Annotated in this window: 39 protein-coding genes; 26 read left to right on the forward strand and 13 right to left on the reverse strand. The window is 68.3% G+C overall.

Annotated elements, in window-relative coordinates:
* Positions 1–430: 430 nt before the first annotated feature.
* From QM568_RS11255 to truA, 3 genes are read left to right on the forward strand one after another with little or no spacing between them, the layout of a single operon-like run.
* On the forward strand, positions 431–1,969 hold the full coding sequence (locus QM568_RS11255) for an APC family permease (RefSeq protein WP_415138837.1): 1,539 nt from the start codon (positions 431–433) through the stop codon (positions 1,967–1,969).
* Entirely contained in the window at positions 1,969–2,442 is a 474-nt protein-coding gene (gene rraA, locus QM568_RS11260; protein WP_415138839.1) for a ribonuclease E activity regulator RraA, read from the forward strand. The genes QM568_RS11255 and rraA overlap by 1 nt, the downstream gene beginning before the upstream one ends.
* A 9-nt stretch (positions 2,443–2,451) precedes the next feature.
* Positions 2,452–3,294, forward strand: coding sequence for a tRNA pseudouridine(38-40) synthase TruA (gene truA / locus QM568_RS11265; protein ID WP_415138841.1), 843 nt, complete (start codon positions 2,452–2,454; stop codon positions 3,292–3,294).
* A 54-nt stretch (positions 3,295–3,348) separates the two neighbouring features.
* Here the strand turns inward: truA and QM568_RS11270 are convergent, their stop codons facing one another.
* Both QM568_RS11270 and QM568_RS11275 read right to left on the reverse strand, forming a co-directional pair.
* The gene (locus QM568_RS11270; RefSeq protein ID WP_415138843.1) at positions 3,349–4,017 is read right to left on the reverse strand and encodes an endonuclease/exonuclease/phosphatase family protein; all 669 of its coding nucleotides are present in this window, start codon (positions 4,015–4,017) and stop codon (positions 3,349–3,351) included.
* 93 nt (positions 4,018–4,110) lie between these two features.
* Positions 4,111–4,341, reverse strand: coding sequence for a hypothetical protein (locus QM568_RS11275; protein WP_415138845.1), 231 nt, complete (start codon positions 4,339–4,341; stop codon positions 4,111–4,113).
* A 296-nt stretch (positions 4,342–4,637) separates the two neighbouring features.
* Here QM568_RS11275 and rplM point away from each other — a divergent pair, with 296 nt between their 5' ends.
* The 3 genes from rplM to glmM are packed head-to-tail and all read left to right on the forward strand — an operon-like array spanning position 4,638 to position 6,973.
* Entirely contained in the window at positions 4,638–5,084 is a 447-nt protein-coding gene (gene rplM / locus QM568_RS11280) for a 50S ribosomal protein L13 (RefSeq protein ID WP_415138847.1), read from the forward strand.
* A 27-nt stretch (positions 5,085–5,111) separates the two neighbouring features.
* Entirely contained in the window at positions 5,112–5,600 is a 489-nt protein-coding gene (gene rpsI, locus QM568_RS11285) for a 30S ribosomal protein S9 (RefSeq protein WP_415138849.1), read from the forward strand.
* A 14-nt stretch (positions 5,601–5,614) separates the two neighbouring features.
* Positions 5,615–6,973, forward strand: a complete 1,359-nt coding sequence (gene glmM, locus QM568_RS11290) for a phosphoglucosamine mutase (protein WP_415138851.1) — start codon at positions 5,615–5,617, stop codon at positions 6,971–6,973.
* 80 nt (positions 6,974–7,053) lie between these two features.
* Here glmM and QM568_RS11295 read toward each other — a convergent pair whose 3' ends face one another.
* Together QM568_RS11295 and QM568_RS11300 are read right to left on the reverse strand one after the other, a co-directional pair.
* Positions 7,054–7,998, reverse strand: a complete 945-nt coding sequence (locus QM568_RS11295) for a Ppx/GppA phosphatase family protein (RefSeq protein WP_415138853.1) — start codon at positions 7,996–7,998, stop codon at positions 7,054–7,056.
* A 55-nt stretch (positions 7,999–8,053) separates the two neighbouring features.
* The gene (locus QM568_RS11300) at positions 8,054–9,040 is read right to left on the reverse strand and encodes an acetylxylan esterase (RefSeq protein WP_415138856.1); all 987 of its coding nucleotides are present in this window, start codon (positions 9,038–9,040) and stop codon (positions 8,054–8,056) included.
* A gap of 178 nt (positions 9,041–9,218) precedes the next feature.
* Between QM568_RS11300 and QM568_RS11305 the strand changes: the two genes are divergently transcribed.
* The 3 genes from QM568_RS11305 to QM568_RS11315 are packed head-to-tail and all read left to right on the forward strand — an operon-like array spanning position 9,219 to position 12,939.
* Complete coding sequence (locus tag QM568_RS11305; RefSeq protein ID WP_415138858.1) at positions 9,219–10,214, forward strand: ABC transporter permease; 996 nt, start codon at positions 9,219–9,221, stop codon at positions 10,212–10,214.
* Positions 10,215–10,224: 10 nt separating this feature from the next.
* On the forward strand, positions 10,225–11,154 hold the full coding sequence (locus QM568_RS11310; protein ID WP_415138860.1) for a carbohydrate ABC transporter permease: 930 nt from the start codon (positions 10,225–10,227) through the stop codon (positions 11,152–11,154).
* A 30-nt stretch (positions 11,155–11,184) separates the two neighbouring features.
* Complete coding sequence (locus tag QM568_RS11315; protein WP_415138862.1) at positions 11,185–12,939, forward strand: ABC transporter substrate-binding protein; 1,755 nt, start codon at positions 11,185–11,187, stop codon at positions 12,937–12,939.
* A gap of 81 nt (positions 12,940–13,020) precedes the next feature.
* Here the strand turns inward: QM568_RS11315 and QM568_RS11320 are convergent, their stop codons facing one another.
* Genes QM568_RS11320 through QM568_RS11330 form a run of 3 tightly spaced genes read right to left on the reverse strand, consistent with a single transcriptional unit; the run spans position 13,021 to position 17,032 of the window.
* Positions 13,021–13,623 carry a DUF624 domain-containing protein gene (locus tag QM568_RS11320; protein WP_415138864.1) on the reverse strand — a complete coding sequence of 201 codons (603 nt, stop codon included), beginning with the start codon at positions 13,621–13,623 and terminating at the stop codon, positions 13,021–13,023.
* The gene (locus QM568_RS11325; protein ID WP_415138866.1) at positions 13,620–14,636 is read right to left on the reverse strand and encodes a LacI family DNA-binding transcriptional regulator; all 1,017 of its coding nucleotides are present in this window, start codon (positions 14,634–14,636) and stop codon (positions 13,620–13,622) included. Before QM568_RS11325 ends, QM568_RS11320 begins: the two co-directional genes overlap by 4 nt.
* Complete coding sequence (locus QM568_RS11330) at positions 14,630–17,032, reverse strand: glycosyl hydrolase family 95 catalytic domain-containing protein (RefSeq protein ID WP_415138914.1); 2,403 nt, start codon at positions 17,030–17,032, stop codon at positions 14,630–14,632. The genes QM568_RS11325 and QM568_RS11330 overlap by 7 nt, the downstream gene beginning before the upstream one ends.
* 67 nt (positions 17,033–17,099) lie before the next feature.
* On the opposite strand from QM568_RS11330, the gene QM568_RS11335 reads away from it, so the two are divergent.
* From QM568_RS11335 to glmS, 5 genes are all read left to right on the forward strand, one after another.
* Positions 17,100–19,151 (forward strand): beta-galactosidase, encoded by a 2,052-nt coding sequence (locus QM568_RS11335; protein WP_415138868.1) that lies wholly within the window; start codon positions 17,100–17,102, stop codon positions 19,149–19,151.
* Positions 19,148–21,466: an alpha-xylosidase gene (gene yicI, locus QM568_RS11340; RefSeq protein ID WP_415138870.1), complete on the forward strand. Its 2,319-nt coding sequence runs from the start codon at positions 19,148–19,150 to the stop codon at positions 21,464–21,466. Before QM568_RS11335 ends, yicI begins: the two co-directional genes overlap by 4 nt.
* Positions 21,466–23,952: a glycoside hydrolase family 3 C-terminal domain-containing protein gene (locus QM568_RS11345; protein ID WP_415138872.1), complete on the forward strand. Its 2,487-nt coding sequence runs from the start codon at positions 21,466–21,468 to the stop codon at positions 23,950–23,952. Before yicI ends, QM568_RS11345 begins: the two co-directional genes overlap by 1 nt.
* 34 nt (positions 23,953–23,986) lie before the next feature.
* Complete coding sequence (gene coaA, locus QM568_RS11350) at positions 23,987–24,931, forward strand: type I pantothenate kinase (protein ID WP_415138874.1); 945 nt, start codon at positions 23,987–23,989, stop codon at positions 24,929–24,931.
* Between the two features lie 72 nt (positions 24,932–25,003).
* Positions 25,004–26,851, forward strand: coding sequence for a glutamine--fructose-6-phosphate transaminase (isomerizing) (gene glmS, locus QM568_RS11355; protein ID WP_415138876.1), 1,848 nt, complete (start codon positions 25,004–25,006; stop codon positions 26,849–26,851).
* A gap of 125 nt (positions 26,852–26,976) precedes the next feature.
* Here glmS and QM568_RS11360 read toward each other — a convergent pair whose 3' ends face one another.
* On the reverse strand, positions 26,977–27,813 hold the full coding sequence (locus QM568_RS11360) for a DUF559 domain-containing protein (RefSeq protein ID WP_415138878.1): 837 nt from the start codon (positions 27,811–27,813) through the stop codon (positions 26,977–26,979).
* 232 nt (positions 27,814–28,045) lie between these two features.
* Here QM568_RS11360 and QM568_RS11365 point away from each other — a divergent pair, with 232 nt between their 5' ends.
* The 8 genes from QM568_RS11365 to QM568_RS11400 are packed head-to-tail and all read left to right on the forward strand — an operon-like array spanning position 28,046 to position 33,805.
* Positions 28,046–28,402: a holo-ACP synthase gene (locus QM568_RS11365; RefSeq protein WP_415138880.1), complete on the forward strand. Its 357-nt coding sequence runs from the start codon at positions 28,046–28,048 to the stop codon at positions 28,400–28,402.
* Entirely contained in the window at positions 28,399–29,502 is a 1,104-nt protein-coding gene (gene alr, locus QM568_RS11370) for an alanine racemase (protein WP_415138882.1), read from the forward strand. Before QM568_RS11365 ends, alr begins: the two co-directional genes overlap by 4 nt.
* Positions 29,499–29,981, forward strand: coding sequence for a tRNA (adenosine(37)-N6)-threonylcarbamoyltransferase complex ATPase subunit type 1 TsaE (gene tsaE, locus QM568_RS11375; protein WP_415138884.1), 483 nt, complete (start codon positions 29,499–29,501; stop codon positions 29,979–29,981). Before alr ends, tsaE begins: the two co-directional genes overlap by 4 nt.
* A gap of 55 nt (positions 29,982–30,036) precedes the next feature.
* On the forward strand, positions 30,037–30,642 hold the full coding sequence (gene tsaB / locus QM568_RS11380) for a tRNA (adenosine(37)-N6)-threonylcarbamoyltransferase complex dimerization subunit type 1 TsaB (protein WP_415138886.1): 606 nt from the start codon (positions 30,037–30,039) through the stop codon (positions 30,640–30,642).
* Positions 30,639–31,106, forward strand: coding sequence for a ribosomal protein S18-alanine N-acetyltransferase (rimI, locus tag QM568_RS11385; protein WP_415138888.1), 468 nt, complete (start codon positions 30,639–30,641; stop codon positions 31,104–31,106). Before tsaB ends, rimI begins: the two co-directional genes overlap by 4 nt.
* The gene (gene tsaD, locus QM568_RS11390) at positions 31,103–32,164 is read left to right on the forward strand and encodes a tRNA (adenosine(37)-N6)-threonylcarbamoyltransferase complex transferase subunit TsaD (RefSeq protein WP_415138890.1); all 1,062 of its coding nucleotides are present in this window, start codon (positions 31,103–31,105) and stop codon (positions 32,162–32,164) included. Before rimI ends, tsaD begins: the two co-directional genes overlap by 4 nt.
* Positions 32,161–32,625: a hypothetical protein gene (locus QM568_RS11395; RefSeq protein ID WP_415138892.1), complete on the forward strand. Its 465-nt coding sequence runs from the start codon at positions 32,161–32,163 to the stop codon at positions 32,623–32,625. The genes tsaD and QM568_RS11395 overlap by 4 nt, the downstream gene beginning before the upstream one ends.
* Before the next feature lies 1 nt (position 32,626).
* Complete coding sequence (locus QM568_RS11400) at positions 32,627–33,805, forward strand: hypothetical protein (RefSeq protein ID WP_415138894.1); 1,179 nt, start codon at positions 32,627–32,629, stop codon at positions 33,803–33,805.
* A gap of 1 nt (position 33,806) precedes the next feature.
* Here the strand turns inward: QM568_RS11400 and QM568_RS11405 are convergent, their stop codons facing one another.
* Entirely contained in the window at positions 33,807–35,027 is a 1,221-nt protein-coding gene (locus QM568_RS11405) for a THUMP-like domain-containing protein (protein WP_415138896.1), read from the reverse strand.
* Positions 35,028–35,183: 156 nt separating this feature from the next.
* Between QM568_RS11405 and groES the strand changes: the two genes are divergently transcribed.
* The 3 genes from groES (at position 35,184) to QM568_RS11420 (ending at position 37,986) form a co-directional block, all read left to right on the forward strand.
* On the forward strand, positions 35,184–35,480 hold the full coding sequence (gene groES, locus QM568_RS11410) for a co-chaperone GroES (protein ID WP_017203655.1): 297 nt from the start codon (positions 35,184–35,186) through the stop codon (positions 35,478–35,480).
* A gap of 88 nt (positions 35,481–35,568) precedes the next feature.
* Positions 35,569–36,489, forward strand: coding sequence for an EamA family transporter RarD (gene rarD, locus QM568_RS11415; RefSeq protein WP_415138900.1), 921 nt, complete (start codon positions 35,569–35,571; stop codon positions 36,487–36,489).
* Positions 36,490–36,618: 129 nt separating this feature from the next.
* Positions 36,619–37,986, forward strand: a complete 1,368-nt coding sequence (locus tag QM568_RS11420) for an ABC transporter substrate-binding protein (RefSeq protein WP_415138902.1) — start codon at positions 36,619–36,621, stop codon at positions 37,984–37,986.
* A gap of 119 nt (positions 37,987–38,105) precedes the next feature.
* On the opposite strand, the gene QM568_RS11425 is transcribed toward QM568_RS11420, so the two are convergent.
* The 4 genes from QM568_RS11425 to QM568_RS11440 are packed head-to-tail and all read right to left on the reverse strand — an operon-like array spanning position 38,106 to position 42,138.
* Positions 38,106–38,879, reverse strand: coding sequence for an ABC transporter ATP-binding protein (locus tag QM568_RS11425; RefSeq protein WP_415138904.1), 774 nt, complete (start codon positions 38,877–38,879; stop codon positions 38,106–38,108).
* On the reverse strand, positions 38,876–39,856 hold the full coding sequence (locus QM568_RS11430) for an ABC transporter ATP-binding protein (protein ID WP_415138906.1): 981 nt from the start codon (positions 39,854–39,856) through the stop codon (positions 38,876–38,878). Before QM568_RS11430 ends, QM568_RS11425 begins: the two co-directional genes overlap by 4 nt.
* Entirely contained in the window at positions 39,846–40,826 is a 981-nt protein-coding gene (locus QM568_RS11435; RefSeq protein WP_415138908.1) for a branched-chain amino acid ABC transporter permease, read from the reverse strand. Before QM568_RS11435 ends, QM568_RS11430 begins: the two co-directional genes overlap by 11 nt.
* 1 nt (position 40,827) lies before the next feature.
* Positions 40,828–42,138 (reverse strand): ABC transporter permease subunit, encoded by a 1,311-nt coding sequence (locus tag QM568_RS11440; RefSeq protein ID WP_415138910.1) that lies wholly within the window; start codon positions 42,136–42,138, stop codon positions 40,828–40,830.
* A 249-nt stretch (positions 42,139–42,387) separates the two neighbouring features.
* On the opposite strand from QM568_RS11440, the gene guaB reads away from it, so the two are divergent.
* The gene (guaB, locus tag QM568_RS11445; RefSeq protein ID WP_415138912.1) at positions 42,388–43,890 is read left to right on the forward strand and encodes an IMP dehydrogenase; all 1,503 of its coding nucleotides are present in this window, start codon (positions 42,388–42,390) and stop codon (positions 43,888–43,890) included.
* The last annotated feature ends 74 nt before the right edge of the window (positions 43,891–43,964 follow it).

Consider the following 43,964-nt stretch of genomic DNA (forward strand, 5'->3'; position numbering starts at 1 on the left):
CGACACCAGGAACCCCGGACTGGAACCCCGCCACCGCGACGCATCGCGGTCGATGTCATACCCCGATGTCAAAATCGACCTCACGAGCCCGGCAACGACGCCGCGAGCGAGGACTCACCCTCCCAATGAAATATCGAGGCTCTGTTGTTCGGGGGTTACTGACGTGCCATCCGAATTCTTTGAATAGAGGCCGACAAGGTCCACAGATGAAACCCCCGGCATCGGGGGGGCCTATAGCACTGCTCCGGTCGCGATTTGTGCCGCTTCTGGAGCTCCGAGGATGCACAAATCGCGACCGGAACGAAGGCGGCGGATGCTGAGGCGGCCATGTAGCCACGGTTTCCGTGGTTTGCCCAGGGCTTGTGGTGCGTAATCCGTTGTTAACAGATGCCTCTTGACTCGATAACCGTGGCAAGAATACTGTTCTCGTATGTCTACGACGCCAATCCATCTGGAACGACCTGACGGCAAAGGGTTGGCGGCCGGGACGCTGGGGCTCTGGGGATCGACCGTCATCGGCCTGGCATCCACAGCACCGGTGTACTCTCTGGTCGCCTCTCTCGGTTGGGTGGTCATCGCGGTCGGTGCGCAGGCGCCCATCGCCTTCGTCATCGCCTTCGTCCCGATGCTGCTCATCGCCTTCGCGTACCGCGAGCTGAACAACGCCGTGCCCGATTGCGGCACCACGTTCACCTGGGCCACCAAGGCCTTCGGCCCGTGGGTCGGCTGGATGGGCGGCTGGGGAGTCGCCGTCGCGGGCATGGTCGTGCTCGCCAACCTCGCACAGATCGCCTCGGTGTACCTATGGTCGTTGATCGGCTTCGACTTCGAGAACAACGACTGGCGCATCATCGTCGTCGCTGTGCTCTTCATCGCATCGATGACCTGGGTCAGCTGGCGCGGCGTCGAGATCGGCGAGCGCATTCAGAACATCCTGCTCGGCGTCCAGTACCTCGCCCTCGTCGTGTTCATCGTGGCCGTCTTCTGGCAGATCCTCAGCGGCAACGCTCCCGACGCGATCGACTTCTCCTGGGAGTGGTTGAACCCGTTCGGCTTCACGGACTGGTCGGGATTCACCGAGGCGATCCTGCTCGCTCTGTTCATCTACTGGGGCTGGGACACCTGCCTCGCCCTCAACGAGGAGACCAAGGATCCCAAGCGCATTCCAGGGCGCGCCGCAGTTCTCACCTGCGTCATCCTGCTGTTCACTTACGTCTCGGTGACGATCGCGGCGATGATGTATGCAGGGCTCGGTGAGACCGGGACGGGACTGGGCAACGAGGAGCACGCCGACGACTTCTTCCTCGCCATCAAGGACGGACTCCTCGGCCCGTTCGGCTGGGTGCTCGTCGTCGCCGTCATCATCTCGGCGGTCTCGTCGACGCAGACCACGATCCTGCCCACAGCCCGCGGCACGCTCGCGATGGGCGTGTACCGGGCGCTGCCGGCGAAGTTCAAGGACGTGCACCCCGAGTACAAGACGCCCTCGTTCTCAACGATCATCATGGGCATCGTCGCGGTGGTCTATTACGTGACCATGACGCTGATCAGCGACAACATCCTGCAGGACTCGATCCTGTCGCTGGGTCTGGCCATCGCGTTCTACTACGCGATCACCGGCTTCGCCTGCGTCTGGTACTTCCGCAAGGATCTGGGGCGGTCGACTCGCGACCTGTTCTTCAAGGGCATCTTCCCGCTGCTGGGCGGACTGCTGCTGACCGCGGCGTTCGTGCAGTCCGCGATCGACATGTGGGATGTCGACTACGGCTACAGCGAGCTGTTGGGCATCGGCGGCACCTTCGTCGTCGGAATCGGCTCGCTCGCTATCGGACTGGTGCTGATGTTCCTGTGGTTCGTGTTCCCGCGCTCGAAGCGGTTCTTCCGCGGGGAGAGCCTCAACAGGGACACCGAGGTGATGGTGCCCGACGAACCGGGCGACTTCATCCGGTCGATCGACGGCGGCATCTGATGGCGGTTTCCACCGCCGATCTGTACGACGAGCTCGAAGAGAGCATCCAGTCGCTGCCACTGCAGTTGCGCTCCTTCGGGCGGCGACGCGCCTTCGACGGGAAGATCCGCACGGTGCGCTGCCACGAGGACAACGCCCTGCTGAAATCGGTGCTGTCGACACCGGGAGAGGGCGCCGTGCTGGTCGTCGACGGCGGAGGCTCGCTGAACCGCGCGCTGATGGGCGACGTGATCGCGGCTCTCGCCGTCGAGAACGGCTGGACCGGCGTGGTCATCAACGGGGCGATCCGCGACAGCGTCGCGATCGACGGGCTCGACCTGGGAGTGAAGGCGCTCGGCACCAACCCGCGAAAGAGCACCAAGCTCTCCACGGGAGAAGCCGATGTCACGCTGTCGTTCGGCGGTGTCGACTTCGCGGTGGGTGCGCACCTGTACAGCGATGAGGACGGCATCCTGGTCGAGCGGCTGTCCTAATCTGGATTCGTGCGCATCCGGCTCGACATCGCTTATGACGGCACCCATTTCCGCGGATGGGCAACGCAGCCGGGACTGCGCACCGTGCAGGGGACGCTCGAAGAGGCGCTGGGCCGCATCGTCGGTTCAGAGGTGCGCCTTGTCGTCGCGGGAAGGACGGATGCCGGAGTCCACGCCTCCGGCCAGGTCGCCCACGTCGACCTCAGCGACGAGCAGTGGGCGCGGGTCGAGGCGCGGCACGGGCGCGCCTCGCACGATCCGGCAGGGTCGCTGGCGGGACGCATGCGCGGGGCGCTCGGCGCCTACCCTGACGTGACGGTCACGCGGACGTCGATCGCGCCGGAGGGGTTTGACGCCCGGTTCTCCGCCGTGTGGCGGCGCTATCGTTATCGGCTGGCCGACGATGTCTCGGGGTACGACCCGCTGCGGCGTGCGAACACGACGGTGCATCGCGGCTCGCTCGACGTCGAGCGGATGGATGCCGCGGCGCAGACCCTCATCGGACTGCACGACTTCGCGGCGTACTGCAAGCCGCGCGAGGAGGCGACGACGATCCGCACGCTGCTGTCGTACCGATGGCGTCGTGACTCCGAGGGTGCGCTCGTCGCCGAGCTCAAGGCCGACGCGTTCTGCCACAGCATGGTGCGGGCGCTCGTCGGCGCGTGCGCCGCGGTGGGGGAGGGCCGCCTCGACGTCGACGACGTGGCGAGGCTGCGCGACGCCATCGTGCGCACGAGCGCGTTCAAGGTGCTCGCGGCGCGCGGGCTGACGCTCACCGAGGTCGGATATCCGGCCGACGACCTGCTGTCGGCGCGCGCAGAGCAGACGCGGGCCCGGCGGTCGATCGACTGAGGCGGTGGGCGGCCGCCCCGCCCGTCGCGGCGCCCGCGCGGAACCCTCCTCGGCTCAGTCGAACCGCGCGGTGACCAGAATCGGCCTGTGGTCGCTCATCCCCTGGGGCAGTGTCGTGACCTTCTCGATCTCGACTCCGGCCGAGGTGACGAAGTCGTAGTGCCCGCGAAAAACCCGGTATCGGGTGTAGGTGTGGTCGTCGCTCAGGGTCAGGGCGTACCCCTGCTCGCGGACGGCATCGCCGAGGTGCTCTTTGAAGACCGGGTAGTTGTAGTCACCCACCATGAGCTGCGGCAGTGCTGGTCCGAGCGCTGCCAGCTGGGTGAGCGCCGCGCGGATCTGGTGTCGGCGCAGCGAGTTCAAGGCGGTGAGGGGCGCAGCGTGGAACGAGGCGACGATGAGCTCGCGCCCCTCGTCGATGTCGTGCAGCCGCACGCCGAGGACGCGTTCGTGCGCCGGTTTGGCGATGCGGTCGTGCAGGGACTTCTTCAACTCGATCGTCTTGACGGCCACCACCCGGAACGTGCTGGCACGATAGAACATCGCCAGACCCAGGCGGTTCCCCTGCGTGGCGTCGGCGAGGACGAGGTCGCCGACGCGCTCGGGGAGATCCTGCACGTCGCATTCCTGCAGGCACAGGATGTCGGGATCGTGCACGCTCGCGAGATCCACGAGCTCACCCGCCGCGCGGTGCTTCTGCAGGTTGTAGGAGATGAGCTTCATGACCCTCTTACGCTACTCGCGGACGCTGTGCGCTGGTGATGAATACCCGTCGTGCCCGGCGGATGCCGAGCATCCCCTGTCCGACCCCGCCCGTCACCCGCCGCCTGCGGCTGCGTCGCCCCAACGACGTCCTCGCAACGTGGCCGCCACCATTCGGATGCCGGTGCGAGCCGCATCCAGAGGGGACGAGGTCAAGCGGATCACGCGCCATCCGGCATCCGCATACGCCTGGTCCCGTAAGTCCATGTCGAGCTCCGCCTCGGGCAGCCCGAAATCGGCGGCGTCGATCCGATACTCGGTCTCCAGTCGCGATGCGCTTCCCACCCGGATCAGCTCGACCGCCTCGCGCAGCTTCGTTCTGCCGGGGCCGAGGCCGGCGCTTCTGCCACCCGGGCCCTTCCCGGGCCGGATCTTCTGCCAGCCGGACCCCGCACGGCACCACGCCTTGCGATCCCGATTCGCGTCAACAGGCCCGCATGACGTAAGCTGTTTCTTTGGTGCTCGACTGCCGAGTGCCGCGAACGTGAGCCCTCCACTGGCGTGTTCCTCCCGATAGGGCGAGAACCACCCCGGAGTGGGATTCACGAACTTCTCCGTTCGAACAAGAAAGCAGCACTATCGTGACGCGCACTTTCACTCCCAAGGCTGGCGAAGTCCAGCGCGACTGGGTCGTCATCGACGCCACCGACGTCGTTCTCGGCCGTCTGGCCTCGCACGCCGCAGCGCTCCTGCGCGGCAAGCACAAGCCGACCTTCGCCAACCACATCGACTCGGGTGACTTCGTCATCATCGTGAACGCCGACAAGGTCGCCCTCACCGGTCAGAAGCTCCAGAAGAAGATCGCCTACCGCCACTCGGGCTACCCGGGCGGCCTCAAGGCGACCACCTACTCCGAGCTGCTCGAGAAGAACCCGGTCCGCGCGGTGGAGAAGGCCATCCGTGGCATGCTCCCCAAGAACAGCCTCGGCCGCCAGCAGCTGGCCAAGCTGAAGGTCTACACGGGTGCCGAGCACCCGCACGCCGCTCAGCAGCCCACGCCGTACACTCTCGACCAGGTCGCGCAGTAAGCGCCGTAAAGACTTAAGGACATACTCGTGGCTGACATCCAGGACACCACCGAAACCCCGCAGAACTACTCGACCTCGACCCCCGAGGCCGCCGAGACCGAGACGGCAGCTCCGCGCCCCGTGCTCAGCGTCCCCGGTGCCGCCGTGGGCCGTCGCAAGCAGGCCATCGCCCGCGTGCGTCTGATCCCCGGTTCGGGCACCATCACGGTCAACGGTCGTACTCTCGAGGACTACTTCCCGAACAAGCTGCACCAGCAGCTGATCAACGACCCGTTCACCACGCTGAACCTCGTCGGCGCCTATGACGTCATCGCCCGCATCTCGGGTGGCGGCGACTCCGGCCAGGCCGGCGCTCTGCGCCTCGGCATCGCCCGTGCGCTGAACGAGATCGATGCCGAGAACAACCGTCCGGCTCTGAAGAAGGCCGGCTTCCTCTCGCGCGACGCCCGCGTGAAGGAGCGCAAGAAGGCCGGCCTCAAGAAGGCCCGCAAGGCACCTCAGTACTCCAAGCGTTGAGTTCTGCCCGACCGATGCCGATCTTTGGCACGGACGGCGTGCGAGGGCTTGCCAACGGCGCCCTCACCGCTGATCTCGCACTCACCCTGGCCCAGGCGACTGCTGTCGTCCTGGGCCAGGGCCGTACTGCGGAGGCCCGCAAGGCCGAAGGCAAGCGCCTCACCGCAGTGGTCGCCCGCGACCCCCGCGTCTCGGGTCACTTCCTGACGGCCGCCGTCGCGGCCGGTCTCGCCTCCTCCGGCGTCGACGTGCTCGAAGCCGGAGTCATCCCGACGCCGGCGCTGGCCTTCCTCGTCGCTGACCGGGACGCCGACTTCGGCGTGATGATCTCGGCGTCGCACAACCCGGCGCCCGACAACGGCATCAAGATCTTCGCCCGCGGCGGCGTGAAGCTCCCCGACATCGTCGAGGAGCGCATCGAGGCCGCGATGAGCGGCGACATGCTGCGACCGACCGGCGCTGGCGTGGGGCGGATCATCCGCTTCTCCGACGCCGAGGACCGCTACGTCGTCCATCTGCTCGGCTCGCTGCCGAATCAGCTCGACGGCATCAAGGTCGTGCTCGACTGCGCGCACGGCGCCGCATCCGGTGTCTCCCCTGAGACGTTCCGCGACGCCGGCGCCGACGTGACCGTGATCGGCGCCGACCCCGACGGCCTCAACATCAACGACGGCGTCGGATCCACGCACCTCGACAACCTCGCCGAGGCCGTCGTGCGCCTCGGCGCCGACATCGGCATCGCCCATGACGGCGACGCGGACCGCTGCCTCGCCGTCGACGCCGAGGGCAGGGTCATCGACGGCGACCAGATCATGGCGATCCTCGCGGTGTCGATGAAGGAACGCGGCCACCTCAAGGACGACACGCTCGTCGCGACGGTGATGAGCAACCTCGGGCTGCACGTCGCGATGCGCGAGCACGGCATCACGGTGCGTCAGACCGCCGTCGGCGACCGGTACGTGCTCGAGGACATGAACGAGGGCGGCTACTCCCTGGGCGGCGAGCAGTCGGGTCACGTGATCATGAGCGAGTACGCGACGACCGGCGATGGGCTGCTGACCGGCCTGCATCTGGTGGCCGAGATGGCACGCCAGAAGAAGTCGCTCGCCGAGCTCGCGAGCGTCATGACCGTGTACCCGCAGGTCCTCATCAACGTGCGCGGCGTGGACAAGGACGCCGTGGATGCGGACGAGGGCGTGCAGGCCGCCGTGCGCGAGGTCGAGGCGGAGCTCGGCGACACCGGGCGTGTGCTGCTGCGCAAGTCCGGCACGGAGCCGCTGGTGCGCGTCATGGTCGAGGCGGCGGATGCCGAGTCGGTGCGCACGTACGCCGAGCGACTCGCCGACGTCGTGCGGGAGCGCCTCGCGCTCTGAGGGATCGTTGTCAGCGGGCGGATGCTGCGGGCAGCAGCATCCGTTCGCCTTCCTCGCGCCGTGGGTCGGGCGTCAGGCGTTCAGCGTTCTTCATCGCCCCAGCGGAGCTGCTCGATGTACCGCAGCAGCACGCCCTCGCGCAGCGCCCAAGGGGAGACCTCGAGCTCGTCGACATCCAGCGTCGTCATCGCCACGTGCAGGCACGTGGCCGCCGCGACGATCTGGAAGGTCCGGTCGGGGGTGATCCCCGGCAGCTCCTGACGAGCGGATGCCGGAATGCGCGCCAGCCGCGGGATCCACGAGCCGAGCGCATCGCGGGGCAGGAGCATCCGATCGATGCCGGACCAGCCAGGCACCGGATAGCCGACCAAGCGGGCCAGCGAACGGATCGCTTTGGAGGATCCGACGACGTGGTCGGGGCGCGGGAGCGCGTCGAAGGCCGGCGACACCTGCGCCAGCACAGACGAGGCGTGCGCCCGCAGGCGCTCCACGTCGACCTCTCCCGGCGGATCGTGCGGCAGGAACTCCACGGTCATGCGTCCGGCGCCGAGGGGGACGGATGCCGCAGCATCCGGGACCTCGTCGCCGCCCGCCGCGATCTCCAGGGACCCGCCGCCGATGTCCAGCAGCAGAAGCCGACCGGCCGACCAGCCGAACCATCGGCGCACGGCGAGGAAGGTCAGTTCGGCTTCGGTCTCGCCGTCGAGCACCTGGAGAGGCTGTCCGAGCAGGGCCTCTATGCGGTCGATGGCCTCAGGGCCGTTGGCCGCCTCGCGCACCGCGCTCGTCGCCGTGGCGAGGAGCGCATCGACGTTCTCCGACTCGGCGACGGCGCGTGCGCGCGCGACGGCATCCTCGAGCGTGCGCACGCCCTCTTCCGAGATGGCGCCCTCCGGCGTCAGGTAGCGCATGAGGCGCAGGACCGTGCGGTCGCTCGTCGTGGCCAGAGGCCTGCCGCCGGGGCGGACATCGGCGGCGAGCATATGGACCGTGTTCGAACCGATGTCGATGACTCCCAGGCGCACGGCAAGAGGATACCGGCCTCAGGTGCACGGGAGCAGAACGCCGGCTCCTGAGGTTTCAGCGCAGGGCGGAACCGCCCGGCAATCGCTCAGCGAGCCAGCGCGCCTGACGCACCCACTGGGCGATCTGCCCGCCTTCATGCCCGTTGAAGGCATATGCCTGCATCTCGGCATCCGTCGAGGCGAGATGGTTGTAAGCGGCGTAGACGCTGGAGGGGAGCACGATGGCGTCCATCAGCGCCGCCGAGAAGAGCGCGGGCTGGCGGATGCGGCGAGCGAAGTTGACCCCGTCGAAGTACGACAGCGTGGCGAACACCTGATCGACGCGATCGCGGTGCACCGCGAGGTAGCGTTCGATCTCGGCGTAGGGATGGTCGGGGGTGCGCTCGACCGACCGGCGGAAGAAGCACAGGAACGGCACATCAGGCATCACGGCGAACACGTCCTGGTGCAGCGCGGCCGCGGCGAGGGAGATGCCGCCGCCCTGGCTCGAGCCGGTCACCGAGACGCGATCCGCCAGCACCGAGGGCAGCTCCCGCACGGTATCGACCGCGCGAACGGCATCGGTGAACACCCGCCGGTAGTAGTAGGTGTCCGGATGCTCGATCCCGCGGGTCATGAATCCCGTCGACGCGGATGCCGAGCCGTGCGGATCGGGGGTGTGCCCGCCCGACCCCCAGTTCGCGCCCTGTCCTCGTGTGTCCATGAGCACGTGGACGTAGCCGGCGGACGCCCACTGCAGCCGCTCGCCAGGGATGCCGCGCCCCCCGCCGTACCCGATGTACTCGATGACCGCCGGTCGCGGGTCGTCGCCGCGCGGCCGCGTGACCCAGGCCCTGATCGGGTCGCCGGCGAATCCGCTGAAGGTCAGATCCTCGACGACGAACTCGGAGATCGGGGTGTCGGCGGGTGCGAGCTGCGGCGGTGTCGCCGCTGCGCGCGCTGCGGTCAGGGTGCGCTCCCAGAAATCGTCGAAGTCGGCGGGCTCGGCGACGGCGGGGCGGTACTGCTCGAGCTCGTCGAGCGAGAGATCGGTCAAGGCCACGGATACACCGTAGCCGCTGCAGCGGTCGATATCGAAACGCTTCTCTTCGCTCTTGCGCAGGAGAGCGATGAGCGCTTATCGTGTTGTCGAAGCGATTCGATTCCATCGTTCGACGGGGATCGATCTCGACGACACTCTGCGGGCGAAGGTGCCCCTGACACAAGGCAACGGCACGAAGATGACCACTCCCTTGACCGAAACCATGGTCGCCCAGCTCGACAAGGCTGGGAACCCGACGAAGCGGGGGCGCCGCCGCGGCGGCGACCAGCAGACCGGCGGGCGCAAGTCCTATGCGATGTTCCTGGTGGTCCTTCCGTTCATCGTCCTCGCGTTCCTGTTCTCCTATTTCCCGTTGTACGGCTGGGTCTATTCCCTCTACGACTACAAACCGGCGCTCGGCCTCTCCGGCAGCGAGTTCGTCGGACTGCAGTGGTTCCAGATGCTCGTGAGCTCGCCCACGCAGATCGCCCAGGTCGGCCAGGTGATGCTGAACACACTTGCCATCAGCTTCCTCGGGATCGCAACCAGCGTCCTGCCACTCGGATTCGCGATCTTCCTCAACGAGATCCGCCTCCCGTGGTTCCGCAACGCCGTTCAGACCCTCACGACGCTCCCCAACTTCATCTCCTGGGTGCTCGTGTACATGATCGCCTTCTCGCTCTTCTCGAGCTCCGGTCTCGTCAACAACGTGCTCGGCGACTGGGGCCTCATCACCGCGCCGATCAAGTTCCTCGACACCGACCAGAACATCTGGCTCACGATGACGCTGTGGAGCATCTGGAAAGGTCTCGGCTGGGGAGCGATCATCTATCTCGCGGCGATCGCCGGAATCGATCAGTCCCTGTACGAGTCGGCGGAGATCGACGGCGCCGGGCGCTTCCAGAAGATGTGGTACATCACACTTCCCCAGCTCATGCCGACGTACCTCGTGCTGCTGCTGCTGTCGATCGCCAATCTCCTCAACAACGGCATGGAGCAGTACTACGTGTTCCAGAACGCGTTCAACAAGGAGTGGATCCAGGTTCTGGACCTGTACGTCTACAACATCGGTATGACAGGGAACAGCCTGTCGATGGCGACCGCGATCGGGATGCTGAAGAGCATCGTCTCCGTCATCCTCCTGTTCGCTGTCAACGGCATCGCCAAGCGCGTCCGCGGCGAATCGATTGTTTGAGAGGCACGACATGACGACCCTGAGCGCACCCGCATCCGCGCCGAGCACCCGTCACGGGGGCGACATCATCTTCGCGATCGTGAACTACACGGTTTTCGCGCTGCTCGTCGTGCTCTGCGCGTACCCGTTCTACTTCCTCATCATCAACTCGATCAGCGCGAACGATGTCTCCGCCCTCGGCGACGTGCGCTGGTGGCCCGTCGACGTCCATTTCGACAACTACCGCCAGGTGTTCGAGCTGAACGGGCTGCCGATGGCGGCCGTGGTCAGCATCGCCCGCACCGCCATCGGCACGGCGGCGACGGTTCTCGCATCCGCCTTCCTCGGCTTCATGTTCACGCAGAAGCGCATGTGGGGTCGGCAGTTCTGGTACCGGTTCATCGTCATCACGATGTACTTCAGCGCCGGCCTCATCCCGGTGTTCATCGTCATGAAGACCCTGGGGCTCACGAACAACTTCTGGGTGTACGTGCTGCCCTTCATCGTGCAGCCGTTCTTCATCATCCTCGTGAAGACCTTCGTCGAGTCCATGCCGGAGTCGCTGCAGGAGGCGGCAGAGCTCGACGGCGCGAACATCGTTCAGGTCTTCTTCCGGGTGTATCTGCCCAACATGACGCCGATCCTTGCGACCGTGGCCATCTTCTCGGCGGTCGCGCAGTGGAACAGCTTCCAGGACACTCTGATCTACATCACCGATCAGAGCCTGTACACGCTGCAGTACCTGCTGTACATGTTCATCAACCAGGCGTCCAGTCTCGCGCAGGCCGCGCAGAACGCCGGTGGCGATCTCAGCGGCATCGTGGCGGCGGCGACCTCGCAGACGCCCACCTCCATTCGCATGACCGTGTCGGTGATCGTCATCCTGCCGATCATTTTCATCTACCCCCTGTTCCAGCGCTTCTTCGTGAAGGGCATCATGCTGGGCGCCGTCAAGGGCTGACAGCGCTTCGCGCACCGAGAAAGGAAAGCAATGAAGTTGAAGAAGATCATCGCAGCAGGAGCGATCACGCTCCTCGCGACCGGGACCCTCGCCGCGTGCACCGGCGAGCAGACCGAGGCCGAACAGGGCGAAATCGACGCCTTCCCCACCGAATGGAAGGACGAGATCACGATCGACGTGTTCGATGGTCTCGCCAACTACATGGGCATTCAGGAGGGCTGGTTCGGCGAGCTCGTCAAGAAGAAGTTCAACATGAAGCTGAACATCATCGCCCCGAACGTCGCCGGCGGCGGCGACACGCTGTACAACACGCGTGTCTCGGCGGGCGATCTCGGCGATCTCATCATCACAGACAAGGGGCAGAAGCTCGACGAGCTCGTCGAGGGCGGCCTCGTGGTCGACGCGTCGAGGTTCTACCCGGCGATGGAGAACGTGCAGCGATTCGACAAAGCCGTGGACAAGCTCAACGACGGCAAGGACGGCGTGTACGCGTTCCCCGGTCAGGTCTCCAGCATTCTGCCGACCGAGCCGAGCGAAGGTCTCGAACCGACCTTCGGCGCCTATCTGCGCTGGGACCTGTACGGGCAGCTGGGCTACCCGGAGATCAACACGCTGGAGGACCTGCTTCCGATCCTGAAAGACATGCAGGAGCTGCAGCCGACCGCCCCCAACGGCAAGCAGACGTACGCCCTGAGCCTTTTCAAGGACTGGGACGGCAACATGATGAACAACGTCAAGCAGCCGATCACCTACTACGGCTACGACGAGCTCGGCTTCGCTCTCGCCAAGGCGGACGGCTCGGACTATCAGGGCCTCCTCGACGACGACGGCGAGTATTACCGGGTGCTGAAGTTCTACAACGAGGCCTACCGGATGGGCCTGGTCGACCCGGAGTCGACGACGCAGAACTACGACACGCTGTGGTCCAAGTTCCAGAACGGTCAGGTGCTGTACTCGTGGTGGCCCTGGCTCGGTCAGGCCGCTTACAACACCGAGGACAACATGAACGCGGGCACGGGCTTCATGCTGGCCCCGATCAAGGACCAGACGATCTTCTCGTACGGCGCGGAAGCGTACGGCGGCAAGCAGGTCATCGCGATCGGTTCGAAGGCCGAGGACCCGGAGCGCATCGCCGCGTTCATCGACTGGCTCTACTCCGCTGAGGGCACCTACGCCAACAACAGCCAGACGCAGGGCGCCGCAGGGCCGGAAGGTCTCACCTGGGAGCTCGCCGCCGACGGGCAGCCGCAGCTGACCGAGTTCGGCCAGGAGGTGTTCCTGACCGGTGACGCCACTGTTCCGGATGAATGGGGCGGCGGCAGCTACGTCAAGGGAACGTCCACGCTCAACGTGAGCGCGGTGCTGCCGAACGACATCGACGAGCGGACCGGACTGCAGTACAACTACCAGTTCTGGCCCTCGTACCAGGCGCTGACGCAGAACGAGCTGAAGGCGGACTGGTCCGCGCACATGGGCGACGCCACCTCGACCATGGAGTACCTGAAGGCGAACGACCAGCTCCTGGTCGCCCCCGGTGCGAGCTACACCGTGCCGACCGACGACTCGCAGACCGAGGCGCTGCGCAATCAGGTCAAGGGCGTGATCGTGCAGTACTCGTGGCAGGCGACGTTCGCCGAGAGCGAGGCCGACTTCGAGAAGCTCTGGTCCGAGCTGCAGGAGACCGCGGAGGGGCTCGGCTACCAGGACGTCCTCGACGTGGACCTGGCGAGCGCAAAGGCGCAGAACGACGCTCGCGTCGCGATCGCGAAGGAGTTCGCCGAGTAGGCGGCATCCGCACAGGGGGTCGGGCGTATGCCCGGCCCCCTTCTTCCGTGCCAGGGCGGGATGCCGGGGCGGGAAGCCCCCTCAGCTCCGGCGCGCGAAGACGCTGCGGAACAGGAATGCCGTCGCGTAGGCGGCGATCGAGAATCCGATCGTCGCCAGGATGACGCCGAACATCGGGAGCACGATCGTGATGCACACGAGCGCGACCGGGATGAGCAGGATGCCGAAGGTGCGTACCGGCTCGGCGGCGGGCAGCAGCAGGGCGTTCTTCAGCGCCTGGCGGAATGCGGTCGTGTACGCGGCGGTCAGTGCCATCGCGAACAGGAACGCGGCGAAGAGGTAGACGGCCGCTATCGTCGCGATGACGGCCGCGGCTGCGGCCAGGACGCTGGGGTGCGCAGCCCAGAAGACCGCGCTCGCGCCGAGCAGCAGCATCGGCACGGCCAGGCAGAGCCCGAGGAGTGTCGCGCGCCCGGCGTTGCGACCGAACGCCGGGAAGAAGTCCTTCACTGGATGCCCGCTCTCATCGTCCGAGTAGCGCATCGTCACCTCGTACAACGCGCTCGTGGCCGCGGGAATCGTCACCACAGGCAGGCACGCCGCGAGGTAGATGACGTTGAGCGCGACGAAGGCCAGGAATGACGACATGCCCTGCAGCGCCCGGCTCTCCGGATCGATCTTCACGGCTGCCTTCTCGTCACGCCGCGGCTGATGTCGTCCAGGGCCTGCGCAGACTCCAGATGGGGCGCGAGCAGTTGCACAGGCGGTTGCTCCTCGCCGTCCACGAATCTGAGGATCGCGCGTGCGGCCGCAGCCCCGAGCTCCTCGGCGGGCAGATCGATGCTGTCCGTCAGGGGCGACACGGTGTGCGCCATTCCCGCAGGGCGCAGGGCGATGACATCGAGCACGCGCCCGCTCTCCTCGGTGCTGAGCCGTCCGGCCACGTGTGGCAGCGCACCCTCATTGTGGAACAGGATGCCGGTGATCTCGGGATTCTCGGAGAGGAGGCGGTCGACGACCTCGACAGCGTCCTCAGTGCTCGGGCAGGCGTGCACGCTCGCCGCGACGCCGGCTTCCTGTGCCTCGGTCAGGAAACCGCGCCCCAGCCGATCGGAGTACGACGTTTGCCGGGTCATGACCTCGGCGGGGGCGCCGAGCAGCGCGATCCGGCGATGCCCGAGCTCGACGAGCCGTGACGCGGCGAGCCGTCCGGCCGTCTCGAAGTCGAAATCCACGCAGGGGACCCCGTCCGCGCCGGCGGGGAGTCCGATGAGGAGCGCGGGGGTTGCGAGGTCCTTCAACAGGGCGATGCGAGGGTCATCGGATTCGACGTCCATGACGAGGAGGGCGTCGACCATGGAGGCGCGCGAGACTCGGCTGAGCTCGGATGCATCGTCGCTGGTGAGCAGCAGGATGTCGTAGTGATGGGCTCTGGCTTCGCGCACCATGCCGGCGACGATCTCCATGATGATGTGCACGTCGACCCCTGAGCGCAGCGGCGCGTGCAGGCCGATCACGTTCGTTGACCGGGATGCGAGTGAGCGGGCGCTGGCGTGCGGGCTGTACTTGAGCTCCGATATGGCCTGCTCGACCCTTTCCTTCGTCTGCTGGGAGATGGTCCGCTTTCCGCTGAGCACATAGGAGACCGTGGATGTGGAGACGCCCGCGGCGCGTGCGACGTCGGTGATCGTCACCATGGTTGCTCCTTCGGCTCGATGATCTGCTCCGCGCCGGCGGCGAGACCCACACGGGTTTCCGCGAGCCCCGGCCCTGACAACATTACGGCCACCGCGCGCTCGGCGCGGAGGCGCACGCTCGAGATCCGGCTGGCGGCCCACACGAGGTCCACGTGCAGCCCACCGCGGGCGCGGAGCCCCCGCACAGCGCCCTCTGGCCACTGCGCAGGCAGAGCGGGCAGCGCGCGGATCCGGATCGCGTCGCCGTCGCGCTCGTGGGACTGCACCAGCGCTTCGGCGATACCGGCGGTCAGGCCGAGGTTGCCGTCGATCTGGAACGGTGGATGAGCACTGAACAGGTTGCCGTACAGCCCCCCGCGTTGCCGGGCCCCGGACTGCGCCGGTCGCAGTGACATGCGTACCTGATCGTGCACCCCGGAGCCGTCGCCGAGTCGGGCCCACAGCGCGAGCCTCCACGCCAGCGCCCAACCGGTGGACTCAGCACCGCGGGAGCGGATGGTCGTCGCCGCGGCTGCGGCGAGCTCCGGTGTGGCCAGCGGGGTGATCGTCGCGAGGGGGTACAGCCCCACCAGGTGGGACAGATGGCGGTGCTCCGGTTCAGCGTCGACGAGGTCACGGTCCCATTCGGCCACCCGCCCGTCGGCCAGCACGCGAGGCGCTGGCAGCAGCGCCGTGAGGCGCTCGAGCTCGGCCAGCCACTCCGGATCGATACCGAGGACCTCGGCGGCTCGCGTGCACGCTCCGGACAGCTCGCGCAGCAGGGTGACGTCCATGGTCGTGGATTCGCCGAGCGCACGGGGTTCGCCGCCGGCATCCAGATAGCGGTTCTCAGGCGAGGTGGACGGGGATGTCCACGCGCGTTCGCCGTCGGTGCGGATCCAGCTCAGGGCGAAGCGTGCCGAGCCCTCCAAAGCCGGCCAGGTCTCGGCGATCAGACGCTCGAGGTCGGCGTCGAAGTCGAAAGCATCCCACAGCTGCAGGCTGAGCCAGACCCCGCCGAGCGGCCAGAAGGCCCATGCCGGGTCGCCGCCACCGCCGCCCACAGGGGCGGCATGTCCCCAGGCGTCCGAATTGTGATGCATGACCCAGCCGTCGGCGCCGTGCAGCGCCCGCGCCACGGTGCGACCCGTGGTCATGGCGACGCGCGCGACGAATCGGCGCAGCGGATCCAGGCATTCCGGCAGCCCGGTCACCTCGGCCGGCCAGTACGCCATCTCGAGGTTGATGTTCGTCGTGTACGCGCTCGACCACGGCCCTGGCAGCTCGGCGTTCCAGATGCCCTGGAGCGTGAGCGGGAGACCCGCGCGCCGCGACGAGGAGATCAGCAGATATCGGCCATAGTGAAACACGAGAGCCGCGAGGCCCGGATCCGAACGCGCCTGCGCGTTCTCGACGCGCCGTGCGGATGCGAGCTCGCCGACGTCGTCGGGCCAGGGGAGCTCCAGCGCGCAGCGCTCGTACAACGCGCGGTGCGATGCGATGTGTGCGGTGCGCAGACGGTCCACGTCCGCGGTCGATGCCGTAGCAGCGCGGGAGATCGCATCGCGCCCGTCGTCCTCGAAGCCCGGCAGCGATGGCGCTGTGGCGGTGCCGATGAGCAGCACGTGCTCGCAGGATGCAGCGGTGATCAGCACGCCGGCTTCCACCGACGATGGCGCACTCGACCGCACGGACACAGCCCCGAACCGCCCCCGTTCGGCGTCGTAGCGGATCGGCTCCGGCGGAGATTCGTGCCCGGGGGCGACGTCGACGGGCAGGAGCCACTCCTGTTCGAGGGTGTCGGGTGCTGGCCCGGTGCGGTGCGCGCGCAGCGCGCTGTCCACGCGGACGCTCAGGCGCACAGGGCGCTCGGCGAGCACACGGTGCACGATGGCGCCGGCCTCAGCATCCGCCCAGGTCTCGTGCCGCACCCTGCCCGCATTCGAATCGTAGGAGTGCGCGGCGATCGCGGTGCGCAGATCGAGTTCGCGGTGCAGCGTGGCGGCGTCGGCGGACACGGCGTCGGCTGATGTGTCGTGCACCTCGATGTCCACGCGCCCGAGCGGGAGGTAGGCCTGCACCCACGGCGTCTGCTGGGGCCGCACGAGGCGCTCCGCCTCGGCGGCATCTCCGCGGGCGAGTGCCGCTCTGGCGGCGTCGAGCGCAGCGGGGCCGCGCTCGACGATCCCCTCGAGCGGATCACGGTCGGCCGAGCCCGACCACGCTGTGATGTCGTTCAGATGCAGGCGCTCGCCACCCGCTCGCCCCTCGCACATCGCCCCCCGCACGCCGTCGCCGACGGGGAAGGCGTCCGTCCAGTGCTGTGCAGGCCGATGGTCGCGCAGCACGTGGAGCGCGTCCGGGAACGGGCGGCCGCCGTGGCGGGAGCGGAGGTTGTCATCGACCTCGATGGACATCGGCACGTGGTTAGTATATGTTCTCGTTGTTGAAACGCTTCGACAACTCAACTCCGACCGGAAGAACATGTCAACGACGACCTCCGCACGACGCGCCTTCGACGCGTTCATCGCCCGGCGAGGCCTGGGCTTCGGTGGCGACTACAACCCGGAGCAGTGGCCGGCCGACGTCTGGCGCGAGGACGTCGCGCTCATGCGCGAGGCCGGCGTGAACCTCGTCACGGTGGGGGTCTTCAGTTGGGCGCGGATCGAGCCCGCTCCTGGTGTGCGCGACTGGGACTGGCTGGATGAGGTGCTGGATCTGCTGCACGGCGCCGGCATCTCGGTGGACCTCGCCGCGCCGGTCGCGTCGCCGCCGCCGTGGCTGGGCCTGCGTTATCCGGAGACCCTGCCTGTCGATCGCGACGGCGTGCGCCTGATCGCGGGATCGCGCAACCAGTTCTCGCCGGCGTCGCGCGTCTACCGCGAGTATGCGGCGGCGATCACGCGCGACCTGGCCGAGCGCTATGCCGGTCACCCAGCCGTGGTGATGTGGCACGTGGGCAACGAGTACGGGCAGATCGACCACGGTGACGAGGCGGCCCGCGAGTTCCGCCGCTGGCTCATCGAGCGCTACGGCACGATCGCCGAGCTCAACGCGGCCTGGGGCACCGCCTTCTGGTCGCAGCACTACGAGGACTTCGACGAGATCCTGCCGCCGCGACGCATGCCGTATCTCGTCAACCCCACGCAGGCGCTCGACTTCCGCCGCTACAGCTCCGACCAGCTCCTGGCCTGCTACCGCGAGCTGCGCGACATCATCCGCGCGACGGGTGCCGCACAGCCGATCACGACGAACTTCATGGGCTTCCATGCGCTGACCGACTACTGGGCATGGGCCGGCGACGTCGATGTCGTCTCGGACGATCAGTACCCTGACCCGGCCTCGGTCGACGCTCCTGCACAGACTGCCTTCGTGCAGGATCTCATGCGATCGCTCGGCGGCGGGCGCTCGTGGGTGCTGATGGAGCAGGCCGTCAGCGCGACGTCCTGGCGCACCCACAACCTCCCCAAGTCGCCGTTGCACGCCCGCCGTGATTCGCTGCAGGCCATCGCCCGCGGCGCGGATGCGGTCTGCTATTTCCAGTGGCGCCAGGCACGTGCCGGGGCCGAGCGCTTCCACTCCGCGATGCTGCCGCACGCCGGTGCGGACTCCGATGTCTTCCGGGGCGTCGTGCGCCAAGGACGGGATCTGCGTCGGCTCACACCGGCGTCGGGCGCTCGCGTCGACGCCGACGTGGCGATCCTGTTCGACTGGGCGTCGTGGTGGGCCGGCGAGGAGCCGGCCAGGCCGACCGAGCGGCTGAGCACGATGACAGAGGCGAATCGCTGGTATCGCGAGCTCTGGCGCCGCGGCGTCGCGGCTGACCTGGTGTCCTCGTCGTCCGACCTGTCGGGCTACCGTGTCGTCCTGGTGCCGCACTCCTACATCATCGAGTCGGCCACCGCCGACGCGCTGGCGGGGGTCGTCGAGGCGGGAGCCCACGTCGTGATCGGCCCGTTCAGCGGCGTCGCCGACCGCAATGCGCAGATCCTCACAGGGCGCTCGCCCGTGCTGCTGCGCGAGGTGCTCGGCGTCAGCGGCGAGGAATGGGTGGGTGTCCCCGATAGTGGCATCGCGCTGGCCTTCGACGGCGGCTGGGGGTCCGACGTGCGGCGACCGCGGGCGGGGATCCTCGCCGAGAGACTCCGCAGCGAGGGCGCCGAGGTCCTCGCCTGGTACCGCGGCGGCGAGCTGGACGGCATCCCCGCACTCACACGCCACCGCACCGCCTGGTACCTGGGTGCGATCGTCGACGACGACACGCTGTCGTCGCTGTTCGGCGACGTGCTCGGTGAGGCCGGCGTCACCGACGCGCTCGGCCGACCCGCAGCCCTTCTGCCGGACGGGATTGAGGCGGTCCGGCGCGGCGACGTGCTGTTCCTGCTGAACCATGCCGATCGACACATCGAGCTCGATCTAGGAGAGGGCGGGGTGCGCGTCGACCTGCTCACAGAGGAGAGCATCCACCGCACCGTCGGCATCGCGCCGGGCGAGGTCCGTGCGGTGATGGAGCGAATGCAAAGGAGCACCTTGTGAAGTTCACCGACGGCTTCTGGCTGACCCGATCGGGTCTGACGCCCTTGTACGCGTCGCACGTGGACGACATGCGTGTCGATGCGTCTGCGGGAACCCTGACCGTCTTCGCGCCGACCGGCGCGATCCGGCATCGCGGCGACACGCTGAACCGGCCGATGCTGACGGTGACGCTCTCCTCCCCGGCATCCGGGGTTGTGCGCGTGCGCGTCCAGCGGCATGCCGGACGCGTGCACCGTGGACCGGACTTCGAGACGTTCCCCGAGGAAGGTTTCGTGCCGTCCGTGTCGGCCGATGAGACCGAGGGCGTCCTCGTCAGCGGCGACCTCCGCGTGGTCGTGTCGCGCACCGGGACGTGGGACATGCGCTTCGAGCAGGGCGGGCGCATCCTCACCCGAGCGCTGCCGCGCTCGATCGGCCACTTCACGGCCGACAGCACCTTCCGTGCCGATGGCGGGCAGCAGGCGCACGCCGGCGACACGTGGGTCCATCAGCAGCTCTCGATCGAGCCGGGCGAGCGGGTGTACGGCTTCGGCGAGCGGTTCGGCGCCTTCGTGAAGAACGGGCAGGTCGTCGACTCGTGGAACGCCGACGGCGGCACCTCGAGCGAGCAGTCCTACAAGTCGGTTCCGTTCTACCTGACGAGCCGTGGCTACGGCGTGCTCGTCGACAGCCCCGATCGGGTGTCGTTCGAAGTGGGCAGCGAAGTCAATTCCCGCGTGCAGTTCTCGGTGCCGGGCGAGACCCTGGACTACTACGTGTTCGCGGGCCCGACGCCCAAGGACGTGCTGCGGCGGTACACGGCCTTCACCGGTCGGCCCGCCAGGGTGCCTGCCTGGTCGTTCGGCCTGTGGCTGACCACGTCGTTCACACCCGAGTACGACGAGGCCACCGTGAACGGCTTCATCGACGGGTTCGCCGAGCGCGATCTGCCCTTGAGCGTGTTCCACTTCGACTGCTTCTGGATGCGTGAGTTCCAGTGGACCGACTTCGAGTGGGATCCGCGCACCTTCCCCGACCCGGAGGGACAGCTCGCCCGCCTGCACGAGCGCGGTCTCAAAGTGTCCGCCTGGATCAACCCGTACATCGCGCAGCGCTCCGCGCTGTTCGCCGAGGCGGCGGAGAAGGGCTACCTGCTCAAGCGCACGGACGGCGGCGTCTGGCAGTGGGACTTGTGGCAGGCCGGGATGGGCATCGTCGATTTCACCAATCCGGATGCCGCGGACTGGTATGCCGGACACCTCGAACGGCTCATGGACCAGGGCGTCGACACGTTCAAGACCGACTTCGGGGAGCGGATCCCCGTTGAGGGCGTCGAGTGGTTCGACGGGTCGGACCCTGCCCGCATGCACAACCACTATCCGCGTCTGTACAACGAGGTCGTCTTCCGTGCGCTCGAGCGTCGCCGCGGCAAGGGACAGGCGGTGGTGTTCGCGCGCTCGGCGACCGCTGGCACCCAGCAGTTCCCTGTGCACTGGGGCGGCGACAGTGACTCGTCATTCGCGTCGATGGCCGAATCGCTGCGGGGTGGGCTCTCGCTCGCGCTGAGCGGATTCGGATACTGGAGCCACGACATCGGCGGCTTCGAGGGCGACCCGGATCCGGCGGTGTTCAAGCGCTGGCTCGCGTTCGGACTGCTCTGCTCGCACTCGCGCCTGCACGGGTCGACGAGCTTCCGCGTGCCCTGGATCTTCGATGACGAATCCGTCGATGTGACGCGACGCTTCACGAAGCTGAAGATGAGACTCATGCCGTACCTGGCCGGCGCCGCTGAGCAGGCCGCCGCCAATGGCATCCCGATGATGCGTCCGATGGTGCTCGAGTTCCCCGAGGACCGCAGCGGTTTCGACGCCGATACGCAGTACATGCTCGGCGACGCCCTGCTGGTCGCCCCGGTGTTCGAGGCCGCTGGCGAGGTCGAGTACTACCTGCCCGACGGTGTATGGACGTCGGTGCTGAACGGCTCGCGCGCCAGCGGCCGGCGCTGGGTGCGCGAGACACACGACTTCTTGTCGGTGCCGCTGCTGGCGCGACCAGGCACGGTGCTGCCGTGGGGGGCGGTCGATGACCGGCCGGACTACGCCTGGGCAGACGGGGTCACGCTGCGCTGCTTCGAGCTCCCGGACGGATACGACGCTGTGACCACGGTTCCCGGTCTCGACGGCGCACCGTCGACGAGCTTCCGGGTCCGCCGGGAAGGCGCGCGGATCGTGGCAGTGACGACGGATGCAACAGCATGCTGGTCGCTGGCTGCGGGCGGGAGAGTCCTCGACGCGGCCGGTGCGGGCGAGCTCGAGATCGTCCTGACGGGGGACTGATGCGGTACCGGGACATCGATGCGACGGTTGCGGATCGTGCGGCGGACCTGCTCGCGCGTCTCACGCCCGACGAGCGCCTGGCGATGCTGCATCAGGCGGCGCCCGCGATCGAGCGTCTCGGCGTCGCCGAGTACCGCACGGGATGCGAGGTGCTGCACGGTGTCGCCTGGCTCGGTGTCGCGACCGTGTTCCCGCAGCCGATCGGGCTCGCGGCGACGTGGGACACGGAGCTCATCGAGCGCGTCGGCGAGGTCGTATCGACCGAAGTGCGCGCCAAACGATCCGAGAATCCGCTGATCAGCCTGAACGTGTGGGCGCCCGTCGTGAACACGCTGCGGCACCCGGGGTGGGGGCGTAACGAAGAGGGCTTCTCGGAGGACCCGCACCTGACGGCGCACTTCGGCACCGCGTACGCACGCGGTCTTCGCGGTCGGCACGAGCGCGTGTGGAAGACGGTTCCGGCCCTCAAGCACTTCCTGGCGTACAGCAACGAGACCGATCGCTCGGCGACGTCTTCGAACATGTCGTTGCGCACGCTGCACGAAGAGGAGCTGCCGGCCTTCCGCGCACCCATCGAGTCCGAGGCCGCGGGGAGCATGATGCTCGCATACAACCAGGTCAACGGCGCGCCAGCGCATACGCAGCCCGAGCTGGTCGCTGAGGCGCGCAGCTGGACGGATGGCTCGCTTGCGATCGTGTCGGATGCCGGGGCGCCGACGTTCGTGGTGTCCGTGCAGGGCGCCCAGCCCGACATGACCCACGCCGCCGCCGCCCTGGTGCGCAGCGGCATGGACTCCTTCACCGACAACGATGCCGATGCGCAGCCCACGCTGACGAATCTGCGAGCGGCGCTGGAGGCGGGGCTGCTGACGAGCGAAGACATCGATCGGGCAGTGTTGCGCCTGCTGGAGATGCGCGTGCGCAGCGGCGAGTTCGACGCGGACGCCGATCCGTATGCAGGCATCGGCATGCGCGATCTGGACACCCCTGCCGCTCGCGAACTGGCGCGCGAGGCGGCAGCGGCCGGCGTGGTCGTGCTGCGCGATGATGCCGGGATGCTGCCGCTGACGACCCCGCGGTCGATCGCGGTCGTCGGCCCGCTCGCCGACCGCGTGCTCACGGACTGGTACTCGGGCACGCCCCCGTACGCCGTGGGCGTCGCCCAGGGGCTGGCGGATCGCTACCCGGATGCCGACGTGCGGGTCGAGACCGGAGCCGATACCGTGGCGCTGCGTGCCACGAGCAACGGCGCGTACCTCCGGTCGGATCCGACCGGGGCGGTGGTCGCGGCGACCGCCGACAGCGCGTCGGAGGACGCCCTGTGGGATGTGACCGACTGGGGCGACGGCGTCCTGACGCTGCGGGCGCACGCCTCCGGACGGCTGCTGACGGGCGGGGCCTGGCCGATGCGGGCCGATGCCGAGAGAGTCGGCGGCTGGGTGGTGCAGGAGAGCTTCCGCCGGCACGTGCATCCCGACGGGACATGGTCGCTGCTGCACCTCGGATCCGGTCGCTGGGTGCGCGTGTCGCGCGAGGTGGGGATCGTCCTCGCCGAGGGCGTCACCCTGGATCGTGCAGAGCGGTTCGCGGTGCGGACGGTGCGATCGGGCATGCAGGCGGTGGCGGATGCTGCGCGCTCGGCCGATCTCGCCGTGGTCGTGGTCGGCAACGACCCGCACCTGGCCGGTCGGGAGACCGAGGACCGTCCGCACCTGTTCCTTCCGGAGGCATCGACCGGGATCTGGCGAGCCGTCGAGGAGACCGGAACGCCGACCGTGCTGACGATCGTCTCCAGCTACCCGTACGTGCTCGGTGACGCTGCCGCCGCATCGACCGTCGTCTGGTCGAGCCACGCGGGGCAGGAGCTGGGGCACGGCATCGCCGATGTGCTCAGCGGCGACGTGGAGCCGCGGGGGCGGCTGGCGCAGTCGTGGCCGGCGGACCCGGCGCAGGCGGGTGACCTGTTCGACTACGACACGCAGCGTCAGCAGGCGACATACCGGCACCAGCCGGAGCCGTATGCGTTCGCGTTCGGACACGGCCTGACCTACTCGTCCGTCGCGTACGAGGAGGTGACGCTGGATGCCGAAGCGGTGGATGCCCCGGCGCCGACGCACCGGCATCCGGCGTTCGGAACTGCGGGATCCGTCGTGGTGCGCGTGCGCGTCGCCAACCGGGGGAGCCGGGCCGCCGAGGAGCTCGTGCAGGTGTACGGGCTCGCTCCGGAGGGGCTGCCGATCCCGCCGGCGCGGCGTCTGCTGCTCGGCTACCGCAGAGCCCGGCTCGAGGCCGGCGAGACGCGCGAGATCGAGGTGCCGTTCCAGACGGAGCGGTTCGCGGTGTGGGACGAGGCGGTGCGACTGGAGGGCGCTGTGGAGGATTGGGTGCACGCCGGCGCCCTGCGCGTGCAGCCGGGGATCTATCGGATCGCCGCCGGCCCCTCGGCGGACGTCCTGCCGGTGCATGCGTCTCTGTCGGTGCGCTGATCCCGCCGGAGCGCGCCCCGATACGATGTAACCCGTGACCGCCGCCGACCCTACGCTGCCCCTGTCTCCGTACCGGAAGATCGATCGCTCGGACTGGGCGCGGCTCGCGGCGGGGCTGGATCAGCCGCTCAGCGAGACCGAGGTCGTCGAGCTGCGCGGCATCGGTGATCGCCTCGATCTCGACGAGGTCCGCGAGGTGTACCTGCCGCTGAGCCGTCTGCTGTCGCTGTACGCGAGCTCGACGAAGCAGCTGGGCGCGGCGACGTCGTCGTTCCTGCAGGAGGACGACACCACGACACCGTTCGTCGTCGGGGTGGCCGGATCCGTCGCGGTCGGCAAGTCGACCATCGCGCGCCTGCTGCGCGAGCTGATGAGCCGCTGGCCGGGCACTCCGCGTGTCGAGCTCGTCACGACCGACGGCTTCCTCTATCCGAACGCCGAGCTCGAGCGCCGCGGGCTCATGGATCGCAAAGGCTTTCCCGAGTCCTACGACCGCCGGTCGCTGATCCAGTTCCTCACCGAAGTGAAGAGCGGCGCCGCCGAGGTGAGGGCGCCGTTCTACTCGCACATGCGCTACGACATCGTGCCGGATGCGCACGTCGTCGTGCGGCGTCCGGACGTCGTCATCGTCGAGGGGCTGAACGTGCTGCAGCCGCCGGCCGCGCCGAACGACGTCGCGGTGAGCGACCTGTTCGACTTCTCGATCTTCGTCGACGCCGACAGCGCCCACATCGAGAAGTGGTACATCGACCGGTTCCTGGCGCTCAGGCAGGGCGCGTTCTCGAACCCGAACTCCTACTTCAACGTGTTCGCGCATCTCACCGACGCCGAGGCGATCACCACGGCGCTCGGATACTGGAACGAGATCAACATGCCGAATCTCATCGAGAACGTCATGCCCACCAAGCACCGCGCGCGGCTCGTGCTGAGCAAGGGCGCCGACCACGCCGTCGAGAGCGTGTTGCTGCGCAAGCTCTGACCGGCGGGGCATGGCCCGGCATCCGCTATTCGTTCGGAACCCTCTCAAAAGAGGGCGCTTACCCTTGATCCCATGTGTGGAATCGTCGGATACGTGGGCCCGCGCCCCAGCCAGGACGTCCTGCTCGCAGGGCTCTCGCGTCTCGAGTACCGCGGTTATGACTCCGCCGGTATCGCGGTTATCGGTGCCGACGGTGCGCTCGGCATGCGCAAGAAGGCGGGAAAGCTCGGCATGCTGCGCGACTCCCTCGCCGAGCACGCCCTTCCAGACGGCGGCACCGGAATCGGGCACACCCGCTGGGCGACGCATGGCGGCCCGACCGACGTCAACGCGCACCCGCACCTCGCGGACGACGACAGGCTCGCGCTGATCCACAACGGCATCATCGAGAACTTCGCCGAGCTTCGCGACGAGCTCGCCGCGGCCGGTGTCGCCTTCCGCAGCGAGACTGACACCGAGGTTGCCGCAGCCCTCCTCGGACGCGAGTACCGCGGCAACGGCGGAGATCTGCAGCTCGCGTTCCGCAGCGTCGTGAACCGCCTCGAGGGCGCGTTCACCCTCCTCGCGATGCACGAGGAGCATCCAGGACTCGTCGTCGGCGCACGGCGCAACTCGCCGCTGGTGATCGGCCTCGGCGACGGCGAGAACTTCCTCGGATCCGACGTCGCCGCCTTCGTCGAGCACACCCGCAGGGCGCTCGCGATCGGCCAGGATCAGATCGTGTCGATCACCCCGGATGCCGTCACCGTGACCGATTTCGCCGGCACGCCGGTCGAGGCCGAGCCCTTCGAGGTCTCGTGGGACGCCGCAGCCGCTGAGAAGGGCGGCTGGCCCTCGTTCATGGCCAAGGAGGTCGCCGAGCAGCCCGAGGCCGTCGCCAACACGATCCGCGGCCGCATCCATGACGGTCAGGTCGTGATCCCCGAGCTCGACGGCCTCGACGAGCTCTTCGCCGGCATCGACCGCATCATCATCACGGCATGCGGCACGGCGTCCTACGCCGCTCTCGTCGGCAAGTACGCGATCGAGCAGTGGGCGCGCGTTCCCGTCGACGTCGAGCTCGCGCACGAGTTCCGCTACCGCGATCCGGTGATCGGCGCCGAGACGCTCGTCGTGTCGATCAGCCAGTCGGGCGAGACCATGGACACGCTGATGGCCGTGAAGTACGCCCGAGAGCGCGGCGCGCGCACCCTGTCGATCTGCAACACGCAGGGCGCCACGATCCCCCGCGAGTCGGATGCTGTCGTCTACACCCACGCCGGACCCGAGGTCGCCGTGGCGTCGACCAAGGCGTTCTCGGCGCAGATCACGGCCCTGCTGCTGCTCGGTCTGCACATGGGCCGTGTCCGCGGCACCGTCGTCGATGCATCCGTCGACGTCGCCGAGCTGCAGACGCTGCCCGAGAAGATCGCCCGCGTCCTGTCGACGGAGCAGGAGCACGTCACCCAGCTCGCAGGCTGGATGGCCGACACCCGTTCGGTGCTCTTCCTCGGCCGCCATGTGGGCTATCCGATCGCTCTCGAGGGTGCGCTCAAGCTCAAGGAGATCTCGTACATCCACGCCGAGGGCTTCGCCGCCGGCGAGCTCAAGCACGGTCCGATCGCGCTCATCGAGCCCGGTCAGCCGGTGTTCGTGCTGCTGCCGTCACCGCGGCACTCGGCACTGATCCACTCGAAGGTCGTCTCCAACATCCAGGAGATCCGCGCCCGCGGCGCCCGGGTGATCGTGGTGGCCGAAGAGGGCGATGCAGCGGTCCTGCCGTACGCCGACGAGGTCATCCGCATCCCGCTCGCCGGGGCCGTGTTCGAGCCCGTGCTCGCGGTGGTCCCGCTGCAGATCTTCGCGATGGCCCTCGCCACCGCCAAGGGCCTCGACGTCGACCAGCCGCGCAACCTCGCCAAGTCCGTCACCGTGGAGTGAGCCGGCATCCGTCGCCGTGCCCTCCGACGGTCCGGAATCCGTCTGCATGCCCAGATCCCGGCTCTGGGCATGCAGACGGATACTGAGCATGCGGACGGAGCGGTCGTCATGCCACGGAGCCGTCGTCATGCCACGGAACGTGCGAGCGCGGGCAGGATCGCCGCCACGACCCGATCCCACTCGTAGATGATCATCGAGTAGTCGAACCGCAGGGTCTCGTACCCGAGGGCGGATGCTGCGGCATCGCGCATCAGGTCGTTGTGCCGCCGGTCGAACCCGGCGTGGTTCTCGCGGCCGTCCACCTCGAGGATCACGCGTCCCACGACGAAATCGACGATGCCGACACCGGGGAGCGCAACCTGCGACTCCAGCGTCAGACCGAGCAGGTGCAACCGGAACCGCAGCACCGATTCCAGTCCGCTCTGCGCATCGGGGCGGGCGAGATCGAGCATCCACGTCGCGGATGCGGGGAGCTCCCGTCGGATCCGGCGGCGATCGGATGCGGAGATCTTCCGCTGGTTCCACGCGGACTCGTAGGCGGCGAAGAACGCCTCGGGCTCCAGACACCGGTGCGCGTGGATGAGAGCGTCGACGACGGGAGCGTATCCGAGCACCGCCGTGCCTGGCGAGAAGTGCGTCGTGCAGAGCTCCTCGCACCGCGGGTGCGGATGCCGACGCCCGGAGCCGCCGAGCCAGACGTGCACCTCGTGATCGGGGCGGGGGAGCGTCCAGATCCCGTGGTGGCGCAGGGCGTCGGCGCAGCTGAGGGCGCCCCCGTGCCGCGCCGCGATGACGAGCTTGGGGTCGGCGTCGGGAAGGGCGAGGACACCACGACGGATCCGCAGCAGCTCGCCCGTGCCCATAGCATCCGTCAGCGCTCGCCTGCTGCACCCGTGGCTCGTGAGCCACGCGGTGCGGGCGATGCCGTCGGTGTTCGTCAGGAGGTCGGCTGGAGTGAGCATGTCATGAGCATCCGACTTTCCCGGCGTCGCCGGAGGCTGAAAGCCGTGATTGTGGAGGGATTCGAGCGATTCCGTGATTGTGCAGGAAGAGTGGTTCGTGCCGTCCGTCGGCTCGGAAACCGTCTGAATGCCCGGATCGGGGCTCTCGCCCTGCAGGCGGGATCTCAGCATGCGGACGGAACGGCACCGGGGCCGGATCAGGCGGATGCGGGGGGACGGGTAGGCTGAGCGGATGATCATCGGGACCGGCATCGACCTCGTCGACGTGCCGCGCTTCGAGCGGCAGATCACCCGGACCCCGAAGCTGCTGCAACGGCTGTTCACCCCGGCCGAGCAGACGCTGCGCCTTTCCTCCCTGGCCGCCCGCTACGCGGCGAAGGAGGCGCTGATCAAGACGCTCGGCGGATCGGACGGTGTGCACTGGGTCGACATCGAGATCGGCTCGGCCGCCTCCGGCGCCCCGCACTTCGTGCTCTCCGGCACCACGGCCGATGTGGTCGCGCAGCGCGGCATCACGAAGCTGCACCTGACGCTCACGCACGATGCGGGCCTCGCGGCCGCGTTCGTCGTCGCCGAAGGAGAGCCGTGATCCCGTTCCGAGAGGCGACGATCGACCTCGCCGCGATCAGCGACAACGTGCGGCATCTGCGCCGTCTCACCGGCGTGCAGGTGTTCGGCGTCGTCAAGGCCAACGCCTACGGCCACGGGGCCGCTGCGGCGGCGGTGGCCGCCCTCGCCGGGGGTGCGACCCGACTCGGTGTCGCCGAGATCCCCGAGGCGGTCGAGCTGCGCCGTCAGGGCATCACCGCCCCGCTCATGGCGTGGCTGCACGCACCGGGGGAGAGCTTCGAGGCCGCGGCGGAACACGGCATCGAGGTCGGCATCTCCTCCTTCGACCAGCTGGAGCAGGCGGCACGCGCTGCACGCGTCGACCGTCCAGTACCGGTGCACCTGAAGTTCGAGACGGGCCTCTCGCGCAACGGCATCGCCCCCGCCGACTGGCACCGCGTGCTCGCCGAGGCAGCCCGCCTCGAGCGCATCGGCCGGCTGCGCATCGTCGGGCTGTTCAGCCACCTCTCCAACACGTCGCCGGCGCACGACCGGGAAGCCCTCGCGCGGTTCCACGAGGCCGTCGCGGCGGCCGAGGGCTTCGGCATCCGTGCGGAGGTCCGCCACATCGCCGCCACCGCGGCCGCCATCGACCTGCCGGAGAGCCGGCTCGATGCCGTGCGCATCGGCATCGGGCTCTACGGTCTGTCGCCCTTCGACGACCGCACCTCCGCCCAGCTCGGGCTGCGCCCGGCGATGACCCTGCGCGGGGCGGTGGCGGCGGTGCGGCGGGTGCCGATCGGCGCCGGCGTCAGCTACGGCTACGACCACCGCACCCCGCGCGACACCACGCTCGTCCTCGTGCCGTTCGGGTACGCCGACGGCGTGCCGAGGTCGGCGTCAGGACGCCTGCCGGTCGTCATCAACGGCCGTCGCTTCGTCAACGTGGGCCGCATCGCGATGGACCAGTTCGTCGTCGACGTCGGCGACACCGCCGTCTCGGTCGGCGACGAGGTCGTGCTCTTCGGCGACCCGACCCTGGGCGCGCCGTCGGCGACGGAATGGGCGGATGCCGCAGGCACGATCAACTACGAGATCGTCACCCGCATCGGGAGCCGCGTGCCGCGGAGGGCCTCATGAGCGTCGACCCCGCGCTGCTGGGGCGGCGCGAGGTCGCGACGTCCGCCGACATGGAGCGGCTCGGCTTCGCTCTCGGCGAGGGTCTGGAGGCGGGGGACCTGCTTATCCTCACCGGGCCCCTCGGCGCAGGGAAGACGACGTTCACCCGCGGTCTCGCCGAGGGGCTCGGGGTGCGCGGCCCCGTGCAGAGTCCGACGTTCGTGATCGCCCGCACCCATCCGTCGCTCGTTGGTCGCGCCCCGCTCGTGCACGTCGACGCCTACCGTCTCGGCTCGGGGGCGGAGCTGGAGGACCTCGATCTCGACCTCGCGCACTCGGTGGTGGTGATCGAATGGGGCCGCGGCCTCGCCGAGGACCTCGCGCAGACGTGGTGGGACGTCGAGCTCGATCGCCCGGTCGGCGGCGGCGGGGAGCTGGACCCCTCGGAGCTGGACGCCGACGCCCCGCGCATCGTCACGATCGCACGCGGCGGCTCCTGAGGCCCGCCGCCCTGCCGGGGAGGCCGGCATCGGCATCCGCGACTACCCTGGAGGGGTGATCCTCGCCGTCGACACCTCTCTCGGCACGGCCGTGGCGCTCGTCGATGCCGACGGCGCCGTGCGCGCCGAAGCAGCAGCCGCCGACCCTCTCGGCCACGCCGAGGTGATCGGCGACCTCCTCGCCGAGGTCGTCGCCGGCGCAGGGGAGATCACGCACGTCGTCGCCGGAATGGGCCCTGGCCCCTTCACCGGCCTGCGCATCGGCATCGCCGCCGCGCGCGCCTTCGCTCTCGGCCGGGCGATCCCCGTGATCCCGGTGCCGAGCCACCACGCCGCCGCCCTCGCCCGCATCGGCGACGGCCCGTTCGCGATCGTCACGGACGCACGCCGCCGCGAGGTCGCGATCACGGTGTTCGACGGTGCGGACGCCGCAGGGCTCCCCGTCGTCGTCGCCGACACGGTCCTCGTGCCGGCCGCCGAGGCGGATGCTCATCTCTCCGATATCCGCCGCTTCGATGTCGACGCCCTCTCCGCCGCGGATCTCGCCCGTGTCGGCGCCCGCGCTCTCGCCGCCGGACGTGCGCTCTCGGGCGACGAGCCGCTGTACCTGCGCCACCCCGATGTCGTCGTCCCCGGTGCCCCGAAGCGGGTGGGGCTGTGAGCCTGCGCACGGCGACCCCGGCGGATCTCGACGGCATCATGGCGATCGAGCGGGCCTCGTTCCCGACCGACGCGTGGAGCGCCGAGTCGATGGCGGCCGAGCTCGCCTCGCCGCACAGCCGCTATCTTGTCGACGAGGTCGACGGCGCGATCGTCGGGTACGGCGGCGTGCGTGCGCTGCAGGGCGGCGCGGATGCCGACATCCAGACCATCGCGCTCGCGGCGCACCGGCGCGGCCACGGACGCGGCCGGGCGCTGCTGCGTGCGCTGCTGGACGCCGCGGCGCAGCGGGGGGCCCGCGAGGTGTTCCTCGACGTGCGCGCCGACAACCACACCGCCCACGGGCTCTACGTCTCCGAGGGCTTCGTCGAGATCGGCCGCCGGCCCCGCTACTACCAGCCCGACGACGTCGACGCGATCGTGATGAGGCTCGATCTACGGCGTCGTCGAAGGGAACAGCCATGACGGAACCCCTGGTGCTCGGCATCGAGACGAGCTGCGACGAGACCGGTATCGGTATCGTCCGCGGCCGCACGCTGCTGTCGAACACGATCGCCTCCAGCATGGACGAGCACTCCCGCTACGGCGGCGTGGTGCCGGAGGTGGCGGCGCGCGCGCACCTCGAAGCGCTGCAGCCGTCGATCGAGGCGGCGCTCGCCGAAGCCCGCGTGACCCTCGACGATCTCGACGCCGTCGCGGTGACCAGCGGCCCCGGTCTCGCCGGAGCGCTCATGGTCGGCGTCGGCGCGGCGAAGGGGCTCGCCGTCTCGCTCGGAAAGCCCCTCTACGCCGTGAACCATCTCGTCGGCCACATCGCCGCCGACATCCTCACCTCCGGCTCCGAGCCGCTGGAGTATCCGACGATCGCGCTGCTCGTCTCGGGCGGGCACACCTCGCTGCTGCACGTGCGCGACCTCACCACGGATGTCGAGCTCCTCGGCGAGACCGTTGACGACGCCGCCGGCGAGGCGTTCGACAAGGTGGCTCGCCTGCTGTCGCTGCCGTATCCGGGCGGCCCCGAGATCGACCGGGCGGCCGCCGACGGCGACCCGAAGGCGATCCGCTTCCCTCGAGGGCTGTCGAAGGCGTCCGACATGGCCGCGCACCGCTACGACTTCTCGTTCTCTGGCTTGAAGACCGCGGTCGCGCGCTGGGTCGAGAAGTGCGAGGCCGACGGCGTCGAGGTGCCGATCGCCGACGTCGCAGCGAGCTTCCGCGAAGCCGTCGTCGACGTGCTCGTCACGAAGGCCCTCGCCGCCTGCGAGGACCTCGGAGTGCCCAGGCTGCTCCTGGGCGGCGGCGTCATCGCCAACCGCCGGCTGCGCGAGATCGCGCTCGAACGGGCCGGGGCCGCGGGCGTGACGGTGCGCATCCCGCCGTTGTCGCTGTGCACCGACAACGGCGCGATGATCGCGGCGCTCGCCGCGGAGCTCATCAGCTCGGGTCGTCGGCCTTCGACGCTGTCCTTCGGCGCCGACTCGACTCTCCCGGTCACCGAGATCCAGGTGGCTGAGCGGCCATGACGAGCTCCGACGACGTGCGCGGCCCCCGCATCGAGGGTCCCAGCGGCGAGGTCGAGTGTCCGGGCGGGACGGCGCGTCTTCCCGGTGCCCGCCGGGACGGGTACACGAAGCTGCCGACGGGGCCCGTCGGCATCGAGCCGGTCGTGACGAGCGGTCCGCTCCTCGACGCGTCCGCCGAGACCCAGGAGTGGTCGCCGCATGACACCCTCGCGCGGGTCGACGACACCCGGCTCGCACCGTGGGCGTTGCTGGCGGCGATCGTCGCCCTCTGCGCATCGTTCTTCGTCGGCTGGGGGCTGCCGCTCGCGATCATCGCCGTGATCGCGGCGATCATGTCGTTGCGGCGTCCGGTGGAGAGCCGGGCGATCGCGCGGTGGGCACTCGTGCTCGGGCTCACCGCGACCGCGTACAGCGTCGGCTGGCTCGTGTGGGCCGGTCTCCAGTTCGAACGGTTGGGCTGACATGACGGATGCTGACGAGCTGCGGATGCTGCAGCGCAAGGCGTACCGCCGCGACGGCGGTCTGACTGCCGCGGAGGCGGCGCGCCTGGACGAATTGGAGACGGCCAGGATGTCGGCTCCTGCGTCCAGGGAAACCCAGGCTTCTGGGCTCGCCGAAGAGCTCTCGGCGGCTCGGGAAGCCGGAGTCCCGGAGCATGTGGAAGGGCCCTCGGGCGGGGCCGGTAGCGCTTCAGCAAGACCGGAGACCCAGGACCAGGGTTCGGCGACTCAGGAATCGGGCTCGGCGTTCGAGGGCGACGGGTCAGCCCCGCAGGAGAGCGCAGCCTGGCCCGCGGTCCTCCGCCGGCACTGGAGACCCGCCGCCGCGGCATCCGCTGCGCTGCTGCTGATCGGACTCGGCGCCGGCTGGGCGCTGTTCGCGCCCCGTGAGGGCGACGCCGTCGCCCTCACCGCCGACGAGGCCGCGCACCGGCTCGAGCTCGACGAGAAGCTGAGGTTCGACGAGGGGAGTCTTCGGCCCATCGCCCGGGACGACGACGCGCTGGTGTGGTTCGCCACGAAGGACGACGGCGCGCAGCACTGCGTCGTGCTCGACGTCGGGGCGCACTCGCAGACCGGATGCGCGCCCGTCGGCAGCGAGGGCTCCGTCGGCCCGAACGCGACGGTCGATCTGCCGCCGGCCGACGATGCCCCCGAAGGCGACAGCGGGTCCTCCGTCAACGCGCTGCTGCTGCGCGCGACGACCGGTGAGCCCGTCGCCATCGTGCAGCGCTGGGAGAACAGCGATCAGATGATGCTCGATCGGTTCGAGGGCGACGATCGCACCCGCGCCGAAGAGCTCCTCACAGCCGAGGACTACCTCTCCGGAATCGCGCTCGTCGGCGAGGTGCTCGACGCCCCGGTCTGGGCGGGAGACCGCTTCGGCGAGCAGGGGGAGCTGCTGAGGTGTCTCATCGTCGACGGCTTCGAGACGACGGCCTGCGATGACAGTGCCGCGGTCGCCGAGAACGGCCTCTCCGTCGTGGGCGAGAACGAGCTCGGGCAGCCGATTGTGGTGACCCTCAAGTTCATCGGCGCCTGGAACACGCCCTACCTCACCGTCACGGAGCACGGCGAGTCGACGACGGTGCATGTCGACGCCGGTGAGCAGGTCCAGGTCCCGACCGACGTCGAGGAGTGAGTCAGACGCGGTCTGCGAGGATCGCGAGCCGCCGGTCTCCCATCCGGGTGATGATGAGCGTCGCCTTCTCGTCGCCCTTCAGCGCGAGCTTCTTGCGGAACGCCGCCGGATCGATGTCGACCCCGCGCTTCTTGATCTCGAGGGTGCCGATGCCGTGCTTCTTCAGCACCGTGCTGATGGCCTTGGGGTTCGCCGCCATCGTCTCGCGCACGCGGAACGACTGCACGAACGGGCTCGTGAGCGCGGCATCCGATGTCAGGTAGGCGATGCGCTCGTCGAGCATGCCGGCCTCGAGGCTGCGGGCGACGTCGCCGATGAGGCGGGCGCGGATCACCGCGCCGTCGGGCTCGTGCAGGAACGCGCCCAGCGGGCGCACCGGCGCATCATCGGCGTCGGCGGCGCCGGTGAGTTCGAACGAGCGCTCGCCGCGGATGAGCAGGGCGCTGCGCCGGATGCCGGGGCGGGCGAGGATGCCGGTCCAGACGACGAGCTCGACGACGCTGCCGTCGGCGCTGACCCACTGGGTCTCGCATGCGGCGGGGAGCGCCTCGCGGTCGTGGGCGGGGCTCAGCTTGATGCCGGTCGGATGCCGGGCGGCGACGTCGAAGGCCCAGTCGAGCGAGGGGGAGTAGTCGTCGGCCGAGACTCGACGGGTCTCACTGTGGCCTGAGGTGCGCCGAGCCGGGTCCATCCAGATCGCGAGGGCGTCGGTCACCCCGAGAGGGGCGGAGCGAAGAGAGGAAACACCCTGTGCGTAGGCCTCTTCGGCGGTGCTGTGACGCACCTCGGCGCCGAACGGGGCGAGGTTGTATGCGGCGATGGCCGCGGTCACCTCATCGGCGTCGACGGCGAGCACCTCGAGCCCGGCGCCGGCGAACGCGAGCGCGTCGCCGCCGATGCCGCATCCGAGATCCGCCACCCGAGTGATGCCCGCTGCGCGCAGGCGCTGCGCGTGCCGGGCGGCGACGCCGAGTCTGGTCGCCTGTTCCAGGCCGGCGCGGGTGAACAGCATCCGTCCGGCGAACGCGTCGAACTTCGCCGTCGCCTTCGACCGCAGGTGAGCCTGGCCGACGACGGCGGAGACGAGGTCGGGGGAGTGGCCGGCCGCGCGCAGGCGCGAGACCGCGCGGGCGGCATCGGCCGTCGTGGAGACGGGCCCGAGCTCGTCGAGGAGGGCGAGCCCCTCGGGGGTGAGCAGTGCGCGCAGCTCGGACATCTCCACCGTCACAGCTTAGGCGAGCGGTCCACCGGAACGCGGTGCTCGATTGGCACTCGCATTGCGTGAGTGCCAATCGAGCGCCTACACTGGCATTAGCACTCTCGGGTTGAGAGTGCGAACGAGTCTTTCGTGTCATCGTCTAGAAAGAAGAGGTAGACCGTGTCGGTTTCCATCAAGCCGCTCGAGGACCGCATCGTCATCAAGCAGGTCGAGGCCGAGCAGACCACCGCGAGTGGCCTGGTCATCCCTGACACCGCTAAGGAGAAGCCCCAGGAGGGTGAGGTCGTGGCCGTCGGCCCCGGCCGCATCGATGACAACGGCAACCGTGTTCCGCTCGACGTCGCCGTCGGCGACCGCGTGCTCTACAGCAAGTACGGCGGCACCGAGGTGAAGTTCGGCGCCGACGAGTTCCTCGTGCTGTCGGCTCGCGACGTCCTCGCGGTCGTCGTTCGCTGAACCAGCTCCACAAGGCCCGGGTGCTCAGGCGCCCGGGCCTTCTGCCTGCCCGCGCCCTGGGCACTCCGCCCGGCAATAGGGTGGGAACGTGAGTGCCGCCACCGATCCAGTCGCCAATGCGGCGCGCGAGAAGTCCACCGGCATCCTTGTCACCGTCGGCGCGTACCTCCTGTGGGGCATCCTTCCGCTGTACTTCCTGACGCTCGCCCCGACCGGGGCGTGGGAGGTCGTCGCGTGGCGGGTGCTGCTGTCGTTCGTCTTCTGCCTCCTGCTGCTGGCGGCCACCCGCGGCTGGCGGCGCCTCGGCGCGATCATCGCCGACCGCAGGCTCCTGCTGCTCACTGGGCTCGCGGGGCTGCTCATCTACGTCAACTGGCAGGTGTTCGTCCTCGCGACGCTCTCGGGGCACGTCGTGGAGACGAGCCTCGGGTACTTCATCAACCCGATCGGGACGGTCCTGCTCGGCGTGTTCGTCCTGCACGAGAGACTGCGCCGGCTCCAGTGGGCAGCAGTCGGCATCGCGGCCGTCGCTGTCGCCGTCATCGTCGTCGCGCACGGCTCCTTCCCGTGGATCGCGCTCACCCTCGCCGCCTCGTTCGGCACCTACGGCCTCGTGAAGAAGAAGATCGGGCCGTCGGTGGATGCCACGAGCGGACTGACCCTCGAGTCGTTCTGGCTGATCCCGATCGCCGTCGTGATCCTCGTCGTCGTCGGGCACAGCGGCGGCATCACCGTCGGCAGCGTCGGTCCCGTGCACACGCTGCTCGTCGCCTTCACCGGCGTCGCCACCGCCGTGCCGCTGCTGCTCTTCGCTGCAGGAACCCGGCGCATCGACCTCAGCCTCGTGGGGATGTTCCAGTTCATCACCCCCGTCATGCAGTTCCTCACCGGATGGGCGATCCTCGGCGAGCCGATGCCGCCCGAGCGCTGGGCGGGCTTCGCGCTCGTGTGGGTCGCGATCGTCGTGTTCGTCGTCGACCTGCTGCTGCAGCGCCGACGGAGGCCGTGATCGAACCGAGACCCTCCTGTTGCACACCGTTAACGCATCGCAACACTAATGAGACCTGCTCGCGACTACGTTTATGGGAACAGAGGAGCGCATGAGCTCCTCTGCAATGAACGGAAAGCAAGGAGCAGCATGAGCCTTTACCCAAGCTCGCGTGCGCGCAAGTTCGCCGCCGGCATCGCCGCTGTCGGCGCAGCCGCACTCGTCCTCGCCGGTTGCGCAAGCAACGCCGGCGACGACGTCGAAACCACGGAAGGCGACGTCACGGCCGCTGTCGACTTCCCGGTCGACTGCGATGCGGAACAGCCCACGCCATTCGAACAGGAGTTCACGGCGACGAACTCGGCGACGCCGGGTGCGGACAACCTGAGCTTCACCATCGGAACGGCTCTGCCGCAGACGGGTAACCTGGCCTTCCTCGGCCCGCCCGAGATCGCGGCGACCGAGTTCGCAGCCAAGCAGATCAACGATGCAGGCAAGGGCATCACGATCAACCTCGTTCAGGGCGACTCGGGCGACACCGACAACAAGGCGTACGAGACCGAGGTGCCCCGCATCCTGAGCGCCGGCGCGACGGCCGTGGTCGGCGCCGCATCCTCCGGTGTCTCGCTGCAGTTCATCGACCAGGTGATCGCGGCCGGTGCCGTGCAGTTCTCGCCGGCGAACACCTCGCCCACCTTCACGGGTTACGAGGACAACGGTCTGTACTGGCGCACCGCACCGTCCGACACGCTGCAGGGCGCTGTTCTGGGCAACCAGATCTCCGCTGACGGCAATGAGACGCTCGGCATGATCATCCTCAACGACTCCTACGGAACCGGTCTCGCGTGCTTCACGAAGGCTGCTTTCGAGGAAGCGGGCGGAACGGTCGTCTCGGCCGCGATGTACAACACCGGTGACTCGAACTTCTCCTCGCAGGTCGAGGACGTCCTGGCTGCCGACCCGGATGCGATCGCGCTGATCACCTTCGAAGAGGTCAAGACGATCATCCCCGAGCTCGTCGGAGCCGACTTCCCGTCGGACAAGATGTACCTCGTCGATGGAAACCTGTCGAACTTCGGCGATGAGCTGCCCGAGGGCACCATGACCGGCGCGCAGGGCACGACCCCGGCTGCGGATCCTGAGCTCACCGCGCAGTTCAAGGAAGACCTTCAGGCGTACTGGACCGGCGCTGGCAACGAGGAGCTGAAGGACTACACCTACGGTCCGGAGTCCTACGACGCCATGGTGCTGCTCGCGCTCGCTGCTCTTGAGGCAGGATCGACGGCTGGTGCCGATGTCGCAGCACACCTGCAGCAGGTCTCCGGTGGAAGCGGTGATGGCGAGAAGTGCACGAGCTTCGAAGCCTGCGCCGACATCATCATCGGCGGCGGTGTCGCAGACTACGACGGCGTGACAGGACCCATCACCTTCGATGGTGCCGGTGACCCGACGGAGGCGACGATCGGTGTGTTCAAGTTCGGTGAGGACAACACCTACACCTTCGATCACATCGGCTGATCTCGATCAACACTGAGGCTCCCGGCGCGAAGCGCCGGGAGCCTCAGTGTTCGTGTCGGACTTCAAGCACCCAAAAGAGAACCCCCGGTCGCTGACCGGGGGTTCTCTTCGTGTGAAGGTCAGGCCCCGAGGGTACCGAGGTACAGCCCGATGACCTTGGGGTCGTTCAGCAGTTCGCGACCCGTTCCGGTGTAGGCGTCGCGACCCTGATCGAGCACATAGCCGCGATCGCAGATCTGCAGGCACCGCCGGGCGTTCTGCTCCACCATGATCGTGGTCACACCCGCCTTGTTGATCTCAGAGACGCGCAGGAACGCCTCATCCTGGCGTGAGGGCGACAGACCGGCACTGGGCTCGTCGAGCAGCAGCACGTGAGGATCCATCATGAGCGCACGACCCATCGCCACCATCTGGCGCTCACCGCCGGAGAGCGAGCCTGCGCGCTGCTGCAGGCGCTTGGCGAGATCGGGGAAGATCGACGTCACGAAATCCACGCGCGAGGCGTAGTTCTTCTGATCCTGGTAGCCACCCATCTGCAGGTTCTCCGCGATGGTCAGCGAGGGGAAGACGTTGTTGGTCTGCGGGACGAAGCCGACGCCCTTGGCGACGAGCTTGTTCGCGCGCAGACCCGTGATGTCCTCGCCGTTGAGCACGACTCGACCTGAACGGATCTTGACCTGACCGAAGATCGCTTTGAGCATGGTCGACTTGCCTGCGCCGTTGGGGCCGATGATGCCGATCAGCTCGCCCTTCGCCGCCGTCAGCGTCGCGCCGTTGAGGATGTTCACGCCGGGAAGGTATCCGGCGACGACATCGTCGAGGAACACGACATTGTCTGCCGTGGGGGTTTCCCGCGGCACCTGCGTTTCGGCAGCATCCGTCGTCGTGGTCATCGCTGCTCCTCTCCCGTCTCGCCCTGCTCGGTCTCCACCGCTTCGCTGAGGCTCTGCTGTGCCTCGATGAGCTCCTCGGCGTCGCCGGTGAGCTCACCAGGAATGCGACCAGTGACGACGCCGAGGTCGACGTCCTGGTGCGCGCCGAGGTAGGCGTCGATCACGGCCGGATCCTGCATCACCACGTCCGGCGGGCCTTCGGCGACGATGCGGCCCTCCGCCATCACCACGACCCAGTCGGCGATGTGGCGCACCATGTGCATGTCGTGCTCGACGAAGACCACCGTCATGCCGAGATCCTTCAGATCGAGGATGTGATCGAGCAGGGACTGCGTCAGAGCCGGGTTCACACCGGCCATCGGCTCATCCAGCATGACCAGCGTCGGATCGCTCATGAGGGCGCGTGCCATCTCGAGCAGCTTGCGTTGGCCACCCGAGAGCGATGCGGCGAAGTCATCCGCCTTGGCGTCGAGCTTGAACCGTGTCAGCAGATCACGGGCCTTCGCCTCGATCTCCGCCTCCTGGGAGCGCCAGAGTCCAGGGAGGATGCCGGCGAAGAAACGCTCGCCGGTCTGGTGCGTGGCGCCCAGTTTCATGTTCTCGAGAACGGTCAGCAGCCCCAGCGACTTCGTCAGCTGAAATGTGCGCACCTGACCCATTCGCGCGGCCTTGAACGCGGGGATGCCGGCGAGATCACGCCCGTCGAACGACCAGTTGCCCTCGTCGGGCTTGTCGAAGCCGGTGAGCAGGTTGAACAGCGTGGTCTTACCAGCACCGTTCGGTCCGATCAGTGCGGTGATGGCGCCCCGGGGTATCTCGAGATGCTCGACATCGACGGCGGTGAGACCGCCGAACACGCGCTTCACGCCGTCGGCGACGATGATCGGGTCGACCTTCTTGACGCCGGGAGCGGCGTCTCCGATGTGCAGGCCGGTCGTTTTCGACCGGGTGGGCGGGGGCGAGATCTCAGCGGACAAAGGTCAGCTCCTTCTTGCTTCCGAGGATGCCTTGCGGGCGGAAGACGACGAGCAGCATGAGCGCCACGCCCACGAGCACGAACACGAGCATCTGCGACTGCTGCGCGTCGAGGAAAGGCAGCCATCCGATCTTCGAGAGCGCGGGCAGCAGGTTCGACAGCAGAGCGCGGACCACCCAGAACAGCACGGCGCCGAGAACGGGGCCGAAGATCGTCGCAGCGCCGCCGAGGAGCAGAGCCGTCCACACGTAGAACGTTTGCGATGTGACGTAGACGTTGGGGTTGACGTTCGTGCCCATGGCGGTGACGATTCCGCCGGCGGCGATGATCACACCGCCGATGACGAGCGCCTGCATCTTGAAGGAGAACACGTTCTTGCCCAGCGAGCGCACGGCGTCTTCGTCTTCGCGGATGCCGCGGATGACGCGCCCCCAGGGGCTGCGCATCGCCAGCCACACGAGTGTCACGGCGATCGCGATCAGGATGAGACCGATGATGATGACCCACCACTGATCCGAAGAGTAGGTCCACGGACCGAATCCGTACTTACCAGGGGGCAGTGGATTGCTCTCGCGGAAGCCGCGTTGGAACCCGGAGAGCCCATCGGAGGAGCCGGTCACCTCGCGCCACGCCGAGGTGAGGAACAGCAGTCGCAGCACCTCTGCTGCGGCGATCGTCACGATGGCGAGGTAGTCGCCGCGCAAGCGCAGGGTGGGGATGCCGAGGATGAGGGCGAAGATGATCGACGCGATGATGCCGATCAGTGCGGCGAGCGGCCACGGCACACCGAAGGTGTCGATCGAGATCGCGAAGCCGTAGGCGCCGATGGCCATGAATCCGGCCACGCCCATGTTCAGCAGTCCGGTGAATCCGAAGTGCATCGAAAGGCCGATCGCGGCGAGCACGTAGCCGAGCGTCGCCGGCTGAAGAATCTGCGCGAGCGTGTTGCTCAGAATCTGCAAGACGTCCATATCAACCGATCCTTTCCTTGCGTCCCATGATTCCCTGAGGGCGGAACAGCAGAATGACGATGAGCACGACGAGCGCGCCGACGTACTTCAGATCGGAGGGGATCCACAGCGTCGATATCTCCACCAGCATTCCCACGATGAGCGATCCGACCAGGGCGCCGAATGCGGTTCCCAGACCGCCGAGGGTGACAGCGGCGAACATGAGCAGCAGAACACTCGTTCCCATGTCCCACTTGATTCCGGGGCGGAAGTACGCCCACAGGATTCCGGACAGGCCGGCCAGCGCTGCCGCGACGACCCAGACCACCCTGACCACGGCGTCGACGTCGATGCCGCTGGCGGCGGCGAGCGATGGGTTGTCGGAGACGGCCCGTGTCGCCCGCCCGACCCGGGTGCGCATCAGCCACCAGACCACGGCGAGGATCACGATGATCGAGATGCCCATGCTGATGAGGTCGGTGACGGTGAGGGAGATCGGACCGAGGCCCGCGATGTTCTTCGTCGACCGGTCGGGCAGCTGAGTCGTTCCGCCGCCGACGAAGATCTGGAAGACGTAGCGCAGGGCGAGCGAGAGCCCGATCGAGACGATCATGAGCTGCACGGTGCCGACGCCTTTTCGTCTGAGCGGGCGCCAGATGCCGGCATCCATTCCGAGGCCCAGCACCCCGGAGAGCACCACCGCCAGAGGGATCGCGACCCAGATCGGGAGGCCGGCGACGGTGGAGAACATGAGTGCCCCGAGCGCGCCGAAGGTCACCATCTCGCCATGGGCGAAGTTCGACAGACCCGTCGTCCCGTACACGAGGGAGAGGCCGATCGCGGCGAGGCCCAGCATGAGACCGAAGTTCAGACCGTTCACAGCGCGCGAGAGCAGCTGATCGAAGAAGCTCGTCGTGTTCCGTTCGGCGGCTCCCAGCGTGAAGGTCCGCGCGACCGTGGAGCCCTGGCCGAACTCCGCCTCCTGCGTGAACTCGAAACCATCGGGGACCGACACGCTCTCTGGCAGGCTGTCCGGGTCGAGTTCGACCGTATAGGTGCCCTCCTTCGATGGGACCCCGATGGTCGCGCGTCCGGTCTCGTCCGTGGTTCCTTCATTGCTGAAGTCATCCGGACCCGTCACCGTGATCTCGGCGTCGGCGATCGGATCGCCCGAGGTCTTCACGTTGACGACGATCGCGAAGTCGTAATCGTCGTCAGCCGCTGCCGCTGAGTACGGTGCGCTGATGAGCAGCATGAGCGCCGCAAGGATCGTACCGAGCAGCGCGATCAGCCATGGGGCGGATCGGCGCGCGGTCAAGGTCGTTGGACTCACAGGGCCTCCTGTTCGGGTTCGCAGACCAGGGCCGGTGAGTAGAAGCCGACCTCGGTGTACGACGGTACGAGCGTAATGTGTCGAAACTGTTTCGTCCAAGGTTCGACTTCTCCGGGCGCGCCCGCCTCCGTGGCTCCCTGTCGGCGCCGTGCAGAGCGTTGCGGCCGTCGCGACGGGGAATTCCTGAGGACGGACGACGTTTAGAATTGTCATCAGTTCGCCGTTTCCGCATGCAGTAAGGAACACCAGATGCCGCAGCACGATCCGTTCGGTTTCACCGGCCTCACCTACGACGACGTGCTGCTCCTGCCGGGGCACACCGACGTGATCCCCAGCGAAGCCGACACCTCGTCGCGCATCACTCGCCGCATCTCGGTGGCGACGCCGCTGCTCTCCAGCGCCATGGACACCGTCACCGAGTCGCGCATGGCGATCGCGATGGCCAGGGAGGGCGGCATCGGCATCCTGCATCGCAACCTGTCGATCGCCGATCAGGCCGCCCACGTCGATCGCGTCAAGCGCAGCGAGTCGGGCATGATCACCGACCCGATCACCACCAGGCCGGACGCGACCGTCGAAGAGGTCGACGCGCTGTGCGCGAAGTACCGCATCTCGGGGCTTCCCGTCGTGGACGGCGAAGGACGCCTCGTCGGCATCATCACCAACCGCGACATGCGCTTCGTCTCGGGCTTCGAGCGCCAGACCACGCTCGTCAAGGACGTCATGACGAGCGAGAACCTCGTCACCGCGCCCGTCGGGGTCGCCGCGGGGGAGGTCATCGCCCTGTTCGCGAAGCACCGCGTCGAGAAGCTGCCGCTCATCGACGAGGACGGCCGGCTCGCCGGTCTCATCACCATCAAGGACTTCGACAAGAGCGAGAAGTATCCGCTCGCCACGAAGGACGACCAGGGGCGTCTGCGCGTCGGCGCCGCGATCGGCTTCTTCGGCGACGCCTGGGAACGTGCCCAGGCGCTGCGCGATGCGGGAGTCGACGTGCTCGTCGTCGACACGGCCAACGGCCAGTCGCAGGGCGTGATCGATCTGGTCAAGCGGCTGAAGGCCGACGAGTCGTTCGCGCATATCGACATCATCGGCGGCAACGTCGCGACCCGCGAGGGAGCGCAGGCGCTGGTGGATGCCGGCGTCGACGCCGTCAAGGTCGGAGTCGGCCCCGGGTCGATCTGCACCACGCGCGTCGTGGCCGGCGTCGGCGTGCCGCAGGTCACCGCCGTCTACGAGGCGTCGCTGGCGGCCGCCCCCGCCGGCGTGCCGGTGATCGCCGACGGCGGCCTGCAGTACTCGGGCGACATCGCCAAGGCGCTCGTCGCCGGGGCGGATGCCGTCATGCTCGGCTCGCTCCTCGCCGGCACCGACGAGTCGCCGGGTGAGATCGTCTTCCAGTCGGGCAAGCAGTTCAAGCAGTACCGCGGCATGGGCTCGCTCGGGGCCATGCAGACCCGCGGCAAGCAGACCTCGTACTCGAAGGACCGCTACTTCCAGGCCGACGTCCCCAGCGACGACAAGCTCATCCCCGAGGGCATCGAGGGCCAGGTCCCGTACCGCGGCCCGCTCTCGGCGGTCGCCTATCAGCTCGTGGGGGGGCTTCGTCAGTCGATGTTCTACGTCGGCGCCCGCACGATCGAGGAGCTCAAGCAGCGCGGCAGGTTCGTGCGGATCACCCCGGCCGGGCTTAAGGAGTCGCACCCGCACGATGTGCAGATCGTCGTCGAGGCGCCCAATTACAGGAGATAGGCCGGGGTACCGGATCGTGAGAGAGGGGCGGATGCTGACAGCAAACGCCCCACTAAGCTCATGCGGACACAGCC

Origin of the sequence: Microbacterium sp., assembly GCF_047607465.1 — a bacterium.
Taxonomy (GTDB): domain Bacteria; phylum Actinomycetota; class Actinomycetes; order Actinomycetales; family Microbacteriaceae; genus Microbacterium.

Bases quoted from the DNA above. Each gene is read 5' to 3' on its own strand.
- QM568_RS11255 (WP_415138837.1), top strand. From the start codon at position 431: ATGTCTACGACGCCAATCCATCTGGAACGACCTGACGGCAAAGGGTTG.
- rraA (WP_415138839.1), top strand. From the start codon at position 1,969: ATGGCGGTTTCCACCGCCGATCTGTACGACGAGCTCGAAGAGAGCATC.
- QM568_RS11270 (WP_415138843.1), bottom strand. From the start codon at position 4,017: ATGAAGCTCATCTCCTACAACCTGCAGAAGCACCGCGCGGCGGGTGAG.
- glmM (WP_415138851.1), top strand. From the start codon at position 5,615: ATGCCGATCTTTGGCACGGACGGCGTGCGAGGGCTTGCCAACGGCGCC.
- QM568_RS11305 (WP_415138858.1), top strand. From the start codon at position 9,219: ATGACCACTCCCTTGACCGAAACCATGGTCGCCCAGCTCGACAAGGCT.
- QM568_RS11310 (WP_415138860.1), top strand. From the start codon at position 10,225: ATGACGACCCTGAGCGCACCCGCATCCGCGCCGAGCACCCGTCACGGG.
- QM568_RS11315 (WP_415138862.1), top strand. From the start codon at position 11,185: ATGAAGTTGAAGAAGATCATCGCAGCAGGAGCGATCACGCTCCTCGCG.
- QM568_RS11325 (WP_415138866.1), bottom strand. From the start codon at position 14,636: ATGGTGACGATCACCGACGTCGCACGCGCCGCGGGCGTCTCCACATCC.
- QM568_RS11330 (WP_415138914.1), bottom strand. From the start codon at position 17,032: ATGTCCATCGAGGTCGATGACAACCTCCGCTCCCGCCACGGCGGCCGC.
- QM568_RS11335 (WP_415138868.1), top strand. From the start codon at position 17,100: ATGTCAACGACGACCTCCGCACGACGCGCCTTCGACGCGTTCATCGCC.
- QM568_RS11345 (WP_415138872.1), top strand. From the start codon at position 21,466: ATGCGGTACCGGGACATCGATGCGACGGTTGCGGATCGTGCGGCGGAC.
- glmS (WP_415138876.1), top strand. From the start codon at position 25,004: ATGTGTGGAATCGTCGGATACGTGGGCCCGCGCCCCAGCCAGGACGTC.
- QM568_RS11360 (WP_415138878.1), bottom strand. From the start codon at position 27,813: ATGCTCACTCCAGCCGACCTCCTGACGAACACCGACGGCATCGCCCGC.
- QM568_RS11365 (WP_415138880.1), top strand. From the start codon at position 28,046: ATGATCATCGGGACCGGCATCGACCTCGTCGACGTGCCGCGCTTCGAG.
- tsaE (WP_415138884.1), top strand. From the start codon at position 29,499: ATGAGCGTCGACCCCGCGCTGCTGGGGCGGCGCGAGGTCGCGACGTCC.
- tsaD (WP_415138890.1), top strand. From the start codon at position 31,103: ATGACGGAACCCCTGGTGCTCGGCATCGAGACGAGCTGCGACGAGACC.
- QM568_RS11395 (WP_415138892.1), top strand. From the start codon at position 32,161: ATGACGAGCTCCGACGACGTGCGCGGCCCCCGCATCGAGGGTCCCAGC.
- QM568_RS11400 (WP_415138894.1), top strand. From the start codon at position 32,627: ATGACGGATGCTGACGAGCTGCGGATGCTGCAGCGCAAGGCGTACCGC.
- QM568_RS11420 (WP_415138902.1), top strand. From the start codon at position 36,619: ATGAGCCTTTACCCAAGCTCGCGTGCGCGCAAGTTCGCCGCCGGCATC.
- QM568_RS11425 (WP_415138904.1), bottom strand. From the start codon at position 38,879: ATGACCACGACGACGGATGCTGCCGAAACGCAGGTGCCGCGGGAAACC.
- QM568_RS11435 (WP_415138908.1), bottom strand. From the start codon at position 40,826: ATGGACGTCTTGCAGATTCTGAGCAACACGCTCGCGCAGATTCTTCAG.
- guaB (WP_415138912.1), top strand. From the start codon at position 42,388: ATGCCGCAGCACGATCCGTTCGGTTTCACCGGCCTCACCTACGACGAC.